This window comes from Oscillibacter ruminantium GH1, assembly GCF_000307265.1.
GTDB lineage: Bacteria > Bacillota > Clostridia > Oscillospirales > Oscillospiraceae > Oscillibacter > Oscillibacter ruminantium.
In genome coordinates this window covers 475,676-530,568 of sequence record NZ_DF158898.1, presented here as the reverse complement: position 1 = coordinate 530,568, position 54,893 = coordinate 475,676, and the positions used below count along the sequence as shown (strand labels likewise).

Genomic DNA, 54,893 nt, shown 5'->3' with positions numbered 1-54,893 from the left:
TTAGATGCGGATAGTTTTAATCGTCTCATTCGTCTTTTTTGGTGAATGAAAGAAACTAGTCCGCCTGTGGTTGCTATGCAGACGAAAGCGGTTGGGAATGAGGGTGAGGTGAGGGTATGGTCAGAAAAGCCCGTTGAATGCCCTAAGTTCTTGCGCTTCTATTTTTTTCGAGATATCCCATAAACACCTCAGATCGTGATGCAGAACCGCCAACGCCGCGCGATTGCCACGAAAAACGGGCTTATTTTTCTTGCACCACAGTACGTCTCTCGGACGAGCTGCTTAATCACCCTTTTACCATGTTGTCCATGTAAAGTTTGGGGTAATCTTTACAGAAAGCCAACAGAGAAGCTCATCGAGAACGGAGAGCATTTATATTTAAATATGAGAAAATCCGACTCATGCATAAAATGCAGGTCGGATTTTTCGTTAAGCTAGAGCGTTACCCGTTATTAGACCGAACTTAGCTGAGAAACAAAGGATGCGATGCCCTCGATGGGAATTGATTGAATCTGAAGGAGAAGCTGTTGTTTCTGCTGGGGTGTGCAACTATCGTAGATGCGGGCGGCTTCTGGATTTTCACGCAGAAGCGCACCAAATGCCAAAGCGGAGGAAATATCGTTGTCCATAAAAATTCACCTCTATGTGCAGTATACCGCGCGTTAAGGAAAATTATACCGGCTTAAATTTGCCTTCAGGGACGATGCAATCTGTGGGGACTTAAAAGTGCAGATTATCTGACTAGGATTGAGAATGAGAACCCATTATATTTGCAACTTTGTTCTGTATGGGGAAATGTTTATAAGGAGCGCATTTTCTGTGATGAACTAGCGTCAAATTTTGAATTGCCGTGTGTTTTCGCATTCAGCTCCTTCTATTTTTGGTGGTCCGTTGTGAATGAATTTAATGGACTCTACTATTTGCATTTGCGTTAGAGATGGAGAAGGAAAATGGGGTTTGCATATGTCGGAGAAGGTTTATAGGCCCGCTAAAAAGAATTTTCAAGAAAAAGAAAAATTTTTGGATTTTACTGTTGACAAAGCCACCTTCCTTTGCTATACTAACAATTGTTCTGAGCGACACGGTGTGTTGCGGGACAACGGTTTGAAAGGTTTTAAGTTTTATATTTGGCACAAATAAGGGCTTTTTATTTCTTTTGAGCTAGCAAAAGTTTATATATGCATTCTGGCACATTTGGGGGATTAGCTCAGCTGGGAGAGCGCCTGACTGGCAGTCAGGAGGTCAGCGGTTCGATCCCGCTATTCTCCACCAACTCAAATGAGTGCAACAAAAAACTCACTTCTAAAAGAAGTGAGTTTTTTGTTTTATGCTGCGGTAGAGAGAACGCTTGTGTCGAGACTTCGTATCTTAAAGATGATATACGGATGGCAGCGGCATGCCATGACTCTTCTTGTAAAAACACAATCGACGTTTTGACTGTGTGCCTGCGATGGGAGTACAGCAACATACGTACAATTCATTTGATACGCAGTTGATACCGTAAACCATCTGCTTTATGACGCTTTTTGATCTCGTCGCTATGTATAAAAAACGCGTCTGATTTTTCTCACTGTCAAGACTTTGCTTTACTTTGATTACGACCCGATTTTTACGTGGTCTGTCCTATAATGGAAACTGTTCAGCAAACAAGGTCGTGGTCATCTGATAGTCGGATTCGCTTTCCGCTATTTTCCCCTTGCGTTTTTATACAACCTCTCTGCTGCGAATCTATACTCTGCGTGAAACATTAAAATCCGCGCGGGCGATCCGAAACAGAAAGGTACATTTACAGTTGTGATCAAAACCATCAAAAAGGGGGCGGCGGAATGACCGTAGTATATGTGGACAGCGTATTTGTACTGAATATGCTGGCGGATTATCTGCTGGTGTACGCTGCCGCCCAACTGGCGGGGGCGCGGCTGCGAAGACTTCGCTTTCTTTTGGCGGCGCTGGTGGGAGGAGCCTATGCTGTGGCTGTGTTTCTGCCGGGGCTGGGCTGGATGTCCGCGCCGCCGGTAAAACTTGCGGCAGGCGTTCTGATGGCGCTGGTGGCCTTTGGCGGAGAAACGCGCTTCCTCCGGCTGACGTTGCTGCTGGGGTTGGTGTCCTGCGGCTTTGCCGGGTGCGTACTGGCGCTGGGATTGGCGGCAGGGCGGGGAGTCCCCATGCAAAACGGCGTCTTCTATACAAATGTGGACATGAAGGTGCTGCTGATTTCCGCCGCTTCGGCATATCTGGTTCTGACGGTGGTGTTCCGCGCCAGCGCTCACCGCAGCGGGGCCGGGGGCTTTATGATTCCGGTAACCGTGGGGTTTGCCAGCCGCAGCACGGCGCTGACCGCCCTGTGCGACACCGGTAATACGCTCCGGGACCCGGTGACAGGACGGTCGGTGCTGGTGGCCTCCGCGGAGAAGCTCCAGCCGCTCTGGCCTCCAGAACTGGGTTCGCTGCTGACGCCGTCCGCCCTGCGCACACCTACCGAGGTGATGGAGCGGCTGGCGTCATCCAGTCGGGATGTTGCGCGATTCCGTCTGCTTCCATACAGCGCCGTAGGCGTGGAAAGCGGGCTGTTGTTGGCCGTCCGTGCGGATTGGGCCAGCGTCAACGGAAAGAGGCGGGAACGACTGCTCCTGGCGCTGTCACCCACACCGGTAGGGGACGGCTGCGATGCCCTATGGGGTGAATTGGAAGGATGAAACGCCGCGCCGGAAAAGACGAAAGGAAGGAACGCAACATGCCGCACTGGCTGAAAAAACTTCAAGACCTGCTTCGCCGTTTGGGCCTGCTGCCTCAAACGCCTGTCCACTACATCGGCGGCAGCGATACCCTGCCGCCACCCTTGACCCGGGAGCGGGAGGCAGAACTGTTGTCCTGCATCGGGGAGACTGGCGCGCGTCAGGAACTGATCGAGCACAACCTGCGTTTGGTTGTTTACATTGCCCGCCGCTTCGAGAATACAAAAATCAACATAGAGGATCTCATTTCCATTGGAACTATTGGTTTGATCAAAGCGGTGGAAACCTATAAGCCTGATAAAAATATTAAGCTGGCAACCTATGCCAGCCGTTGTATTGAAAATGAAATTTTGATGTATCTGCGTAAAAACGCGGGCCGAAAAGGGGAGGTTTCCTTTGACGAGCCTTTGAATACGGACTGGGACGGCAACGAGCTGCTTCTCTCCGATGTTTTGGGAACCGACGCGGATGTAGTCATGCGCCCCATTGAGGACGATGTAGACCGCAGTCTTCTTGCCGCTGCCTTAAAGATTCTGTCTCCCCGGGAAAAAGAGATCATCACCCTGCGCTTCGGTCTAAATGGTGGTCAGGAACGTACGCAAAAAGAGGTGGCAGACCATCTGGGGATTTCCCAGTCCTATATTTCCCGCTTGGAAAAGCGTATCATTCAAAGACTCAAAAAGGAGATATTGCGTCTCAGCTGAACACACCGGGAAATGAGGCAGATAAAGGGGATAAAAAGCGCCCGTTTGCATAGCAAACGGGCGCTTTTCTTGCAAAGAATGCAAAAAAACCGCCAGAATACTGACGGTTTATGCAACTACCGGTGCCGCCTGTCGGCGGCGCGATTGCAAAGGAAACTGGACTCCCTCACGAATCCTCCGCCCCCTTCAAGGGAGGGATGATTTGTAGTTTGAAACAAAAAGGCCCCACCCGGCCGTGTAGACCCCGTTATAACCTGCACCTTTACGGACAGGTGGGTTGCCTACAACACGCTTTATTGCTTCCAACTTCCAGCCGCAAACAGCAGCTGGGAGGCCTGCAAACCACGCATTGACGCGGCATCCCGTATAACGAAATGTGGGTTAAAAAAAGGTCTATCACGCACCGCGCAGGGTCGTCAAATTTACTGCAACAGGGAATTTATCAGGTGGTTTCGTCTTCCTCGTCTTCAAACAGCGCTTCCATAAACAGGTCGTATACCGCGTCCAGCTCCTCGTCGGAATCCAACGTGGAGAGAAGCTCTTCGCCGCCGTCTGTCACGGCTTTCAAAATCACCAGCCCGGTGTCCGGGTCCTCTTCGTCGGAGTCCTCCGTTTCAGCGGGGAAGAAAGCCATGTACTTCTGACCGTTGTGCTCCAATGCGTCCACGAATTCCAATTCAATGTCGTTGCCATTCTCGTCGGTGATCGTGACGAATGTGGGGCCGAGATCCTCACTCATGGGAACGCCTCCTTACTGTCAATTGCTTTGGCTATATTGTACCCGCTTCAACCGGGAAATGCAAGCGCGGAAGGCATGGAAATCATGGAAAATCAAAATTTAGAAATTGATAATTTTTGAAATTCTTTAGAATATTTAAAATTTCAGGAACTTTTTACGAAAGAAAAGCGACAATTTAGGTGTTGACATGAATGGTAAAATAAAAGATACTATGGTGCATTATGTGCAGTTATCCCGCTGTGGGAGGCGGGATAACTGAAGCCCCAAATTTTTGGAAAAAGGAGGTGCCCTGCATTGGAACAGCATGGAAGACACGAACAAACGCCTCAGCCCCATGAACACCGACGCCGTCAGAGCACCAAGAGTCATCCCGCAAGTACAGTTTGGTTTGTGGTTCGGACGGTGCTTCTGATTGGAATTTTATCCGGCATCATGATCGGCGGCATTTTCATGTATTATGTGAAGACGACGCTGACTCCGACGCTGGACGTCAACGCGGACGATTACACCATGAATCTCAGTTCCATCATCATGTACGAGGACAAAAACACGGGAAAATGGGACGAGCTCCAAACCATCTACGGCGAAGAAAACCGTATTTGGGTGGACTATGACCAGATCCCGGAGGCCATGTGGAAGGCGGCGGTGGCCATTGAGGACCAGCGCTTCTTTAAGCACCACGGCGTGGACTGGAAGCGGACTGCCGGCGCGACGGCGAATCTCTTCCTACACACCAGCAGTACCTATGGCGGGTCCACCATCACCCAGCAGCTGCTTAAGAACATGACCGGTGACAACGACGGCACGGTAAACCGCAAAGTCCGGGAGATTTTCCGGGCGCTGGAGTTTGAGAAGAAGTATTCCAAGGAGGAAATTCTGGAGCTTTATCTCAACACGATCTATCTGGGCCAGACATGCTATGGCGTTCAGACCGCCGCTCAGTTCTATTTCGGCAAGGATGTCAAAGATCTGTCGGTGGCGGAGTGCGCCAGCATCATCGCCATTACCAACAACCCCTCGCTGTACGGGCCGATGTCAACCGTCGTCATTACAGACAAGGATACCGGAGCGAAAAAGACCGCGCGGGAGATGAACAAGAGCCGGCAGGAAAACATTCTGCGTGAGATGAAGGATCAGGGCTTGATCGACGAAAGTACCTATGATGAGGCCGTGTCCGAGACTCTGCAATTTACCGATGGTTCCGTCTCTGCACAGGAGCTGGTGGCCGCTGACAGCGCCAAAAAGAGCAGCGGCGCCGTCACCGGTGTCAATTCTTATTTCGTGGATCAGGTGATTCTGGACGTCTCCAATGATCTCGCCAAGGAATTGGGCATCACAGCGAAAGAGGCGCGAATCAAGCTATACAACGGGGGCTATACGATCTATTCCACTGTGGACCCACATATTCAGGAAATTGCAGAGTCCGTATACGAGGATCGGTCCAATCTGGATGTGACCTCTTCCAGCGGTCAGCAGCTTCAGTCCGGCATTACCATCGTGGACCCCTCCACCGGCAACGTGGTTGCCATGGTGGGCAAGGTGGGTGTGAAGGACCGGAATCTGGGCTGGAACTACGCCACCGGCAGCCGCCAGTGCGGTTCCGCCATCAAACCGGTCACGGTTTATTCCCCGGCGCTGGATGCGGGGGTCATCACCATGGCTTCCACCTTTGACGATTATCCTGTCCGGCTGCTGAACGACAAGCCATGGCCCAAGAACTCGCCTGTGGGATACAAGGGCTGGACAACGCTGGCAAGCGGCGTTGCCAACTCGGTCAACACGGTGGCGGTGCAGACCGTTGAAAAGCTGGGCGTTTCCAATTCCTTTGCATTTGCCACAGAGAAAATGAATCTTGACTTGGTGGCCGACGATATTAACACTGCATCTATGGGTCTGGGCGGATTGACCAACGGCGTTTCTACTGAGGAGATGGCCGCGGCCTTTGCCGTGTTCCCCAACGGCGGCGTTTATAACTCTCCCCGTCTCTATACCAAGGTGGAGGACGCCGACGGAAACACGATCTTGGATAATGAGACGGACACCCACGTTGCTGTGAAAGAAACTACCGCGTATTTTATGAACGAACTTTTGCAGGGCGTTATGAACGGCGGCACCGCGTCGCGGTACAAGCTATCCGGCATGGCCAGTGCTGGCAAGACCGGTACTACCAGCGATAACTATGACCGCTATTTTGTGGGCTACACCCCCTATTACTGCGCGGCGGTTTGGTGCGGCTATGACAACAACGAGCGCATCAGTTATTCCGGCAACCCCGCCGCCTCCATGTGGAAGAAGGTCATGCAAAAGATTGCGGATGAGCAGGAGAACAAATCCTTTGCCAAGCCCTCCAGCGGCCTTGTCACAGTGTCGGTCTGCGCGGACAGCGGCCTTTTGGCGACAGACGCCTGCGCTGCCGATCTGCGAGGGAGCCGCGTGCGTGAGGTCACTGTGGCGGCTGGAACTGCGCCTGTGGAGAGCTGCAATCTGCATAAGTTCTATGACTACTGTACCGACGGCAAGTGTCTGGCAACAGAGTTCTGCCCCTCAGCCAGCGTGAAGCAGGTGGGACTTCTGGACTACACCCGCACGGATTACGGCCCCAATATTGTAGCCAATGACAACGCTTATCTGATTGGCTCCTTCAGGAAACTTTTGGAGGACGGCACGGTACAGCTGCCGCCTTGCCCAGTCCATACGGACGGCTCGGCGCTGCCTCCCGAAACGGGCGGCGATGCTGTCCATCCCGGAGAGGGAGACTCCGGTGCAACGACGAACCCGCCCGTCAGCGATCCCAACGACGGCTATGGAGGCTCCGGGAATTCCGGCAACACAGGAGGCGGAAACGGCAATACCGGCGGAGAAACCACAACACCGCCTACGCCCACCACGCCGACGGAACCGGAGACTCCCCCAATTACCAACTCAGAGGACTGGTGGAATACGGTATGGGATACCGGGACCTGAGCAATTTAATCAAAACCGCCGCACAGCAGTGCGGCGGTTTTTTCTGTCCGCAACCGAACAAATTTGAAAGCGCCCGCGATTTATGGACATTTCACCCAAAATATTTCCTGTCAGACGGAAAAATTCTGGATTTTTTTTATTGCAACCTGTCGGTTTCTATGGTACACTGAACGAGATGCAAAGACAAATGACCATGGGATGTGGACGGAATGAGCAGAGAGATTAAGTACTATATTGTGGCGGCGGACGCTCTGCCGGAAATTTTTGTCAAGGTAGCAGAGGCCAAACGCATGATGCAAACCGGCGAAGCGGCGACAGTGGGGGCGGCCACCCGCATGGCGGGAATCAGCCGCAGCGCATTTTACAAGTATAAGGACTCCGTGCAGCCTTTCAACGACATGAAGGCGGAGCACATCATCACATTTTATGGGATGCTGAAGGACGCACCCGGCGTTCTGAGCAGCGTACTGTCCGATTTCGCGGATGCGGGAGCCAATATCCTTACCATTAATCAGAGCATCCCCACCAACGGCTGCGCCGCGGTCACAGTGTCGGCGGAGACTTCTGACATGGAGATGACGCTGGAGGCATTTTTGGAGCAAGTCTCCAGAGTCAACGGTGTGGTGCGCTTTGAGATTTTGGCCGGCTGAGGCAATAAACGCGAAAGGATTAACCCATGAGTAAAATTGCAATTTTGGGCCTTGGCACGGTGGGGACCGGCGTCGCCAAGGTGGTGGCGGAAAACGCCCGGCAGATCGAAAAAAAGCTGGGGGAACCGCTGACCGTGAAGTCCATTCTGGTCCGCCATTTTAAGGACGGCCCCTATCGTCAGTTGATGATCGACGATTTTAGCCGTATTGAGCAGGATAATGAAATCCGCGTTGTGGTGGAGGCAATTGGCGGCGTGGATGCGGCCTATACGTATACAAAACGGACGCTGGAGGCGGGGAAGCATGTTGTCACCGCCAACAAGCAATTGGTGGCCGAAAAGGGCTGTGAGCTTTTGGAATTGGCCCGGAAGAAAAACGTAAACTATCTCTTTGAGGCCAGCGTGGGCGGCGGCATTCCCGTGCTGCATCCGCTGACAGAGTGCCTGTGCGCCAACCGGGTGGATGAGATTTACGGTATTTTGAACGGCACAACGAATTACATTCTTACCCGCATGGTTCGCACCGGCGCTTTCTTTTCAGACGCGCTGCGGGAGGCGCAGGCAAAGGGGTATGCCGAGGCGGACCCCACTGCCGATGTGCAGGGGATTGACGCCGGGCGCAAAATTTGTATTCTGGCGGATTTGGCCTTCGGCGCGCAGGTGCGGCCGGAGGATGTCCCCATGGAAGGCATTGCAAAGCTGTCTTTGCGGGATGTGAAAGTGGCGCAGCGGGCGGGTTACCGCATCAAGCTGCTGGGCCGGTGCCTGCGCCTGCCGGGCGGAGGACGGACCGCTTATGTCGCGCCTCATCTGGTGCCTGAAGAGCATCCTCTCGCCAATGTGGAGGATGTGTTCAACGCTGTGGTTGTCAAGGGGAACGCCGTGGGCGAGGTCATGTTTTACGGTAAGGGCGCGGGCGAGCTGCCCACGGCGTCGGCCTGCGTGTCCGACGTTCTTGAGGTTCTGCGCCGCAGTCCCCGGCAGGAGGGAATCGGATGGAGTGCCGATTCCAGCGGTTTTGTCGATCCGGCGGAGATTTCCATGCGCTTCTACTTCCGCATCGAGGGCAGCTTGACAGATGCAGCCATGGCTTTTGGCAAGGTGGAGGTTCTCAGCGAGGATGGCGAGACGGGCTTTTTGACGGACTGCATCACCGGGCGGGAAGCGCTGGAGCAGTCCAAGAGCCTGAATGTGTTGTCCTGTCTGCGGGTCCTTGGCTGAGAGCGGAACCGCGAATCCAGATATCCAAAGAAGAAAGGGTAAACCAATGAGTTTGATCGTGCAGAAATTTGGCGGCAGCTCGGTGAGGAATGCCGAGCGTATCCGCCATGTAGCCAGTATTATCGAAAAGACCTATAAGGCGGGGAACGACGTGATTGTGGTGTTGTCCGCACAGGGCGACACTACCGACGATTTGATTGCAAAGGCGCAGGAGATCAACCCACGCGCCTCACGTCGGGAGATGGACATGCTCATCTCCACAGGTGAACAGATTTCCATTTCCCTCTGCGCCATGGAGTTGGAGCGCCGGGATCTTCGCTGCGTGTCTCTGGCGGGATGGCAGGCGGGGGTGCAGACCTCATCTGTGTACAGCGATGCCCGCATTAAGCGAATTGATTCGGAGCGAATTCAGTCTGAGCTGGATCAGCACCGCATCGTTCTGGTGGCGGGCTTTCAGGGATTGGACCGCGCCGGAAATATCACGACTCTTGGCCGGGGCGGTTCGGATACCAGCGCTGTGGCGCTGGCGGCCACGTTCCACGCGGAGTTGTGCCAAATCTTTACGGATGTGGACGGTGTCTATACCACGGATCCCCGCATTGTTCCAAACGCTAGAAAGATTTCCGAGATTACCTATGACGAAATGTTGGAGCTGGCAAGTCAGGGTGCGCAGGTGCTTCACAACCGCAGCGTGGAACTGGCGAAGAAATTTCATGTCAATTTGGAAGTCGTGTCCAGCTTGGAGGATAAGCCCGGCACGACAGTGAAGGAGGTCACAAAGGTGGAAAAGACGAATATCGCAGGGGTGGCAAAGGATACCAGCATCGCCCGGATCGCTCTGGTGGGCCTGCAGCACAATCCCGGTGTGGCGTTTCAGGTCTTTGATCTGTTGAGCAAGAGCAATATCAACGTGGATGTGATTTTGCAGTCTATTGGCCGTGAGGACACCAAGGATATCACCTTTACCGTCCACAAAAAGGACGTGGAGCAGTCCGTGGAGCTGCTGGAAGAGCACAAGCAGGCGCTGAAGTTTGACCATATCGCAACCGATGAACGGATTGGCAAGGTTTCCATCGTGGGCATGGGCCTGATGAGCAACTGCGGCGTGGCCGCCAAGATGTTTGAGGCGCTGTATGATGCAGGCATCAACATTCAGATGATCAATACCTCTGAGATTCGCGTCTCCGTCCTGCTGGACGAGTCTGAAGTGGATCGGGCTGTCCGCGCGATTCACGGAAAATTTTTCGACGAAACCTGATTTTTGGACAGCGGAACAGGAGACTTGACCGGTTCTGTTCCTGTCTCCCGGAGCATAGAGTCGCAGGGAGGTGAGTCGTCCAATGAAAAATCATTTTGTACATTTTTCGATCCGCTTTTTGGTCGTCCTGTTGGCGGGACTCTTTTTGCTGCTGCTCCGTGCCGCAACGCAAAGCCCCGTATTTGCGGTGCTGATGCCGCAATTTGCGAGTCCGTGGGAGCTGAGCAAGCTGATGTATTGGCCGCTATTGCTGGCTGCGGCCATTCCGCTGCGGGACGGCGGAAAATTTTCGTCCCGCCTGCCTTGGCTGACGGTGGCGCCGGTAACCGCCGTGCTGCTTTTCTGGGCGTTGTCCGCGTTGAAACCGGGGCCTGGTCCGTATCTGGTGGCTTGGGTCGTACTCGCTGCCATCGCGCTGATGCTGGCCCAGCGGGGCGTCCTTGCAAAAGGGGACCGCTCCGTGTGGATGGTGCTGGTGGCAGCTATGGGAATTTTGTACATCGTGTTGACCTTTTTACCGCCGATGATCGGGCCTTTTTTGGACCCCACGGATGTGGCGGCAATGGCGACGATTCCATATTGAAAAATGCGCTGAGGGAAAAGGGACAGCCAGAGGGCGTCCCTTTCCTTTTTCAAAGACAAAAGACACGGGGCTGACCCGTGAAATTACCAAGGAGGAAGAAATTATGAACGCGATCGTAACGGTGGTTGGAGAGGATAAGGTCGGCATTATTGCCGGCGTCTGCACGCTTTTGGCCGAAAACAACGTGAATATTCTGGACATTACGCAGACCATTATGCAGGGGAATTTCACCATGGTCATGGCGGTGGACGTCGGTAAGTGCGGCGTTTCTATCGGTGGGCTGGGCACAAGCCTGAATGCTTTGGGCGAAAAACTGGACATCTCCATCCGCATCCAGCGGGAGGAAATTTTCGACGCCATGCACCGCATTTAAGGGGGCTTGACCATGTTGAATCAAAAAGACATCCTCTCCACAATTGAGATGATCGACCAGCAGCATCTGGACATCCGCACCATTACCATGGGGATCTCACTTCTCAGTTGCTGCGATCCGGACCCAAAGCGGGCCTGTGAAAAGATTTACGATAAAATCACAAGATATGCGGAAAAGCTGGTGAAAACAGGGGAGGACATCGAACGGGAATTCGGAATCCCCATTGTCCACAAGCGTATTTCCGTCACGCCGATGGCTCTCGTAGCCGGGGCCTCTGACACGAAGGACTATGTCCCTTTTGCCCTTGCGATGGATCGGGCCGCAAAGACCTGCGGCATTAATTTCATCGGTGGCTATTCCGCATTGGTGCAAAAAGGGATGACAAAGGCAGATGAAACTCTCATTCGCTCCATTCCGGAGGCACTGGCTACCACGGAATTCGTCTGTTCTTCCGTCAACGTGGGGTCTACCAAGGCGGGAATCAATATGGACGCAGTGGCTCTGATGGGCCGCATCGTGAAGGAGACGGCGGCGAAGACCGCCGCGCAGGACGGCCTTGGCTGCGCGAAGCTGGTGGTATTTTGCAACGCGGTGGAGGACAACCCCTTTATGGCGGGCGCGTTCCACGGCGTGGGCGAGGCGGAGAAGGTCATCAACGTGGGTGTCTCCGGCCCCGGTGTCGTGTGCCAAGCGCTGAAGGCCGTCAAGGGCCAGCCATTTGACGTTGTAGCCGAGACGGTGAAAAAGACCGCGTTCCGGGTGACCCGCATGGGTCAGCTGGTTGCTCAGGAGGCGTCTCGCCGTCTGGACACGCCTTTTGGCATTGTGGATCTCTCCCTTGCGCCGACTCCCGCCATTGGCGACTCCGTTGCCCGGATCCTGGAGGAAATGGGCCTTTCCGTCTGTGGAACCCATGGCACTACGGCGGCGCTGGCCCTTTTAAACGATGCGGTAAAGAAGGGCGGCGTGATGGCCTCATCCTCCGTGGGCGGTCTTTCCGGTGCGTTTATTCCCGTCAGCGAGGACGAGGGTATGATTGCCGCCGCCCGGACCGGGACACTGACCATCGACAAGCTGGAGGCCATGACCTGCGTTTGTTCCGTGGGTCTTGACATGATCGCTGTGCCCGGCGATACCAGTGCGGAGACAATTTCCGCCATTATTGCGGACGAGGCCGCCATTGGTATGGTGAACTGCAAGACCACCGCCGTGCGTCTGCTGCCCGCTCCCGGCAAGAAGGTGGGCGACACCATCGAGATGGGCGGACTGTTGGGTAGTGCGCCGGTGATGCCGGTCCACATGGAGACCAGCGCGGACTTCATCGCCCGCGGCGGGCGCATCCCCGCGCCGCTTCACAGCCTGAAAAACTGAGAGGACGCAAAAAGTGCGGCTGTGCCCGGGTAGCGCGCATAGAAAGAGTGAGATCGGGCAGGAATCCGTGAATCGATAAATACGAGCCACAGCGGCCTATTTCGCCGCTGTGGCTTGTTCTAGTGTGTAATGTAGATTCGCCTTACAAAGATTGGTAAATAACTGTTTTTTGAATCTTAAGGCTCTTTTTCACATCAATAATCCTCTGATTCCGGCTCCCCCGCCAAGGAAGGGCAAGCGACCGCTGTTCCAGCAGGAACGGTCCGTCCACAAGTACGTCGATCTCTTGTAAAAGCGACTGTTGCGCTGCGGTACCCAAAAGCAGCGATTCAAAGAGATAGCCCGTCCAACACCAAACGTCCAGTCCCCGCTGATGGGCAGCGCGGGCCAAAAGGACACAGCCTTCCGCCTGTTCCATCGGCTCCCCGCCGGAGAGGGACAGCCCGTCCGTGAGGGGGTTGCCATCCAGCTGTGACAGCAGTGCATCAAGGAAAACGGTTGAACCGCCGTTTGGATCGTGGGTCTGGGGATTCTGACAGCCGGGGCAGCTATGGGAACAGCCCTGCACAAAAACGGTGAATCGAAGCCCCGGGCCGTCTACAATGGAGTCTTGCACAGTTCCGGCAATTCGAAGCGTTGCCTCAGTGTTCATCGTCCAGCCCGTGCTTTACACGGTCAGCCTCCTCGGCACGCTTGGCGTTGTTGAAGCGGTCCAGCGTTCCAACCAGATATCCAGTGATACGGCGAACTCGCTCAAAGGAGCGACCGTCCGCCTCCGCCCGGCCACAGCCGGGGCAGACATCCTGAATGATGCCGGTGTAACCGCAAGCTGGGTCGTGATCGACTGCGTGGTTAATGGAACCGTACCCGATGCCGCACTTTTTCATATACCGAATGAGCTTTTCAAACGCCTCCGGGTTTTGCGCCGGGTCGCCGTCCACCTCCACATAGCTGATATGGCCGCCATTGGTCAAGGCGTGATAGGGAGCCTCCAAACGAATCTTATTCCATGCGCTGATGGGGAAGTAAACAGGGATATGGAAGCTGTTGGTGTAGTAAGCCCGGTCGGTGATTCCCGGCAAAATGCCGTATCGCTCCTGATCTATTTTCGCGAAACGGCCTGCCAGACCCTCTGCCGGGGTGGCCAGCAGGGAAAAATTTAACGTTTGCTTCTCGGTTTCCGCATCCGTCCGCGCCCTCATGCGGCTGATGATCGCAAGACCAAGCGTCTGGCTCTCCTCGCTTTGCCCGTGGTGCTCTCCGGTGAGTGCCACCAATGCCTCCGCAAGGCCAATGAATCCAATGGACAGTGTTCCATGCTTCAGCACCTCGCGAACCTCGTCACCCGGCTTTAAACAATCACTGTCAAGCCAAACGCCTTGCCCCATAAGAAATGGAAAATTCCGAGCCAGACGGTGGCTTTGAATCTCAAATCTCTCCAAAAGCTGCGCCACACATAGGTCCAGCATTCGGTCCAATCCTGCATAGAATGCGTCCAGATCACCGTGAGCTTCAATAGCCAGCCGGGGCAGGTTGATGGACGTGAAACTCAGGTTGCCCCGCTGATAGGTGATTGCCCGGTCGGGATCATGGACGTTTGTAACCACCCGCGTCCGGCAGCCCATGGTGGCAATTTCTGTCTCCGGGTGTCCCGGCTGGTAGTAGGGGAGGTTGAAGGGCGCGTCCTGAAATATAAAATTGGGAAACAAACGCTTTGCAGAACAACGGCAGGCCAGCTTGAACAAATCATAGTTTGGCTCTCCGGGATTGAAATTGACACCGTCCTTTACGCGGAAAATCTGGATGGGGAAGATGGGTGTTTCACCGCCGCCCAGACCTGCTTCCGTGGCCAGCAGCAGATTTTTAACCGCCATACGCCCTTCTGGCGAGGTATCCATGCCGTAATTTAAAGAGGAGAAGGGAACCTGCGCCCCCGCTCGGGATTCCATAGTGTTCAGATTGTGGAGCAGCGACTCCATGGCCTGGTAAGTGGCCCGCTCTGTCTCAGATTTTGCATGCCGATGGGCAAAAGACTGAAACGCAGCGGCCTGCTGTTCTGAGATGCCATACCGCGCCGACAGCGCAGACCGCTCCAGAGCCAGATAAGCGCCGTCACCCTCCAGAGATGGTGTTAAGCCGGATTCCCTTACAATCTTTGCGGACAAGGACTTTACCGCATCTTCTGCGTCTGCGTCACTCAAGTTTAACTCTATCGCTCGGGCCAGATTTTCCCGGTAGCGCTTCACAAAGGTTTTACGTACGCCCTCAGCCATGCCATAGTCAAAGTTGGCAATGGACTGTCCTCCGTGCTGGTCATTCTGATTGGATTGCAGCGCAATGCAGGCCAGTGCGGAATAGGTGGAGATATCGTTGGGTTCCCGCAGGTGCCCCAGCGTGCCGGAAAAGCCGCCGTGGAACAGTTTCAAAATGTCGATCTGAGTGCAGGTGGTGGTAAAGGTGTAAAAGTCCAGATCGTGGATGTGAATGTCTCCGGCGGCATGGGCTGCGGCAAACTCCGGCTTCAGGACGTATGCTTGAAAGTAAGCCTTAGCACTCTCACTTCCGTATTTTAAAAGGTTCCCCATTGCGGTATCACCGTTGATATTGGCGTTTTCCCGCTTCCAGTCGGAGGTCTTGGCAGAAGACCAAGTGATACCCTCGTAAATTTTCTTCAGCCGCTCTCCCAGCGCCCGTGCCCGTGCCCGTTCACTGCGGTAGAGAATATAGGCCTTGGCGGCCGCAGGATAGTCCTCCTCCATCAGCACCAACTCGACCAGATCCTGAACGTGTTCCACCTCGGGCAGTTCTGCGCCCTCAACTTCCAGAATTGAAGACACCTTTATGGCCAGCCGCTCCGCAATCCCCGCCATGTTTGGCTGATAAGCAGCGTCAAATGCCTTGAGAATGGCAGTGGAGATTTTACGTTGATCGAATGCGACAATGCGGCCATCCCGTTTTTTGATGGACTTGCTACTCATAGGGATTCCTCCTGTTTTTCGGAATCAGGCGCGTGCCATGCAGCGGCCTTTATCGTTCTGTTAAAAATTTTCAATTCTTTCCTAAACGTAGCACGGCAAAGAGCCGGTGTCAAGCTAAAGGGCCCGAAAAAGTAACCCCCGCGCCATAGGCGCGGGGGCTGTGGGACACGTTATGAAAGGTTTGCGCGATTATTTGTTAGCAGCAGGGAGAGGGAGGCGGGCAGTTGTTTCCGCAACCGCAGCCGCAGCCACAGTTGTTGTTGCATCCGCAGTTGTTGTTGCAGCCGCACTCGCAGCCACCCCAATTGCCACCCCAGCCGCCGTTGCCACAGCAGCAGAACAGGATGATGAGGATAATGATCCAGCAGCAGCTGCCGCCACCAAAGAAACCGTTGTTGTTGTTACAGCACATAATGGGACCTCCTATGAAATCGTAGACCGACCGTGCATCAGCCTCAATCCATAGTATGCGGGTCCCGTGCAGGTGTTACGAAATCCGTGGGCCGGAAATAAGCGCTGTTGCAGAAAGATTTTCGGACTCGGTAAAGATCCCTTTGGACAGAAGCGACTGGCGCAGAGTCTGCCCTGTGCTGGAAACTTGAGCGTCCAGCGAGTACCAGGAGATGTAGACCAGCTCCGCCCGCAAAAATGTGTCTCGGGCAAGCATGGCGGACTCTCCGGCGGTCAAGACCCCGGAGCTTACCGCCCGATCCAGCGTCCCAGTGAGGTCTGTGGTACCGGTATTGCTGTATCCCAAGGCGCGCAGCACGAACTCCACATACTGATAGGCGTTTACCTTTTGGCTGGGACGGAACGTCGTTTTCGTATAGCCGTTGGTATAGCCCTTGCTGTATGCGTAGCCGACATACCGCGCCGGTTCGGACCCGGGTGCAATATCGGTGAAGGGTGTGGTTTCGGTATAGGCCAAAGCCTCGTTCTCTTCGCCCAGCAGACGAATGAACATAATGAGAGCCTGCAGCCGGGTGGGGGATACCTCAAGATCAAAGCCGCTGCCGTATCCGGTGAGACTGCCGCGAAACAGGTGAATGTTTTTCAGCGCTGCTGCCATCGCGTTGTAATCCGTGGCGGCGGAATAGGACAGGCTGTAAGGCCCCTGATAGTCCAGCACCGCCGTTTTACCAGCCACCGTGAAGGTCGCCGTGGTGCTCTCTGCCACCAGATAGCGATGTCGGGCGGTCAGAGCGGAACCGGATAGAATTTCCGTACCGGAAGAGACATCCACCACCGCACCTGAGGAAAAGGAGACGGACATACTGCCCGCCAGCGGAAGCACACAGGTGCCGGTGGAGCCGGAGAGTACATCGCCGGATTTCAAGCGAGTCTCCGTCCAAGTGTCCGCGTTGGAGGAACTGGAAACTGGCGCGCCGGATTTCAGCGCGGCCACCTGTTGCTGAACCGTATTTGTAAAAGTACCATTTAAATAGGAGAGGGAGATCAGTGGATCACTGGAACTGCCGCCAGCGGCGGCAGCGTAGTAAATACACGCGCCGGACAGCAATAAAAAGAGCGCGGGGAGCAGCGCCCGTTTTTTCATAGAAACTCCTTTCAGGCGTTCAAAAAAGAAAACTCAGAGATTTGCAATGCGGTAGCTCAGGGTCAGCAAGCTGTCCGCAAAGTGAATGTTTTCAAATTGGACGGTAGGATCGGAACTGGACAGCTCAATATTGGTGAAATTCCAGAAGCCCCGAATGCCCAAGGCAATCAAATGATCGGCCACCTCCTGCGCCACATGCTGGGGGATGGTCAGCGACACCACATCCACCGTGTGAGCACGGATGAAATCGTCCAGTTCGTCCATGGAGCGGATGGGCACGCCGTTGATAGCCGTTCCCACAACAGTAGGGGACACGTCAAAAGCGGCGTCCACCGTAAACCCTGTCTGGGAGAAGGGAAAGTTTTGCAAAAGAGCGTGGCCCAGATTTCCCGCGCCGATCATAATGAGGTGGTGATTTTTGTCCACGCCGAGAATATGGCCGATTTCCGTGCGCAGTTCTTCAACGTTGTAACCGTAACCCTGCTGGCCAAACTCGCCGAAGCAGCTGAAATCCTGCCGAATCTGAGAAGCGGTGATATTCATTTCCTGTCCCAGCGAGTGGGATGAAATGCGCACAACACCGCTGTTGAATAGACTGTTCAGCTGGCGGTAATATCGGGGAAGACGCCGTATCACGGCATCGGAGATGTTTTCTTTTTTCAAGCGGACTCACTCCTTTGACAGCACTTGTTAAATATTTCTCAAATCTTAGTTTAGACCAAAACGGCCATATTGTCAATTTTTTTAACAATCTTTTTTCCAAAAATATTTTTTCGATAGGGGTTTACTTTTTACCACTTTCCTGTTATACTAATTTTTACTGTTCAGCATGTCCTAGAACAGAGATATCTGCGCCCGTAGCTCAGTTGGATAGAGCGTTAGACTCCGACTCTAAAGGCCACTGGTTCGAATCCAGCCGGGCGTACCAAGAAGAACCCCTTGAAACTCAACGGTTTCAAGGGGTTCTTCTTTTTGTCTGCACAAAGCGACAATCACAAATCGTTGTGTTTTAATGGTTTGCACCACGTTTTACAATGGGGAATGTAGTAGAAAGCGGGGGAAAGATTGGGTCCATTTGGATACCATGGCTCGGTGTACTTTCTTAAAAGTGAACAGCTGGACTTGCGCCTCGCAGTCATGAACGTAGATTTTCATGGTGATATCCAGAGATTCGTGTCCGAGAGTGAGACGTTAACTCATGGCAAGGAAACGTAGAAAGGAACAAACTGTGCTTTGAGCGTACAGGGGCAAAAGGTGTAGTAGGTAGATTTTAAATAGCAATGAAACCGCCATGCTGAGGATACATCTCGGCATGGCGGTTTGGCGCATTTAGCCTGCCGACTCATTAATTGTCATTATGGACAGTTTCCATACTCTTAAAGGTTGCAAATCAATTTTCGCATAGAACTTGATGCGCCCCAGACTTGACTAATCTCATCTCTATAAATTTCTCCCCACGTTTTGCATCAATGATTTCTGAGCGGAAAATGAAGACAAGGCTGTCGGCGTTCCTACAAGAGGGATGACAGCCTTGTTTTCAAAAGTTAAAAGGGTTTAACGGTTTAAATTGAGAGCTGTTAAGCGCTGCCGCAAGGAAACCACCCGGCGGCTCTGTGCAGAACATCCCCTTGAAATTCCATGCTCTTAGTGCATTCCCTCCAAAAATGTGGAGTTCTTCATACGGGAGATCACATGATCGATAAACAGATGCGTCACTGCCGAGGGCGTACTGCCTCGTTTCACGGCGATGCCTACCTCACGAAACTGAGTGATGTCCAGTGGAAGTCGGACAATGTGGTAGCGCATGGGGCGGAGAATCAGATCGTGGACAATGCTCATGCCCAGTCCGCACTCCACCATTGCCAGCAGGGCCACGTCTCCCGTTACCTCGTATGTGGTTTTGGGACAGGTGGCGAGGTGATCCAGAAATCGGTTAATCTCATAATCCTGAAGTTCCTTGAGCTTTACGAAACTTTCAAACGGTAGACGGCTCACCGGATAGCACGGTTGATGTACCATTGGATGCTCGGGCGGAAGCACCGCCACTAAAGAGTCCTGAAAGAGATAGGTTGTCTCAAAATTGTTGGAAGTGGGCAAGGCGAGAAAGCCGCAGTCGATCATGCCACGGCGGAGCCAGTCGGAGATTTCGTTATATTCCCCGTTAAAAAGCTGAATTCCAATGTTGGGATACTTCTCGTGAAATGGGCGCAGCACCAACGGGAGAGCACTTGTGGCAAGACTTGTGAAGCAACCCAGCCGCAAAAGTCCCGATTGGACACCGTGAAGCTCGGAAACCGCAAATTTCAGATCCATATAATTTTTTACAATTTCATGCAGTGACGGTAGAAGCTCCTGCCCCTCTGAAGTAATTTCGATGCCCGTGTGGTTCCGAGTAAGCAGCGTGATCTGCCACTCGCTCTCCAAATCGGAAATCATTTTGCTCACGGCGGACTGTGTGTAGCCTAGTTCGTTTGCCGCCTGCGTGATGCTTCCAGTCTCAATCGTACGGAGATAGGCGATGTACTTACGAATGCTCATAAAGTGCCGTTCAACCCCTTTTTAGACATTCCATTTTGGAATTCTTATCAAGAAATTTATTCGCTTTTCTATTTCTTAACAAAACTATACAATAGTTCTCAAGGGATTTCAACTTTCATTGTGCGATTTTCCAATATATTGGCTGCAATCGCATCAACGATTCCGGCAAGATAAAAAAGGAGGAAATGTCATGGTTCGTTATTCATTTATCGGCGCCACCGGGTACGTCTGCGGGGAACTCCTGAGAATGATGGTCAATCACCCTCAGGCCGATCTTGTCAGCGTGCTTGATACGTTTGCGGTGGGGTCTAAAATTCAGGAGTCCCACCCGGCATTGCGAGGGTTCTATGACAAGGAGATTGTAGAACTGAATCCGGAGAACGTCCGTCTGACGGCCCAGCAGAGTGACGTTGTGTTCATTGTCGTGCCCTCCGGCGAGGTGGCGCAGTATGCGGAAATTGTTTTAGCCGAGGGCAAAAAACTCATCGACATTGGCGCTGACATTCGTTTCCGCGATGTAGACGTGTGGGAAAAATGGTACGGCGCAAAGCACCCCAACCCCCAGATGACCCACGACGCCATCTATTGCATTCCCGAGGTTATGCGCGACCTTGCCAAAGGCAAAAGCCTCATTGCAAACCCCGGCTGCTATCCTACCGCCTCCACACTGGGCCTTCAGCCCATGCTGAAGACCGGTCATGTGGTGGAAAACACCATCGTGATCGATTCCAAAAGCGGCTATACCGGCGCGGGCCGCCGTCCGGCGCTGAACAAGCTGCTCACCGAAGCTGAAAATAATTTCTGCGCCTACGGTCTGGGTGGAACTCATCGCCATACTCCCGAGATCGAGCAGAATATCGCCTATATTACCGGCAAGGACCTGATGAAGCCGGAGACTTGGCAGTACATCAATTTCCAGCCCCACCTGCTTCCTCAGGTGCGCGGCATCGAAGTTACCATCTACGCCACGCTGGACCGGGACTACACCAACGACGAGGTCTTCAAGATGTATGACGACTTCTACAAAGATGAACCCTTTGTCATGGTTTTCCCCGCCAACCAGCCTGTGCAAACCAAGTGGGTTTACGGCACCAACCTGTGCGCCATGACCCCGACCTATGACGACCGCACGCACCGCCTGATCGTCAGCTCTGTGATCGACAATATCGGCAAGGGAGCCGCCGGACAGGCCATTCAGAATATGAACCTGATCTGCGGCCTGCCTGAGACTACGGGGCTTCTGGTTCCCCCGATGTATCCCTAAAGCGACGGTGCCCGGCGGTAGCCGCGCGATGCACCACGCGGCTTTATTGCAGGGCACTGTCTCAGTATCCATCACATTCAGAGAGGAGTCAAATACATGGCATATGAAGTGATCGAGGGCGGTGTGACCGCCCCTAAGGGCTACACAGCCGGCGCCGTTTACGCCGGCATCAAGAGCCGCAAGAAGGAAAAGCCCGACGTTGCGGTTCTGTATTCAGAGTTCCCTGCCTCCTGCGCGGCCTGCTTTACCACCAACAAGTTTTGCGCCGCCCCCGTTATTCTTGACCGGGAGATTTTGAAGAAGGGGAAGGCCCGTGCTATCGTCATCAACAGCGGAAACGCCAACGCCGCCACCGGCGAGCAGGGCATCCGCGACGCAAAGCTGGTGGAAACAGAGGCTGAGAAACTGCTGGGTCTGGGCGAGGACGAGGTGTTTGTCTGCTCCACCGGCGTCATCGGGCAGCGGCTCCCTGTGGAGAAGGTACTGGATGGCGTGCGCCGCGTAGTGCCCAACATGGCGCCCGAAAAGGGCACGGACGCAGCTTGGGCCATCATGACCACCGACACTGTTCGAAAGGAATCCGCCTATGAACTCAAGCTCTCCGGCGGCATCATCCGCATCGGGGCTATGGCTAAGGGGTCCGGCATGATTCATCCCAACATGGCGACCATGCTGGTTTATGTTACCACCGACGCCAAGGCGGAATCCGCGGACCTGCAGAAAATGCTCACTGCCGCAGTGGACAAGAGCTTCAATATGTGTACGGTAGACGGCGACACCTCCACCAACGACTCCATCTTCTTGCTGGCAAACGGGGCCTCCGGCGTGGAGATCAAAACAGAGGAGGACAAGGCGGCTTTAGCTGAGCTGATCGAGTACATCTGCATCGATATTACCCGCCGGATCGCCTCCGACGGCGAGGGCGCGACCCATCTCATCGAAGTCGAATCCTACGGACTCCCCTCGGAGCACGACGCGCGTCTGGTGGCAAAGTCCATCGCCGGGTCCATGCTGTTCAAGGCCGCCGTCTTCGGGCGGGATGCCAACTGGGGCCGCATTATGGCTGCCGCCGGGTATTCCGGCGCGGATGTGGACCCCACCCGGGCGGACTGCATCATCAAGAGCGCCGCAGGCGAAGTGCAGGTCATGAAGGACGGCTTCGGAACGGACTTCAGCGAGGAACTGGCCAAGGCCATTCTTACGGAGCACGACATCACTGTCATTGTCCGCTTCTATCAAGGCGACGGGCAGGCCAAGGCGTGGGGCTGTGACCTGACCTATGATTACGTCAAGATCAACGGCGATTACCGCAGTTAAAGGAGGCGGGCTTATGAGTGATGTGGCAAGCAAGGTCGAGAACCTGATGGAGGCAATGCCCTACCTGCAAAAGTATGCCGGTAAGATCATTGTCATCAAATATGGCGGCAATGCCATGATTAACGAGGAACTGAAGGATGCCGTCATGCATGATATTGTCATGCTGAAACTTCTGGGCATGAAACCTGTCCTGAGCCATGGAGGCGGTCCCAACATCAATCAGATGCTTGAAAAGCTCGATATCCCGGTCAAGTTTGTTAATGGACTGCGCTACACATCTGAGGAAATTATGCAGGTTGTGGAAATGGTACTTATGGGGCAGGTCAACACAGAACTTGTGGGCTTTATCAACAAGCTGGGCGGAAACGCTGTGGGCCTTTCCGGCGTCAGCGGGGACATTTATCACTGCCATCAGCGCAGCGCGGAGCTGGGATTTGTGGGAGACATCGACCATGTCAACCCCGCGCCCATTCTTGCCATGTTGGATGCCGGTTTCATCCCCGTCATCGCCCCCGATGGCACGGATGGACAGGGCAATACCTACAACATCAACGGTGATACCGCCGCCGGCAAGCTCGCCAGCGCGCTGGGCGCGGAAAAGCTGGTGCTGCTGACGGATATCGAAGGGCTTTGCAACGACATCAAAGTGCGAGATGTGATCAGCTATCTCAACATTGCCGATGTTCCCATGCTGAAGGAGCGGGGCGTGATTGCCGGCGGCATGATCCCTAAAGTGGACTGCTGCGTGGACGCCATCCGCGAAGGCGTGGGGAGCGTACATATTATCGACGGCCGCAAGCCCCACAGCATTTTGTACGATGCGTTTACCGATGAGGGCACCGGAACCACGGTGGGCAAGGAACGGCCGAGTAAGGGAATCAAATAATCAACAAATATATGAAGGAGGCAAATCAAATGATTGAGCTGTACAAATCCAACGCAGAGGTCATTGAAGCCGGAGACAAGTATCTGTATGGGAACCACGTGCGTATGCCGCTCTCCATCGAGCGCGGCGAGGGCGCGTATGTCTTTGACAAGGACGACAACAAGTATCTGGACTTCATCGGCGGCATCGCCGTCAACGGTCTGGGCCACTGCCATCCCGCTATCGTCAAGTGCCTGAAGGAGCGGGCGGAGACGATTTTGCACTGCTCAAACTATTTCTACAATGAGCCTGCCGTGCAGGCCGCAAAGCTGATTGTAGAGAACAGCTGCTTTGATAAGGTCTTGTATGCCAACTCCGGCGCAGAGGCCAACGAGGGTCAGATCAAGCTGGCGCGCAAATTCGCCAAGGACCACGGCCATCCCGAGCGCTTTGTGGTCATTACCATGAAGAATTCCTTCCATGGCCGGACGCTTGCCACCTGCACCGCAACCGGGCAGTATGGTGTGCATCGTTACTTTGAGCCGCTGCCCACCGGTTTCCGCTATGCGGAGTTCAACAATCTGGATTCCGTCAAGATGCTGATGGACGAGTACGTCTGCGGCATCCTTACCGAGCCCGTTCAGGGCGAGGGCGGCGTCCGCCCCGCCAACAAGGAATTTTTGCAGGGCCTGCGCGATCTGTGCGACGAAAAGGGCATTTTGCTGATGTTCGACGAGGTGCAGGTGGGTTCCGGACGTACCGGCAAACTCTTCGCCCACCAGAACTACGGCGTGGAGCCGGATACCTGCTCCATGGCCAAGGCGCTGGGCTCCGGCGTTCCCATCGGCGCTGTCTGCGCCCGAGGCGAGGCCGCCACGACCCTGACCCCCGGTACGCACGGTTCCACCTTTGCAGGCGGTCCCTTGGCCTGCGCTTTGGCCGCCACCACGCTGGATGTGATGCTCAACGACGGCGTTATCGATCACTGCGCCAAGATGGGCGAATACTTCCGCCAGCAGATGCGCGACGTCATTGCCGCCAAGCATCCTTCCGCCGTGAAGGAAGTCCGTGGTCTGGGCATGATTGACGGTATCGAACTCAACCATCCCTCCGGCCAGCCCATTGTGGATTTGTGCTTCAAGGACAGCAAGGTTCTTATTAACAATACCGCCGGAAACGTCCTGCGCTTTGTTCCGCCGCTGATTGTCACCGAGGAGGAGATTGACATCGTCATCAAGGCCGTTGACGACGCTATGACCAAGCTGGGCTGGTAAAGGCATACATGGGGGCGGCCGATTTGCCGGATTGTACATGCTTTAAAAATAATTCGGCAAATTTTTCTGCCCCTTTCAGAACGTTCAAAACAAGTCAGTTACCAGACAGGGTGAACATGGGTTATCGATATACTTTAATTCATTACCGAAACAGTGCGTGACGGGAAGCTGCTTTTCAAAATATCCCATTTCCTGCAATGAGTGATTTTCGAAGAGGAAGGGCGGCATCAATCCAAGAATGTCGGTTGTTTCATCAACGAGAAGGACTCACCCAATTACCGTAAAAGAGCAAACTTCTGAACGAATACATTTGCGATCCTAAAATCGACTAAATGAAAAGGGAAGAAAGGTTGGTAAAACGATGAGTGAGGAAAAAAAGGTAAAAGAACCCAGAATGCCAAAACTATGGGAAGCGCTGCTTACCATGCTGTTCCTGATTGTCATGCTGGCGGTGGGCATTATCGTCTATGGTGTTGACCCCCATGTGCCCATGTTTGTGGGTGTGATCGGCGCCGCGCTGATGGCGCTCTATCTGGGCTATCAGTGGGATGCCATTGAAAAGGCCATGATGAACGGAATTTTCAAGGCTCTCCAGTCCATGGTTATTTTGACCATCATCGGTATTTTGATCGGCGTATGGATTGATGCGGGTGTTGTACCCTCCATGATTTATTACGGCTTGAAGATTCTCAAGCCCAGTATCTTCTTCATTGCCGCCATGCTGATCTGCGCGATCACCTCGCTGGCGACTGGCACCTCGTGGGGTACCATGGGCACCATGGGCGTGGCGCTGATGGGCATCGGTCTGGGCCTTGGCATGAACCCCGGTATGACCGCCGGTGCGATTATTTCCGGCGCTTATTTCGGTGACAAAATGTCTCCGCTGTCTGATACCACGAATCTCGCCCCCGCCATGGCTGGTACGGACGTCATGACTCACGTAAAGTTCATGATTCTGCCCACGGCAATCGTTTTTGGTATTTGCTTGATTGTCTATGGAATTTTTGGCGCAATGCAGTATCATGGCGGCGCTGCCGATATGAGTCAGGTGCAGATTCTCTCCGACGCTCTGGGCGGACTGTTCAACGTGAATCCGTTGCTGCTCCTGCCGCCTGTCATCGTCATCGTGGCGGTGGCCTGCAAGATTCCCGCCATTCCGGGAATCACGCTGGGTATCATCGCAGGTGCTGTATTCGGCTTGATTTTCCAGCCTAACTGCACATTGGGCACGCTGTTTAACTGTGGAATCAACGGCTATGTCTGCGAGACCGGTGTCGTCTCCATTGACGATCTGCTTTCCACCGGTGGTCTGCTGAAGATGATGTTCTCTGTCTCCATGACGATGATCGCCATGATGTTCGGCGGCATTATGGAGGACACGCATCAACTGGAAGTCATCGTAAACAAGCTGAAGGCACTTGCAAGGACTCCGGCGTCTCTGGTCACCCTGACCGAAGCCACCTGTGTACTTTCCAACGCAACAATGCCTGAGCAGTACATCTCCATCGTGGTTCCCGGCCGTATGTATGCGGAAGAGTACCGGAAGATGGGCCTGCATCCCAAAACGCTGTCCAACGCTCTGGAGGGCGCCGGCACCGTCACCTCCGCACTGATTCCATGGAACACCTGCGGCGTATTCATTTTCAGCACGCTGGGAGTCGGCGTTACCCAGTATGCGCCCTACGCCGTGTTTAACTGGCTGATGCCCATTGCTGTTATCGTGCTGGCCTTTATGGGCTTGACGGTGTGCGATATGAATGGCGTCCGTCTGGCAAAGAAAAAGAAGATGGAAAAGGCGGAAGCGGCTGTAAAGTAATTTAGTATAAGGAAATAGAATGATGTCTGCAAACCAAAATCGTTGTCCTTTTTTAGAAGTTGATCTGGATAAATTGCGAGAGAATCTGGAGGAACTTATTGAGCACTGCCATGATTCTTCCGTCGAAATTGCCGGTGTCGTCAAGGGTGCCACCGCACTTCCGGAAGTAGTCCGGGTTTTTGCAAACAGCGGGGTGCGCTTTGTCGCAACCTCCCGCGTGGATCAGTTGCGTATCATCCGCCAAATGGGGATCCAAAAACCGCTGATGCTCATTCGCATCCCCATGCTCTCCGAGCTGGAGGATGTGGTTGCGCTGAGTGACGTGAGCCTGCAAAGCGATCTCACGGTGATTCGTGCCCTCAATGCGGAAGCACAGCGGCAGGGAAAACTCCATCAGGTCATGCTGATGATCGATCTGGGGGATCTGCGGGAAGGCTTTTGGGATGCTGAGGAGTTGGTTTCTGCGGCGGTGGAGATCGAGACGTCCCTTAAGAATCTGCAATTGATCGGCGTGGGCGTCAACCTGAGCTGCTACGGTTCCATTAAGCCCAATACGAGAAATATGCAGGGACTGGTCAGTTTGGCGTCTGACGTGGAAAAAGCCATTGGTCGTCCGCTGGAATATGTCAGCGGCGGGGCATCCACTTCCGTGCACATGGTTCTGAACGGAACCATGCCCTACCGCGTAAATCTTCTTCGTTTGGGCGAAATCGTGCTTACCGGCGGAATCTATGGCTGCTATCCCGACTTTACCCACAAAGATGTGTTTACACTGAAGGCTGAGGTAGTAGAGTGCCGCGACAAACCCAGCTTTCCCGTTGGAGAACTGACAGTGGATGCCTTCGGCAAGATTCCCCACTATGACGACAGGGGAATACGGCGGCGCGCGCTGGTTGCCATTGGGCGAGTGGATTACGGAGACTTTACCAGCATCACGCCCAGAATGACCGGCATTAAAATTTTGGGAGCGTCCTCCGATCATACGATTTTGGATGTGGAGGATGTGAAGGACCGGATTAAGGTCGGTGATATTTTGGAATTCGATGTCAGCTATGCCGCGCTTGTATATCTGACCAATACGCAGAGCGTGCAGATTGTCTGCCGGGGCGAAGACCTCGTATAAATCCTAGACAACACCGCACAAAGAACGCCTAGCGGCTTTGCGCACAGCTTGCTTGCATATTTCCCGCTTTCTTGCACAGAAATTTTTGCCAGACATCAGTATGGCGGCAAAATTCCGATACAATCTGACGAAAAATATGACTGCGCAATTTCTGTGCGGTGCTGTCGTTATTTTAAGCGCATAGGAGGCTCCCGCCATTAGGCGGGAGCCTCCCGTCTGATTCCGAAAAGATGACGGATATCGCATGGTTATAATTTGCGAGAACAGCTTATTGTCACCAATCGCGTCTTGGCCCTGCCCATCTTCGCGGGGATCATGTTCCTCATTTACGCCATCGCCATGGGCGGCTGGTCCATCTCACTCGGCACCAAGGGTACCGACTGGGCGAACGACGTGCTCTTCGGCGAGTGGGTGCCCGGCCTGTTCGATGTCATTTTGGGCGGCTTGGGCGTGGCCGAAGGAACGTGGGTCTACGGCCTCATTCAGGACGGCATCGTGGCTGGCGTGGGCGCGGTGCTGGGCTTCGTGCCTCAGATGCTGGTGCTGTTCCTGCTGCTGGCCATTCTGGAGGATGTGGGCTATATGGCCCGGGTGGCTTTCATCATGGACCGGGTGTTTCGCAAATTTGGGCTTTCCGGCAAGAGCTTTATCCCCATGCTGGTGGCCACCGGCTGCGGCGTGCCCGGCATCATGGCCTCTCGCACCATCGAGCAGGACCGGGATCGGAAGATGACCGTTATGACCACCGGCTTCATCCCCTGTGGCGCCAAGATGCCCATTATCGGTCTGTTTGCCGGCGCTATATTCGGCGACTCCGCTTGGGTGGCCACCTCCGCCTATTTCATCGGCGTGGCGGCGGTCGTTGTCTCCGGTATTATGCTCAAGAAGTTCAAAGCCTTTGCCGGTGAGCCGGCACCCTTTGTTATGGAACTGCCCACCTATCACGCTCCCTCTGCGGGCAATGTTCTGCGGGCAACTTGGGAGCGGGGCTGGTCCTTCATTAAGCGGGCGGGCACCATCATTTTGATCTCTTCCATCGTTCTGTGGTTCCTCCAAGGCTATGGCTTTGTGGATGGTGTGTTCCAAGCTGTTGAGGACAACAACGACTCCCTGCTGGCTGTGATCGGTAATGCGGTGGCCTGGATCTTCTATCCTCTGGGCTGGATCGGTGACATGGCTTGGAAGGCGACTGTGGCCACCGTCACTGGACTGATCGCAAAGGAAGAGGTGGTCAACACCTTCGGCGTACTGTACCACTATGCTGGAGAGATCGACCTGATGGAGGACAGCAGTCCTCTGTGGACTCTGGTGGCCGGCGACTTTACCGCGCTGTCTGCCTACTCCTTCATGATCTTTAACCTGCTCTGCGCCCCCTGCTTTGCTGCCATGGGTGCAATCAAACGAGAGATGAACAACACCAAGTGGACGCTGGGTGCCATTGGCTACATGTGCGGCTTTGCTTATGTGATCTCCATGATCGTCTATCAGGTTGGCGGGCTAATCATCGGTGAGGTGTCCTTCGGTATCCTTCCCGCCATCGCTATTGCAGCGCTGATTGGCCTGATTTATCTGCTGGTGCGCAAGGGTTATCAGCCCGAGGGCGAGATCCATCATTTGACCTCCGTCTCCGCGGCGGCAAAGGTTTGAAACAGAAAAGGAGGGATGGAAAATGCCTGAATATGTTGGCACTGTGATCGTTATCCTGGTTCTGGTCCTGGTCGTTACCCTCGCGATCCGCTCTCTGTGGAAGTCCCACAAAAAGGGCGGCGGTTGCTCAGGCGACTGCGGCTCCTGCGGCGGCTGTAGCAAGCACTGATTCAAATTTACGAGGGGACGCGGGCAAAGAAAAACTGCTCGCGTCCCTTTATTTTGGAGGACCGTATGGATTTGAGCGGCTCACATTTAAAATATCTTCTGACGATCTACGAATTGTCAAAAACAACGTTGGATGTGGGAGCGGCGGAGGTGGCGCGGGCAATGAAAGTATCCAAGCCGTCAGTAACCAGAATGCTGGGAATCCTGATGGAGCGGGGCCTTTTGGTGCGGGAGAGATATGGTAAAATTTACTTGACCGACAAGGGGATTCTGTTGGCGCGGGACTTTGGCAGCCGGGTGGCGCTTTTGAAAGCGCGTATTCCCGCTCTGGGATTGCCGCTGACTGAGGAGGAACTGTTGGAAAGTGCCTATCTGCTGGCATCTGAGCTGCCGGAACATGTCTTTGCACCCCAGCGGATGTGCCCGCAGATATAAGCGGCTCCTATCGTGCATGGATGCTGCTCGGGGAAGCTATGCACCGTGCAATAAAATGCGGGATTGGTGCATACTCTCTGAACGGCACTGAATCGTGAAGATAAAGGAATATGACGCTGCGAAGCGGCAGAAGGTGACTGTATGAAAACTCATGATGGAAAAGCGTTTTGGATGCGCTGTGCCGGGTTCTATGACCGCTTTATGAAAAAAGACAATATGGCCTATGAGCAGATGTGTACGCTGATGCGGCCATACATACGGAACAAAACCGTGCTGGAACTGGCGACGGGAACCGGATTGATTGCACATGAGCTGGCCCATGATGCCCGCAGCATTGAGGCCACGGATTATGTCCCCGAGATGATTGCGGAGGCAAAACGCCGCGATGCGTCCAGCAAGCTCCACTTTTCCGTGCAGGATGCCTGCCATCTGCCCTATGCGCCTCAAAGTTTCGAGGTCGTGGTGATGTCCAATGCTTTGCACATTATGCCCCAGCCGGAGCTGGCTCTATCGGAAATTCAGAGGGTACTGGCAGATGACGGAGTATTCATTGCCCCAACCTTTACCCATGCGGAGATGGGCCTGTGGGCCCGGTGGCGGGCAGAGATGATGAAAATGGTCGGGTTTCCGCTGCAAAAGGCATGGACGCCGGAGGCGTATTTGGCTTTTTTGCGGGCAAACGGATTTGAAATCGTGGAGAGCCGGGTTCTAAAAGCGTCGTTTCCGCTTACCTACGCTGTTTGCCGAAAGTCTGGCGGGAGAAACTAGATGGGCCCGCATCTTTCTGTGGTTAATTTAAGGACAGAGTAAACTGCGGTATGGTGCAAGGCATAGCCGGATGAAGATCGGCTGTGTCGGGCCATCATGCAGTGCGGCTACAATGAGGAAGCGTCCAAGCAGAAATGAAGTGCGGGGGTGGCTATAAAATTTTGAGACGAAAAAGTGCGGGCTGTGACAAAAAGGAAAAAAGTGCGCTAAAAGAGAAAAACAGGGTTGACAGCCGAGAACTGCTGTGGTACTATTTGTTTGTAGTTAGAAGCGACTAACCAAACTGCTTGCGAGAAACGGCCAAGGCTGGCCGTGTATTTTCAAAAGCATGGTTAGCTAAAGCTAACCACAACCACGAAAGTTCTTTCTGTTTGCGCACAACTGGATGCGTCGCGTATCTGAATTTGCTTCGGCGACAGGGAAGCCCGTTAAAGAAGTCTTGATTGGATGCAGGTGCGCACTATGAGGCACAAGCGGAGATGAACCTTCTCCTCTCTTCTCCCCTTTCCTGACAGGCCGACATGGAGGGCAGGCTGCTGCATCGGGCCGACGTGGTAGCCTGCCAACCATACGACCGTTTTGAAAGAGGGTGGAGGACATTTACAAGCCTTCTTTTCCCGGTTTCCGCGCAGGGAAACCTGCGCGGAAACCACCCCTTAAAGAGCGTATCCTGATAACACGGCGAAAGGAAATAAAACGTATGCGAACCGATAGTCTGATTGGCGTAGACGACGCAGGCAAGCTGCACATGAGAAACATAGATTTTACATTTGGCGTCGAAATGGAATTTGTCAATCTCTCCGAGGGAAGAATTTTTTAAGACCAGAGGTTAGAAATAACTAACTATTTTGCTAAAAGGAAGGATTAGACCATGAATAAAGTAGCAATTGTATTTTGGAGCGGTTCCGGAAACACGGAAAAGATGGCGTCCTGCATTGCCGAGGGTGTGAAGGATGCCGGAGGCGAGGCAGATTTGCTGGCGCCTGCGGAATTTTCCGCTGACAAGCTGAAAGAATACGGTGCGGTGGCGTTCGGCTGCTCCGCGCAGGGCAGCGAGGTTTTGGAGGAGGGCGAGTTTGAGCCTATGTTCTCCGGACTGGAAGGTTCTCTTTCCAGCAAAAAAATTGCCCTGTTCGGCTCTTACGGCTGGGGCGACGGTCAGTGGATGCGCGACTGGTGTGCCCGCTGTGAGGCAGCCAATGCAAACCTCTTTGAAGAGACTGGTTTGATGGCCAATGAGATGCCGGACGAGGCTGGGCAGGAAAACTGCCGCGAGCTGGGCCGGGGTCTTGCAAAGTGGTAATCGCCGCCTGATTTTTACCATAGCTTACCTCATTTTAGCCCCCACGCGGATGCCATACCGCGTGGGGGCATTCCTCCGGATTGCGAAAGAGGTGCGTTGCAGATAATGCAGACGGTACAGTCTATTTTTGAATACCATGATCTGATCGAGGCAATTGTGGCGGCGATAGAGATGCGGGACATCCATACACTGCATCACTCGGAGCGGGTCAGCAATATGACGGAGTGCATTTGCCAATGTCTAAAGCTGTCGGCGGAGGAATGCCGAATCTGCCATATTGCCGCAGATTTGCACGATATCGGAAAGATAGGTGTTTGCGATGCGGTTTTATTGAAAAGAGGGCCGCTGGACGAAAACGAGTGGGGAGAGATGCAGTCACATGCAATGATCGGCAGCTATATTTTGGGGAAAGTAGAGCGATTTGCCACAATCGCACAAATTGTTCGTCATCACCACGAGCGTTGGGACGGCACTGGATATCCGGATCATTCTGCGGGGGAACAGATTCCCTTGGGAGCGAGAATTATTGCCGTGGCAGATTCGATAGATGCAATGCTGTCTGACCGCAGCTATCGTCAAGCACTTACCATTGAAGCCTGTCGGCAAGAGATCGAAGGAAATCTTGGAAAAATGTACGATCCGAGCATAGCTGCTGTGGCGCTGAAAAATTGGACAGATGTGCTGAACGCGCGCAGAAAATCCGTTCATATTCAGATTAGCGAGGATCTCTTCACTGAATGTCATTTAAGAGGGTGGTCAGGCATGACTGGAAAATTGGAAAGAGCGGCAGTAGTCCCTGATACCCCTCGTGTTCCAAACACCATTTTACGGATGTCAGAACCAACGATGAGTAGAGTTCCGACAGATAATCGAGACGTATCGTGTCTGAAATAGCGTTGTGGTAGGCTGCCTGAAACCGCGATTTCAGGCAGGCGGCCATGTCGTCATAGAGATGGATTGTTTCCGTGCGGATGGTAAACAGACGCAGCAGAGTTTCACGGTGCTCGGAAAAGATTTGATAGAACTGCTCTATGGATGCGGCTGTAGTCTGATGATCCCCAGCCTGAAAGCGGCTGTCTACTGCTGTTTGAAATGCAGAGAGCCACACGGCGCAGAGATGCTCCGCCAGAGCATATTTATCGGTGTAGTGCCGGTAGAACGTGGTGCGGTTGATAAGGGCCTCTGATAAAATATCCCCAACCGTGATCTTCTCAAAGCTCTTGCAGCCCAGCAGACGGATTAGGGCATCTTCAATGGCTCGCCGGGTCTTAACGATGCGAAGATCGCTTTCATTCATAAAATCGCTTCCTCTCAAAGAGAGCATAGCAAAGCACGGAAAGATAAGCAACAAAATGTTGCTTATTGGCTGCTTATCCGCACAGCGGCATGGACTTTGATGCTTGCGTAGCGCGGCGGAACAGCCTATTCTGGAGAGGAAAGGAAGCGAAATGAAGATGATGAATGAATTGGTTTGGCTGCCACCGCTGTTGTTTATTCTCCACGATATGGAGGAAATTGTCTGGGCGTTGGCATGGAAACGCGGGGAGATGGGGCGCAAGCGGTATTTGCAAATGCGCTTTACACCCTTTGGAACTGCCGACAGCACATGCGGATTTTCCTTCTGCGTCTATGAGGAACTGTTGATTTTGACGGCGGCATCCCTGCTGGGCCGGTGCTGCGGTTTTTACGGATTGTGGTTTGGACTGCTGGCAGCCAATATACTCCATCTGGTGGTTCTGCATCTCGTGGGGACCACACTCGTGTACCGGTCCTATGTGCCGGGGCTGGTTACGGCGGGCTTGACCGTCATTCCGGCAGTCTGGGTTTTGATTCGGGCAGAACGGCTGCTTGGGTATACCGGCTGGCAGCTGACTGCCTGGGTAGTCTTGGGCGTAGCGATTGCAGGCGGGAATCTGCGTTTCTTACACCGGCGTGCTTCTAAAATCGGAGCATGGGTGGAGAGGAGCATGGCAGATATTTGAATGGTTTGTGGAGGACGAGCCGTTTAATTTTTCAGATCAACCGTGCCGCATCTTACGGTCCGGAGTGTTTCGATCTGTGTGAGGTTCGCCCATTGCCGCCCCGTATACAAGGGATTGAAAGCTGGAATTGCGTGTGGATGGAGTTGGCGCGCAGGGCAGAGAAGGAGCACCGATTTGCACACGCCGTCTCCTATTACCGTCTGGCAGAGTTTTACCTGCCTGATACAGCAAGTGCGAAGGCCCTTTGCTATCAGAAGTTTCGCACCTGTTTTGATCTGGCGTACCAAGGCGGGGAAATTGAGCGAATGGAGGTCCCATTTCCGGGAACCTTCCTGCCCGCACTGCGTTTGCGGGCGGAGAGGGAGCGGGCAGTTCTTGTGATCCACGGCGGCTATGACTCGTTTATGGAGCGATATGCGTTTGTTTAAGTATAGGTCCAATAGAAGGTCAATCAAGTTTTTGAAGTTCTTTACGCTTACCAGACTGACCACTCCGGCACTTTTAACACGCAATGTTAGCTGAAGCTAATTGCTTTGAATTTGGAAATCTGAAACATATGACAACCGAGGAGGCGTTATGAAGCGAGTATTTGAATCTGTCTTTGTAGAACAGTGTGCGCCAACGTTGGCGGGGGTAAAGCCAGCCAGTTTGTTCCGATTTGGAGCGGAGTCAATAGGTACCATTCGAGATCACACGGTTACATGGGATAATATTTTGCGTCCGCTTGGCCTTCGCGCTGTGGTTTTAAAGGAGTGTCCGGCGGCTCAAGCGGCTATGATCTATGTGTATCGTGTTGGCTGGCTGAAAGACATTTTGTCAGATAATAAAAATCTCGATTTTTTGAAACAGATTGGGTATCGGAACGCACCGGTTCCGAATCTTTTGCAACAGCTTTCAGAGCGTTTGTGTCTGGAGCGGGAATATCCTCATGAAATTGGAATTTTTCTCGGTTATCCGTTACAGGATGTGATTGGGTTTATTGAAAACCGCGGCTGGAATTATACCTGCTGCGGCTGCTGGAAATCATATAGCGATCCTGAATTTGCGCAGAAGTGCTTTGCCTGCTATCATACCTGCACGAGAATCTACAAGCAGATGTATGAACGGGGAACGCCGATTCCCCGGCTGATTGTGGCGGCTTAGTATTAAACTTGCTGAGGCAATCCAAAACTGCAAGAAAGAAGGGGACGATTGAGAAAAACGCCGTCCGCCTCTATGAAGTGCGGAAGAAAACAGCATCAGCTGAAGGGATAGGCACCGCCGCTCAGGCAGAAACTGTTCGATATGGCTGATGGGCAATAAGAACCACCGCAGGGCCGCAAAAATGCAGCCCTGCGGTGGTTTACTGATAAAAGACTTGTGGTGGAGAAGCGGGATTCATTGACAGCGTTACCAAACTCGATTTAACTCCTTCTGTGTTTGGGAGTTAGGCAAATACACGCGTTATTGTGGTGAACAAAATACATACTGCAACTCCGACAGCGGTTGGTATTGCAGCAGCAATAGCCGTCCATTTCCAACTTCCGGTTTCTTTTTTTATCGTAAGCAAGGTTGTGGAACAAGGCCAGTGATTCAAAGAAAACAGCATCGTGCTAACCGCAGTTATCCACGTCCAGCCGTTCTGAAGAAAAAGGTTTCTCATTTCCACAAGACTATCCAGCTCCAAAATGCTCCCCTGTGCCATATAGGCCATGATGATAATTGGAATCACGATTTCATTTGCGGGGAAACCCAAAACAAAGGCGATTAGAATCACACCATCCAGCCCCATCAGGCGAGCAAATGGGTCTAAAAAAGAAGCGCAGTGATTTAATACGCTGATACCGCCCACCGAAATATTTGCCATGAGCCAAATGACTAATCCTGCCGGAGCGGCTACGCAAATGGCCCGACCAAGCACAAAGAGCGTCCTGTCAAAAATGGAGCGTACAATGACCTTTCCAATTTGCGGCTTGCGGTAGGGGGGAAGTTCCAAAGTAAAGGACGAGGGCATTCCCTTTAACAGCGTTTTCGATAAAACCTTTGTGACCACAAGCGTAATAGCCACGCCCAGCACAATGATCCCCGTCAGCAGCAGCGCGGACAGCAACGAGGAAAACGCACCGCCGGACGTACCGACAAAGAACATGGTGAGGATTGCAATCAGCGTGGGAAATCTCCCGTTGCATGGAACAAAGTTATTGGTCAGGATTGCCAAAAGACGCTCTCTGGGCGAGTCGATGATGCGGCAGCCGATGATTCCAGCCGCGTTGCAGCCGAATCCCATACACATACAGAGCGCTTGTTTGCCGCAGGCGCAGCAGCGTTTAAATGGTTTATCCAGATTATAGGCAATCCGTGGAAGATATCCCGCATCCTCCAAAAGTGTAAACAGTGGGAAGAAAATCGCCATCGGCGGCAGCATGACGGACACCACCCACGCCAGTACACGGTATACGCCCAAGACAAGAACGCCGTGCAGCCATGCGGGGGCATGGATGTATGCGAAAAATTCCGTCAGTCTGTCCTGAATCCAGAACAGGCCGTTTGACAGGAGCTGAGAGGGGTAGTTGGCACCCGTGATGGTCAACCAGAATACCAGTGCCAGTAATGCTATCATGACGGGATACCCGGTTAACTTGCTGGTAAGAATTTTATCTAATTTTCGATCGGCTGCGGCATATTGACGATCTTCGTATGTAATCGCACCCTGGCAAATTGTTTCCGCGCTTTGCACCAAGGCCGAAACCGTCAAATCTTTTAATTGATCTTCGTTCTCAATGCCTCGATCCATCAGAATCGTCTTAGCCTGTGCAATTGCATTCTGGAGCGTATTATCCTGAAGAAAACGCTCGCCCAGATAAGCATTTATCTCGCGAATCAAGGATTCGTCCTGATCCAGCAGCTTTAAACTGAGCCATCTGCTGTTCAGCTTTCCGCCGCACTTTTCCTTTACCAGCGGCTCCAATTGGGCAATGGACGCTTCAATGGCATCGGCATACCGCACTGCAAATGGCGCCCGCTGCGCGGGACCGGAGCACACCTGATCCAGCGAGTCCATCAGGATACGCAAGCTCTTTTTTTTGCGCGCCGTAGTTCCAACTACGGGAACCCCCAGACGGGTGGAAAGTAATTCAAGATTAATCTTGATGTTCTTCCGCTTGGCTTCATCCATCAAATTGACGCACACTACTACGCGCGGCGAGATTTCGATGGTTTGTAATACGAGATTCAGGTTGCGCTCCAGACAGGTAGCGTCGCATACGACAACCACAGCATCCGGATCTCCAAAGCAGATAAAGTTTCGCGCAACCTCTTCTTCGGCAGAATGGGCCATCAAAGAGTATGTGCCCGGAATATCCACCATGACGTAGGCGTGACTTTTTGTGGAACAGCAGCCCTGCGCGTTGGTCACTGTTTTTCCCGGCCAGTTACCCGTATGCTGATTCATTCCGGTTAAGCCGTTGAATACCGTGCTTTTTCCCACATTTGGATTTCCTGCCAGAGCAACCACCCGATCATCGGGAGACTGTTTTTGAATTACCAGCCCGGAATCTACGGCTTTGATTCCAACAGAACTGTTTGTTAACCCCATTCCTGCACCTCCTGTTACGATGCGTGAATTAAAATGTTTTCACAGTCCTCAGAACGGATTGCGATAACGGCTCCTCGAATTAAGAACGCGGAAGGATCGCCGCCGGGGCTTCTGCCCAGACACTCTACATCCGTGTTTTCAATCAGGCCGATATCCAATAGCCTGCGCCGCATGCTCCCTGTGGATTGCAGCGCGGAAACCACTGCGTGCTGACCGGGGGTTATATCATTCAGGCAAAAATGCTCATTCATAACAATTGCACCTCTCGAATAATTTAGGATAAGGAAACTTTCTGTTATCATGTTATTCCATTCCGCCGAAAAGGTGATGGATTTTCAGAAAATCGGGGGTGCAGTTTATGAATGATTCTGCTGGTTTTTATACAATGAAGGGATATTCTCTCCAAGAAAATGCTCAAATGACGAATGCAATGGAAGATTATCTGGAAATGATCGCAAGGCTGTCGGCTGTATGCAGGCAGGTTCGGGTCAATGACCTTGCGCGAATGCTGCATGTAAAGGCGTCCTCCGTCAGCAAAATGGTACAGCAATTGGCGCAAGGGGGATATTTGCATGCTGAAAAATATGGAGAAATTTTGTTAACGGACAAGGGCAGTCAAATTGGAGAATATCTGCTGTACCGTCATGATGTGTTGCAGCGGTTTTTATGTCGTATCAATCACTCTGACAACGAACTGGAGCAGGTTGAAAAAATTGAGCACTTTTTAGACAAACGCACAATCAAAAATTTAGAGCTGCTCTTACAGCAGCTCTAAAGAAATGTACTCCATATTGACGGACTTTCATCAGCCGTATCCTGTTGTCTATCCGTCTTCGGCCATCCGCCGCAGCAGGGAGGATAAGTGCGGACACAACTCATCGGTCTGCGCCACTCCGGCATTTCAGCCGGGATTTCTTAATTGAACCATTCTATCAGCGCAAGCGCAATCAGCAGGATACCCGAGGCCAAGGACGCATACTTGCCTAAAACTTTGCCCAAAACACACGAACCAAGGTGCGCCCCGGCACGCAGAAACAACAGACTGCATAGGAATGTAAAGATAATGGTCAGAAAGATACTTACACCTGTAATACTTGCGGCAATTCCCGATCCCACATTGTTTAAAATCAGCCCCACCGCAAGGACTACGGCCTCTTTCGTATCCAGTGTCTGATTGTGGTTGAAATCGGATGCCTCTGTGTATTCTTGCAGGTCGCTTGGTTGACCGGATGTGATTCCTGCGGAAGAATCACGGAAGCGGAGCGCATGAATGCTTTTGATGATGTAATAGAAAGCCAGCAACGTAAGGGTCCCGGCGCCAATGTAATTTGGAAATCTGGATGGAAGAAAGACTTGGATCATCTGCCCAATCCGCATGGCTGCAAACGTACAAATGGACGTCATAACAGCGACCAAAAGGTTGGACCGGCGCGGAATTTTAATATTTTGTATGCCAAATGCAACTCCGACAACAAAGTTATCTAAATTAGCAGAAATGCTAAACAGCGCTGCCGCAAGAAGGTGGATCATCACAACATCACTCCAATATACGATTCGTCCCCTTCATCGTATGCCGTCCTACAAAAAGCGTTCAGGACACACGGTTTTCCGTGTGGAGAAATAAGTAGGCCCTGCCGTTCGGGCAGGGCGGGTAAGTTAGCAGTGGGGAACGTGGCGGATGCAGCAAGCGGTGATCTGGGGCGGAATGCTTGCGGTCATGGCGCCGTTGAAATAAATACATACGCAGTCACCACAGGAAAAGTGGCAGGCGTTTCTCGTGTGGACAAGTACTACCTGATCTGTGCTGTGGTCGCAGACCAGCAGGTGACAGGGACAGACTTCGCGAACGGTTGCACACATCGTTGCGCACATGGTTGTATTCATGGTAGTTGCCTCCTAACTAAATGGTGGAACAGTACAGTTTATTCCGAACGGGAAATGAATGTGAGAGATCGATAATATACCATCAGTTTACTCTCTGATAACGATTTACGCACCATTCAGACTGCCTTAGACAGGTGGATGGAAATCACAATGAGACGCTGACCACCGGGCCGCCAATATACAATTTATCCTGACAGCAATGGGAGGCTGACATGTACAAAGCCGGAGACTGGATTCTCAGCGGCCTGATGGGCTGTTTTGTGGGAACGGTGTACTTTTTGATTGAGGTAACTTATAAGACCGTTATCGGGCACCCCGAGGGCATCAGCTGGACGATGCTGCTGCTGGCGCTGGTGATGGGTATCATCATGGAGCGCATGGGTGCAGAACTGCCGTGGCGGTGCCCCATTTGGGCACAAGCCATCCTGTGCGGCGGGACGATCACCGCGGCGGAATTTATTACCGGCTGCATCGTGAACCTGTGGCTTGGATGGGATGTCTGGAATTATTCCGACTTGCCCGGAAATTTTCTGGGGCAGATTTGCCCGCAGTTTGCGGCCCTGTGGTGCATCCTCAGCGGGCCGTGCATCGTCGGGCTGGACTGGATGCGGTACGCCGTCAGAGGCGGCGAGAGGCCGCATTATTATTGGAGATAAAACTGCCCGCCATAGGCGGGTCCGTAAGAAGGAACGATAGAATATGGAAAACAATGCGTTTAGGTCTTTTATCTCATGCAAAGATAGGCACGGGAACAGAAAGCGCCGTATGAAGTCGGATTGAGTCAATTCATTACTCGGTCCGATTCATACGGCGCTGGGCTTGTCCTTACATCAATATCATTTGGAGTTAGTGGGTCTGCAAAAACTCCTGCACATATTTGGAGGCCACCGCTCCATCGGCGGCGGCGGTCACAATCTGCCGCAGAGGCTTGGTGCGCACATCGCCGGCGGCAAAAACGCCGGGAACGCTGGTGCGGGTGGTTTCATCTGCAACAATATAACCCTGCGCATCCAATTCCACCTGATTTTTCACCAATGCTGTGTTGGGATCGCGGCCAATGGCCACAAACAGACCGTCGCAGGAGAGGCTCCTGTGAGTTCCGGTAACCCGATCAGTGAGGGCAAGGCCGGTCAGCTTGCCGTCCGTCAGCAGTTCATCAATCTGCGTATTCCAGATGAACTCCAAATTGTCCGCGTTTTCCAAGGGATCAAGATACGCCTTTTCCGCCCGCAGCGTGTCTCTCCGGTGAATGAGATAGACCTTTTTGCAAATATGGGAAAGCGTTTTCGCATCCTCGGCGGCAGAGTTGCCACCGCCTGCCACCGCCACTGTCTTTCCTTTGAAATACATGCCGTCACAGGTGGCGCAGTAAGCCACGCCGCGCCCCACCAAATCATCCTCGCCCGGCAGTCCCAACTTTTTGGGAACAGCGCCGGTGGCCAGTATAACGGCCCGAGCCAGCACCTCACCATCGGAGGTTACGATTCGTTTGGAGTTCTCCGCCAAGTGCAGCGCCGTCACCTCAGCAAATTCACTGACCGCGCCAAACCGCTCGGCCCCAGCGAGCATTTTCTCCGCCAGATCGAAGCCGTCAATGCCTTCATTAAAACCGGGGTAGTTTTCCACCTGTGTGGTGGTAGCCATCTGCCCACCCGCACTGAGCATCTCCAGTACCAGGGTCGAAAGCCCGGCGCGCGTGCAGTAGAGCGCCGCAGAGTAACCGGCGGGTCCGCCGCCGATGATGACTACATCATACTTTTTTTCCATACTGTTCCCTCCGAAGGCTTTTGATCGTTTTAGATTGCGCCATTTTCCTGAAGCCACGTTTCCAATTGGGCCTGCGAGCCGGGCGCAACCAATTTTTCGCTGTGGCCGCCATTTTGATAAACGTACAGGGTGGGAATGGTGGAGGCGTCCAGCTTCTGCGCAAGCTCCGGCTGCTCGTCAATATTGATCTTGCCGATGGTCAGTTTGTCGCCCAGCTTATCTGCCAGACGGTCCAGCGCGGGAGAAAGACGGCGGCAGTATACGCACCAAGGCGCCCACAGTTCCACCAGTACAGGGTTGTTGACATTTTCCACTTCCTGCGCGAAATTTTCTTTGGTAATTGTTTTAATCATAAGAGTACCTCATTTCTTTTTTTATATCGTTTGCACTGCTTTTGAAAACGGACGTTTTCGAGGGGAAAGACAGTTCAGCTTATCCGGCAGCCATCTTTGGAAAAACCCGCTTACATGACGATTCCGCCGTCCACATGAAGGATGGTTCCCGTGGTGAAACTTGCCTCGTCCGAAGCAAGATAGACATATGCGCCGGCCAACTCCTTCGGCTCTCCGGCGCGGCCCAGCGGCGTGATCTGCTTCAATCCGGAAAGCATCTGCTCGTTTACCGAGTTTTTCATCATATCGGTGGCGACAACGCCGGGAGCCACCGCGTTGACGCGGATGCCGTATGCGCCCAGTTCCTTGGCGCAGGATTTGGTGAGGCCGTTGATGCCGAACTTTGAGGAGGAATAGGCGCTCTGCATTTTTCCGCCGTAGGTACCAACCATGGAGCTGGTATTAATGATGCTGCCTCCGCGCTGCCGCATGATTTTGGCGACCTCACGGGTGCATTTGAACGGGCCGGAGAGATTGATGCGGATCACGCTGTCAAAGTCCTCGTCGGTCATATCGAAAAGCTGCTTGGCGCTGGTTACGCCGGCGTTGTTTACCAACACGTCAATATATCCCCATTTGTCCACAACCCGCGACACCATGTCGCTGATCGCGCCGCTGTCCGTCACATCCACGCCCACGGGAAGAATTTCTGCGTTGGGATAGGTCTGCAACAGCTTGGCCGCGGCGGATTCCGCCGATTCCTGCCTGCTGCCGCATAGAGCGATTTTCGCGCCCTCCCGGACAAATGCCTCCGCAACGGAAAAACCGATTCCGCGGGAAGCACCGGTTATAACGGCCACTTTATTTTCAAGTCTCATGATTTGCGATTCCTTTCAGTTCTTCTGTTTTAGGATTCAGGACAGATTTGCGAAAAGATCGTTGAATGCCTCGCTCATGGTCGGGTGGGTGTAGATGGCGTCCCGCAAAACGGTGTAGGGCAGTTTTGCGTCCATGGCGATTTTTACGGTGTTAATCATTTCATGCGAATCCGCGCAAAACAGATGCGCGCCTAGAATCAGCCCGGTATTTGCATCCACAACGGCTTTCAGCAGGCCCTCCGGCTGACGCAGCACCTTTGCTTTCGGAATTGCCATCGCGGGCAGCTTTGCGATTTTAACGGAATATCCCGCTTTTACTGCTTCCGCTTCGCTCATGCCCACACGGGAAAAGGGAGGATCCAGAAATACGCTGTAAGGTACGGAGCCGCGATTTTCTGTCGTTCTTGCGCCGTCCCCAAGAAGCTGGGAGCGGACAATTCGGCTGTCGTCCAGCGAGATATAGGTGAACTGCAATCCGCCCGCCACGTCTCCCATTGCCCAGATATTCGGCGCGGAAGTGCAAAGGTGTTCATCGGTTTTCACTGCACCGCGCTCGGTCAGTTCTACGCCGGCCGCCGCCAGATTAAGTCCCTGTACGTTGGGGCGGCGCCCGGTGGCAACCAAAACGGCGTCGGCGGATAGCTGCTTTTGCCCTTCTGCTGTTTCAAGGGTCAATACGGCGCCGTCGGGACGATCCTGCACGCTCTTCGTCTTGGTATTCCGTAAAACAGCAATTCCGCGGCTTTCAAGACTCTCTAATACCTTCACGGAAACTTCCGCATCCTCACGCGGCAAAAACACGTCGCCATCTTGCAGAATCGTGACCTCCGAGCCGAAATTCCGAAAGAATGAGGCGAATTCAAGCCCGATATACCCGCCGCCGATGATAACCAGATGGCGCGGCAGTGATTCCAGCGCCAACAGCTGTTCGCTGATATAGGCGAACCGGCTCTCTTTTAAGCCGTCGATTGGTGGGATAAACGGTCTTGCGCCGGTGTTGATGAAGATTTGTTGGGCTTGTACCTCCTCGGTGTCTCCATTGGAAAGACGGACGGACACATGTGTGGAATCCGTAAAGGATGCGGTTCCAACCAAAACCTCCACGCCCGCGCTTACCGCCTTATCATAATTTTTCTGACGGAGCGCAGCGGTCAGCTTCGCCTTTTCCTCGACCGCCTGACGATAGCGCGCCGCCCTGTCTTCAAAATTACCGCCCTGCGCCTTGGACAAACGGGAACTGAACTCCATGGCTTTCGTGGGAATGCACGCCACATTGATGCATGTACCGCCGAACATCTTTTCGGACGCTTCCACAAGAAGAACGCTTTCCCCGGCAGAGGCCAGCGCACCCGCCAGCGTTTTGCCGCCTTTGCCAAAGCCGATGATGAGATTCTTTACTGTTTTCATAAGGATGCTCCTTCTTTATTTTTTGGCGTTTTTTACGCCGAATAATTCATGGTCAAGGTCAGAGATTGTAATTTCCTTCAGGCGGGACTGACAGCGCGTATTCAGATCATCAAAAACTTCGTCCATCAGTGACCCCATACCCGAGGCTATCAGACACTCCATATCGGTGTTTCCACTGCGCCAGCCGGGTTCGACAAACGTAATCTCCAACGCAGCCGCAATATCCGCCAAGGTGATTTGCTCCGGCTTCCCGGTAAAGCGATAGCCGCCTTTCGGCCCGCTGTCCACCGCATCCAGCAGGCCGCTTTTTCGGAGCTTGGCTAAAACCCTTCTTATCCGAGCGGGATGTGTACAGATATTTTCAGAAAGCTGCTCACTGGAGCAGATTTCTTTTTTATGATTCAGGTAAACCACTGCGTGAACAGCCACGCAAAAATCACTGTTCATAGTCTGCCACCTCTTTCATCCGTTTATTTTCTGATTTGAAGCCTAAATTATACTGTTACTGATTCTGTAACAGATTATGGTGTAACTATATCAGTTACACATTGACTTGTCAAGAGGTTTTTAAAGAAAACTTTTCCAAGATAATTAAAAAGTACAGTCCGCGCCGGGGCTGAATGGCGCGGACTGCAATGGCATCATTATGCAAGATTTGTTCTTATGCTGGGGGCATACATGCGACGATTGAATTTACTCAGGATCGGAAGCGGGATGCTTCCGATCCTGTTATTCACCGATTTGAATCAAGCGGGAATTGTGCGTGCATTTCTGAAGACGATGGGAGATGGACAATACGGTTCGCCCTTTACACGCCCCATCCAAGGCCCGTAAGACCAACTGCTCGGTTGTGCTGTCTAAGTTTGCGGTGATCTCATCCAACAGAAGAATCTTCGGCTGTGCCACAATGGCTCTTGCAATGGAGAGAAGCTGAAACTGTCCCTGTGAAAAGGCAGTCTTCTCTATGCGCGTGCTGTAACCCTGCTCCAGTTCCAAAATGGTTTCATGCAGTCCCACCAGTTTGGCTGCGTCCTCAATCTGCTCCTGCCGGATGGAAGTGTCAAACAGAGAGATTTGCTCTGCCACAGTTCCTGATACGGGGTGAAAAGACTGCTCCACATACCCAAATAATTTTCGCTTCTGTGCATCTGGAATTTGGGCAGCGTCTGCGCCGTTCACTGCAATACGCCCTTTTTGCGGAGCATACAGACCCAGCAGCAGTTTAAACAGGGTGCTTTTTCCTGCCCCCGTCCTGCCCACGAATGTGACGATTTCCCCTTGCTGCACAGAAAATGTCAAGTCCCGCAGAACGGGCGTTTTCTCGTCATAGCTAAAATCCACCTGCGAAAAGCGGATCACAGGTTCACCGTTGTTAGCGACTGGTTCCGGGCGCTGCGCGGCTTCCGGTACGGTTCGCTCTGGTTCACGCAGAAACTCGTTGATTCGCTTCACGCCCGCCACGGCAGACTGGATGTTCTGAATCTCCATGCCAATACTCTCCAGAGGCTCAAAGACCTTGCCCACATAGGCGATGATGGCAACTGCCGTGCCCACGGAAATGCCAAAAAACTGCTGCATTTCGCCCCCAAGAGCCGCAAAAATCATCATGACGGCAATCACACAGGAGCTGACAAAAATCACAATCGGCGAATAGATGGAATCATACAGGTTGGATTTGTCCAGCGCGCGATAGCTTTCCTCAATATAAGAATCGTATTTTTCTTCCATATATTTCTGGCGAAACAGCGTATGAACGGTGCGGATGTTGCGGATGGTTTCCGGAACGTGGTTGTTCACCTTGCTGACAGCGATTCGGTTTTCAACCTGCGCCTTCAGCATTCGCTTTTGAAACAGCCGCGTCATAGCGAACAGCGCCGGCGTCACCAAAAGCATCAGCATACCCAGCCCGGTACTTTTATAAAAGATGACCATGAGAATACTCAGAACCTTAAATCCGTCCGCAGCCATGCTGATGATACCGTTGGTAAAAAGAGAATCCACCACGTCCACATCGTTCACAAAGCGAGAAGCGATTTTGGCGGGTGCATGGTGCGTAAAATAGGCTGCGGGCAGACGTTCCAGCTTGGCGCAAAGCGCACTGCGCAGGCCGTGGGTCATTTTTTGGCCGAACACCGTAATCATCACATTCTGCCCGGATTCCAGCAAGCCGGAAAGCACCAAGATACCAAAATAAGCAAGGGGAAGGGGAGGGGCAACAGCCTGCTGCGCGGTGAGCCGGTTCACGATTTGCTCCAGAACAAGAGGAGGAAACAGAGCGGCTGTCACGCAGGCGGCGATGAGGACAACGGTCAGAAGCGACAGCGCCTTGTATCGACGGACCGTTTTACGAAAAACAACGCCGAGTCCGTTAGGGTTCCCCATGGTGTACACCTCCCTCTGTCTGCGCGCGAAAGAGTTTTTCATAGGTGACATTTTGCTGTATGAGCGCCGAGTGCGTGGAAAATACCCCCGTGCCGTTTTCTAAAAAGAGCACATGATCCAGCTGGGGAAACAGCTGCAAGCGGTGAGAAATTAAAAGGATGATACGGTCTGCTGCCAAAAGGCGCAGATTTGCAAAAATATCCCGTTCGGTTTTCTGATCCACGGCGGAAAAGGGATCGTCCAAAATCAGGATTTGTTTCGCATTGAAGCAAGTGCGGGCCAGAGCAAGCCGTGCCTGCTGTCCGCCTGACAGGCGAACACCACCGCTGCCAACTGAAGTTGCAGAGCCTTGCGGCATCTTTTCAATTTCGTCTGCCAGACATACCGTCTGCAAGCAGGAGGTAAGTTCTCCTTTTGCGCCTAAACGGATATTTTCTTCAATGCTCTCGGTCATCAGCTCCGGTTCATGCCCCAGATAGGACACCAGCCTGCTGCGCTCGTACAGGTTCAGCGTGCGCAGTTCCCGCTGGCCCACTTGAATGCTGCCCTCATAGGGCAGTTCACCCAGCAGTGCCTTGCCCAGCATGGATTTCCCGCTGGCAATTGCCCCGGTCACGCCGATGATTTGCCCCGGCTGCACAGAAAAAGAGAGATCGCGCAGCACTGGCGGCCCGCTTTGCCAGCGCAGGGACAGATTTGCTGCTTTCAGACGGACAGGAAGGGAAAAGTCAAGATCGGACACGGTGGACGGCTTGACATATTCTTTCATGAGCGGCTTAATTCTTGCCCAAGAAACCTGTGCCTTTTGCACGGAATTAAATAGCTTTGCGGCCTTTGACGATTTGAGCGCCATTTTAGAAAAACAGGATAAGAAGGTGGTGAAAGCCGCAATACCCCAGTTGTTCCAGCCTGTTCCAATCACGTTTTTTCCGCCCAGATACAGAATGAACAGCACTCCGGACATAGAAATCATGTGATAGAGCGGCTGCATGGTGTTTTCCCAAAAGTTTGCTGCCACCGCACATTTTTCGTAGTCACGCAGAGATTCCTCATAAGCGGCGTCTCTATTTTCATCGCAGCCATAAATGCGATAGGTAACCGCGTTGGAGACTCTATCCATGGTCGCATCGTTCAACCGTCCCGCACTTTTTTTGTAGGCCCCGTTATATTCTGTCACCCGGTGCTTCAAGCGCCCCGCAATCAAATAAGCCATGGGGGTAAACGCGCATGAAATCAGCGCCAGACGCCAGTCATAATAAAGCAGCATGGCGAGGTAAGCGATCAGCACCACGCCGGTATCAAATACTTCGGTGGTAAACTTCCGCATCCCCTCCACGCAGGCGTCCACATCGGACACGGCCTTCGTCATAACCGTCCCGACGCTTTCCTGTTCCAGCGCCTCTTTGCTCATGTTTACGAGGCTGTTGTAGAGCATATGACGCATATTGCGGCTCGTATTATTTGCAAATCGGCGCACAAAAAAGCGCTTAACACAGCGCAGGACCTGCACCGCCAAAATGACGATCAGATAGACCGCGGCCAGCGACAGCATGGCGGAAAGCGTTTCGCTGCCGCCCATAATGTCAAAAAGGCATTGCGCCAAGCGCCCTTCAAAATACGGCCCCGCAATCATTCCAACATTGTAGAGAATTCCGGAAACGGTGACCAGCGTGAGGGACCAACGCTCCAATTGAAAGTAGGACAGCACATGGTCAGGATGGGAAACTTTTTCAACTTTGTGATGGGCGTGATGGGCGCTGCTCATTTTTCTGCGCTCCCCTCTAAAAATCGGCGGGTTAGATTTGGGAAGTCCGCCTTACTCTCCGCCTTGGAACGGACATAAAGAATATTTAGCAGCCTGCAAAAATCGGCATTTTCCTGCGGCGAAAAGGCCTCCTGTAAAAATTCATAGTAAAGTGTCTCGACGGATGCCTTGGAATTTTTGAGCCGGTTTGCTTTTTCAGTGGCATAGAGCAGCTGACTGCGTCCGTCGGCGGGATTTGTCTTTCTGACGAGATAGCCTTTTGCCTCCAGATTCGCTGCACGGCGCGCAGCGGCTCCCTTGTCCAAAGAGAGGATATCCCGAATGGAAGCCTGTGTGATTCCGGGGTTTTTACGAATAACATGAATAAAGTCGTATTCCGCAGTTCCAATACCGTCCAGCTTCAGCATACGAGCGGTAAATTTATTAACTTCACGGGCAATTTTCGTGATTTGACGTTTTGTGGTGTCCATAACAGTACCCCTAATATAAAAGATGTAATGTCAACTAGATATATGATATTACATCTTTCTTTGTCCGTCAATGGAAATGAAGATCTGCCTGAAGAAATGCGGCGCATTTGAGCAAAGCTGCGGAAAGAATAGCCTGATCGTATTGGCATAACTTGCAAATGAAATTCCTTGACTTCACTTAACACAAAGCCAAGAAATTTTTTGTTGGAACAGATGGAGCAGGGGATGGACGTAACAAGTTAAGTCCGCTTTTTGATGTGGTATCTTCAGCGGATTGATGATTGCGAAAAAATCACATTATAAAGGAAGAACGGGTCCGCCTATCACGGCGGGCCCGTTTACATTCAAATCTGAATACCCAGCTTTTCAGCAATCTCTTCTGCGGTCCATCCCGCTTCTTTTACCCTGCCCATCACAGCTCTCATAGTAACAGGGTGCAGGAGCTTCTGCTTCTGCGCTTCCAGCGCCTTAATTTCCGTGTTTTTCTTCGCAATTTTTGCATCAATCATGGTGATGCGGTCCGCTGCGGTTTTTGCAGCCATTCAGGTCCACAACCTTTCTGTAAAAGATAGAACCACTATACAACCAGATGTATTTCTGCGTCAATGCGGATTCTGTCGAACGATTTTAATTTAAAAATATTTTGCATGATAACTTTAAACCAACTGCTTTCCCAACAGTTGCCCCGGCGCCGTTCAGAATAAGTTTGGTAATGTCAAGAAGACTGCGGATCGCATTTTTCAGAAGAATGATAGGCTCCTTTGACTTCCTCTGAAGCAAAGCACCGCACTGTAATCTGCGCCACATATTCGTCTATGGAGGAGATTACCATCTCATTAATCCCCTCCTCGTAAGCATAGCCGGTCAGCGTCAAACGATGCTCTTCTGCATAGGCAAGCAGCCGCTCATATGTGGCGGGGATTTGCGACCAATCCCCTTTGCAGAATGTGCGCAGATACGATCCCTTGGGTTTCCGGAATAATCCCTTTTTGTTGACTGGATTGGCAATCTGGGTAAAGAAGTAGGCATAGGCATCGAAATTCCCCTGTAAAAGCTGCGCGGTATCAATCATGCTTCCATAACGACTATTCAACAGCTGCCCCGCAGGCGCAGCCACCATCTGCTCAAATAAAATCTTGAAATCGTCGCTGCCGAAATCTCCGTTCATTGGATCGCTCAAAAGTAGGTATTCCGTTTCGCAGTCTATCATGGTAATGGCGTCAAAATCAGCTTGCTCACATAGGTTAAGCTGGGCTTCCTTTACTTTCAGCATCTGACGGATCTTCCTGAGGTGACGAATCTGCTCATGAATCGAATGCTGCTTGTCCTGCAGAATCCTGCGGAAGTTTTCCGGCGTCCGTTCCGCATAATACGCTTTGATTTCTTCAATGCTCATGCCAAGTTCCCGAAAAGCCAGAATCATTTCAAATTCCGGACTTTGCTGATAAGAGTAATACCGGTATTCGTTTTCTCCCTTGCGATTTGGCTGGAACAGCCCGATTTCATCGTAATAATGCAGCGTGCGTTTATTGACGTGATGGAGTTTTGCAAATTCCCCGGCAGTAAAATATTGGTCTTTCATAAACTCATTTCTCCCTATTGACAATACAGCTGCTGTATAGTCTATCATGTCCTTTGTCCAATCGCAAGTAACGCTATGGAGGTACCCGCCACATGAATGAAACAATTTATCATAAACCGCTTAATTTTAAAAATTTATTGGTATTTGTCATCCCCACCATGCTGATGACGGTTATCCAATCCCTTTATTCCATGATAGACGGGGTCTTTATTTCCAACTTGATCGGAACAGATGCGCTCTCCGCCCTGACGCTGATTGCGCCCTTTTTCAGCATTCTGATGGCCATTGCCGCTATGCTTGCCTCCGGTGGCAGCGCCGTGGTGATGAAGAAGATGGGCGAGGGAAAGGAGCAGGAAGCAAAAGAGGACTTTACAATGCTGATCCTTGTCAACATTCTGATTGGCATTGTGTTGACACTGGGAGGGACTGCATTTGTCTCTCAACTCAGCGGCTCATTCGGTGCGTCGCCGGTGGTGACTGCTTACTGCCAAAGCTATCTGTCCACCTACATTGCTTTTATCGTCCCGGAGCTTCTGTTTTCCAATGTCCTGATGTATGTCATTGCAGCAGGCGGCTCCAAGCTGGCCATGGCAAGCTCTTTGTTTGGCGGCGTGTTTAACATCGCATTTGACTTTATATTCATCAAGCTATTTGGCTTTGGCATGATGGGAGCCGCTCTGGCCAGCGGTCTGGGTATGATGATTCCCTGCCTGATTATTATGGCTTATTTTTTTAATAAAAAGCGGATGCTCCACTTTGTGCGCCCCAAATTCAGAGGCTGCGTGCTCACCAGAACCTTGTCCAATGGCGTTTCAGAGTTTTTTTCCAATCTGGTGAGCGGCGTTGTCATGCTGCTGTTTAATCGCTCCATGCTGCACTATGCAGGGGAGAACGGCGTGGCCGCCAGCACCATTATCTTTTATGTGTTCAGCTTTATGAACGCGGTCTACATGGGTTATATGCTGGGAACCTCCCCCATGTTCAGCTATTTTTACGGAGAGCAAAACCGGGAGAAGCTGAGAAAGTTGAAGGCCCTCAGTTTGAAGCTGATTGGTGCGTTGGGAATTGCAACGACGATTCTGACCGTGCTGAGTTCCCGGCAGTTGATCGGCATTTTTACAGGCCCGGATAACCCGGCCTATGCCATGGCTCTGCATGGAAACCGGTTGTTTTCGGCGGCCTTGCTGATTGCGGGCTTCAATACTTTTTCCAGCGCACTCTTTACCGCATTGGGAAATGGATTGATCTCGGCGGTTATTTCCTTTTCCCGAACCTTCGTATTCCTTGCGGGCTGTATTTTGATTCTCCCGGTCTTCCTTGGAATAGACGGCTTGTGGCTCTCCGTTCCCATAGCTGAGTGCATGGCGCTGGTGTTGTCGGTATGCTTCGTAAAAAAGTATGAGACAAAGTATGGCTATTGACGAGGGAGAGAACAGCGGATCAAAGCGTTTTCGTCTACAATGATTTTCGTGGAATGTGACAGCGCTTTTAGTGATTCGATTGCAACAAAAATCACGCGAGCATAAAGAGACTGTGTATACAGGTGATCGCTGCACAATTTTAATTAGCGAGCTGTTTTGTATACTTGACCATCAATCCGACGACCGCCACAGCCACAACGGCCTCGGTAATAGGCATCGCATACCACAAGGCGTTTGCGCCGGCAACCACCGGCAGCGTCAAAATCAAACTGCCGCTGATGAGCAAACCTCTGGCAACAGAAACCGCGAAGGAAGGAACCGGCTTCATCAGGGCCTGAAAATAATAGGTGGAAAAAATGTTGAGGGGGAGAAGCAGAAACGAAATGCCGTAGCTTCTCAGAATAAACGGCGCAATGCGGAGAATTTCGGCACTCGGCGTCATAAACACGCGGACAAAGCCATTGGGGATGGCGCAAATCAAGGCTGTCCATGTCAGGCTGAAAAAGCACACGGCGTAAAGCGCGTATTTGAGCGTCTCCTTAATGCGCGTCCAGCTTTCTGCGCCATAGTTAATGGAGATGATGGGCTGCGCCGCCTGCCCCACGCTGTATGCGCAGCACTGCACCACGGTGCTGATCATGACAATGATTCCGTAGACCGCCAGTGCGTCCGTTCCAAGATACCGGACAATCTGACGATTGAACAGCATCGTGAGGATGCCCATAGCCGCGTCGATAAAAAAGGTCGAGATGCCGGTGACTGTAATTCGCTTCAGCTGTCCCACAATTCCGTGGGGCTTCACCAGCTTCAGCGTATTTTTACGGGTGAAAAAGTGGGTCAGCATCACCAGCACGGAGATCAGCGCGCCGATGGCCGTGGCCAGACCCGCGCCAAAAATCCCCATATCCAGCGTGAACACAAAAAAGAAATCGCCGAACACGTTGAAAATGCCGCCGGACAGCACCGCCACCGTCGCCAGCGCAGGGGCGTTGTCATTGCGCAGGAACGCGGTGAACAGCTGATTGAACAAAAACAGAGGTACGATAAATTTAATCGGAAAAAGATATTCTTTTGCCAAGGGCAGCAGGGTTTCTTCTGCGCCAAAAAGCTGAAGAAGCTGGGTGTCGAAAAGGGCAACAACCCCCCAGCTTATCACAGCCAGCACAATCGTGCCGATCAGCGCGGAAGTAAACCACTCGTTTTTCTGCTGTTCGTCTCCGCGCCCCTTTGCCGCGCCCAGAAGCACAGACCCGCCAATCCCCATGAGAAGGCCAAGACTGTAAACAATGTTCCAAATGGGCGACACAATCGCCAGCGCGGCCGTCCCGGCTGGCCCTTGATACTGTCCCACCACAGCCATATCCACGGTGCTGTAAATAGAGCTGATAAGTGCGCTGCCAAAAGCCGCGCTCAAATAGTTAAAGTAAACTTTTTTGACGTTACCGTATAATAAGTCCATTTTCTTTTCCTCCCAAAAACAAAAAGCCGGATAAAGGAACAGGCGTTTCAACCTGTCACCTTATCCGGCTTGCCATTTCTAAACGAATGACACACCCTCCGAGTGAGCGATTGGAGTGTACCACAAAAAGAATCTTCTGTCAATCTCCGAGTGGAATTGGCGTGAATATCAATAGAAGGGAGGCGGGGCTTTGGGACGGCACAGACCAAGATTAGCGCCAAGAAAAAGAATGGCTCTGCGCACCTGCTTCAAAATGATACTTCACGATGCCTAAATCCACTTTGGAGTAAAATCCGCCCAAGGACTTCGCTAGGACTGCCTCGTCATCTACATAGGTTATAAGAAACTTTTGCTGATTTGTTGCCGTGGGAGCAAGCATGGCCGCGTCCATGCCTTGTTTGAACCATTCCGGCATATTGCCGTTCACAGAGCAAAGAGACTCCATAGGCTTAGAAGAATGTGACACGCCCTGCGTTGCGCCATAGCCCAGAGAAAGGACACAGACCAGCTTCTCCCCTTGGTTGATTGAGCAGCTTTTCTTGGTAATTCCTTTGGAAAAAGTCAAGGCCACCCAGCAAGTGTTCAACCCCAGCATCTGCGCTTTCAGGGCGATACGCTCACCGTAATATCCCAGCTTTTCCTCAAGATCACCGCCCTTTTTACCGATGAGCGCAATATAATTTTGTACACCCGAAAATTTGCCGTAATGCGCCATCATGCCGTCAAAGGCTTTGGGTTCGTTGGTAATCAGCTGGATTTGAAGGCCGCCTTCGTGATTGCAAGCGTCAATTTCTGCCTGCAGCTGTGATACAACTTGTTCAGGAATGGGCTTATTGAGATAGCTGCGCACCGAGTGTCGTGTTTTGATTGCATCAAAAATTTCCATTGAAAGTCCTCCTGTTACTATATATTTGGTTGATGACATGGCCACCAGCCGTGCCGTTTCTGTCTATCGTTTCATAGCTTGTTTGTTTACTTCCGAATCGTGGCTTGGGAAAACGCCCGGGCGGCTTTCTATTTTCGGCGATTTTCCGTGTACGTTCTGGGCCGAAATGGGAGTTTTATTCATTTTTACCGCTCCGATCAGGCAAACGCGCCATAATTTTTTGAATGTGTCCTAACATTCCAATCAGATTTTGCAGGGCAATCATATCCGCATCGAAATAGTAATAATTGCGTGTGCCTTCGCGGCGCATTTTCAATAAGCCTGCATCCTTGAGAATTTGCAAGTGATGAGAAATCGCGGGACGGGACAGGCTGGACAGCGCCGCAATTTCACCCACGCGCATTCCGCCGCACCGGACTTCTCCGCTGTGGTTAGACGCAAGCATCCGGATAATAATATGCTGTCTCGCTTCATCACCGATGGCAGACAATATTTTTTGGCAGCCCTTAAACTCCGGTAAAAGAGTCAAAATCTCGCTTTGGTCAATCATAGCGCACCTTCTTCTGTTTATCGGTTTGAACCATTATACCATATGCCTTTAGAAATAGATCAATGGTAAAGAAAATCGAGACGAACCCGCCGTTTTTGCATAGCAGGGTTCGCCGTCTTGGTGCAGGGATAGGCTGGACGATTGTGAAAATATGACGGTAATATAAAACGTGGGCAACCCCGCCCTGATCGGCGAGATTGCCCACGCTTTTGTGGCAATGCGGATTCTTTTGCAGTGAACAGCGGATCATGCCCGGAAATAGCTCCTTTATTTGGGGGTCTTCCGGTTCAGCTTCTCCGCTAAAGCGGCTGTGCGTGTGCGGTAATCGTCCAGCTCGGTCACAATTCCCATGAAAGAGGAAACCATATCGAGAGATGCGCGCAGCGTGCTCTGCTCACTTTGATAAATCGCACGTTTTGTAAGGCGCATCGCCTGCTGCGGCGCTTTCAGAATCTTACCCAGATAGGCTTCCACATAATCGTCCAGCTGGTCGTCCGGAACGGCGAGAGTGACAAGGCCGATTCGCTCCGCCTCCGTTCCGTTCAGTACCTTGGCAGTCCAGAACATGTCCAACGCCTTATCACGCCCTACCAGACGGGGCAGAAAATAAGCGCCCCCGTCTCCGGGAACGATTCCGGCGTTGAAATAGCTCTCCGACATGGTGGCGCTCTCCGCAGCGATGCGAACGTCGCACATCAGCGCCATATCCAAACCGGCGCCCACGGCGGGGCCGTGGATTTTGGCGATCACCGGCTTGTCGATCTCTTCCAGAATCAGCGGAATCCGCTGAATGCCCGTCCACAGGGAGTTCTTTCGTGCAAGGGCGGTGGAGGTGATATCTTCGTGGCTTTCAAAAAAGCCGTCGCCTGCGGCCATGGCTTTCACGTCGCCTCCTGCGCAAAACGC

General features: G+C 52.5%; 52 protein-coding genes, 2 tRNA genes, 1 other RNA gene and 2 pseudogenes (1 of these 57 cut by a window edge). 29 read left to right on the top strand and 28 right to left on the bottom strand.

Features of this window, described 5'->3' with window-relative positions:
- Positions 1 to 452: 452 nt before the first annotated feature.
- Positions 453 to 629, bottom strand: coding sequence for a hypothetical protein (locus ON16_RS15785; RefSeq protein ID WP_158441613.1), 177 nt, complete (start codon positions 627 to 629; stop codon positions 453 to 455).
- A 567-nt stretch (positions 630 to 1,196) separates the two neighbouring features.
- On the opposite strand from ON16_RS15785, the gene ON16_RS10190 reads away from it, so the two are divergent.
- The 3 genes from ON16_RS10190 (at position 1,197) to sigE (ending at position 3,439) form a co-directional block, all read left to right on the top strand.
- Positions 1,197 to 1,272, top strand: a tRNA-Ala gene (locus ON16_RS10190).
- A 554-nt stretch (positions 1,273 to 1,826) separates the two neighbouring features.
- Positions 1,827 to 2,696, top strand: coding sequence for a sigma-E processing peptidase SpoIIGA (locus ON16_RS10185; protein ID WP_040661776.1), 870 nt, complete (start codon positions 1,827 to 1,829; stop codon positions 2,694 to 2,696).
- Between the two features lie 38 nt (positions 2,697 to 2,734).
- On the top strand, positions 2,735 to 3,439 hold the full coding sequence (gene sigE, locus ON16_RS10180) for an RNA polymerase sporulation sigma factor SigE (protein WP_040661773.1): 705 nt from the start codon (positions 2,735 to 2,737) through the stop codon (positions 3,437 to 3,439).
- A 218-nt stretch (positions 3,440 to 3,657) separates the two neighbouring features.
- On the opposite strand, the gene ssrS is transcribed toward sigE, so the two are convergent.
- Positions 3,658 to 3,856: non-coding RNA, 6S RNA (gene ssrS / locus ON16_RS15355), on the bottom strand.
- 25 nt (positions 3,857 to 3,881) lie between these two features.
- Positions 3,882 to 4,178 (bottom strand): DUF1292 domain-containing protein, encoded by a 297-nt coding sequence (locus ON16_RS10175; protein ID WP_040661770.1) that lies wholly within the window; start codon positions 4,176 to 4,178, stop codon positions 3,882 to 3,884.
- A gap of 294 nt (positions 4,179 to 4,472) precedes the next feature.
- On the opposite strand from ON16_RS10175, the gene ON16_RS10170 reads away from it, so the two are divergent.
- The 7 genes from ON16_RS10170 (at position 4,473) to ON16_RS10135 (ending at position 12,597) form a co-directional block, all read left to right on the top strand.
- Positions 4,473 to 7,142 (top strand): transglycosylase domain-containing protein, encoded by a 2,670-nt coding sequence (locus tag ON16_RS10170; protein ID WP_144032088.1) that lies wholly within the window; start codon positions 4,473 to 4,475, stop codon positions 7,140 to 7,142.
- Positions 7,143 to 7,351: 209 nt separating this feature from the next.
- Positions 7,352 to 7,792, top strand: a complete 441-nt coding sequence (locus ON16_RS10160) for an ACT domain-containing protein (protein ID WP_040661764.1) — start codon at positions 7,352 to 7,354, stop codon at positions 7,790 to 7,792.
- A gap of 26 nt (positions 7,793 to 7,818) precedes the next feature.
- Positions 7,819 to 9,012: a homoserine dehydrogenase gene (locus ON16_RS10155; RefSeq protein ID WP_040661761.1), complete on the top strand. Its 1,194-nt coding sequence runs from the start codon at positions 7,819 to 7,821 to the stop codon at positions 9,010 to 9,012.
- 46 nt (positions 9,013 to 9,058) lie between these two features.
- Entirely contained in the window at positions 9,059 to 10,270 is a 1,212-nt protein-coding gene (locus ON16_RS10150) for an aspartate kinase (protein ID WP_040661758.1), read from the top strand.
- An 82-nt stretch (positions 10,271 to 10,352) separates the two neighbouring features.
- Positions 10,353 to 10,853, top strand: coding sequence for a hypothetical protein (locus tag ON16_RS10145; protein ID WP_040661755.1), 501 nt, complete (start codon positions 10,353 to 10,355; stop codon positions 10,851 to 10,853).
- Between the two features lie 103 nt (positions 10,854 to 10,956).
- Positions 10,957 to 11,226: an ACT domain-containing protein gene (locus ON16_RS10140; RefSeq protein WP_040661753.1), complete on the top strand. Its 270-nt coding sequence runs from the start codon at positions 10,957 to 10,959 to the stop codon at positions 11,224 to 11,226.
- 12 nt (positions 11,227 to 11,238) lie between these two features.
- Positions 11,239 to 12,597 carry a PFL family protein gene (locus ON16_RS10135; protein WP_040661750.1) on the top strand — a complete coding sequence of 453 codons (1,359 nt, stop codon included), beginning with the start codon at positions 11,239 to 11,241 and terminating at the stop codon, positions 12,595 to 12,597.
- Positions 12,598 to 12,739: 142 nt separating this feature from the next.
- Here ON16_RS10135 and nrdG read toward each other — a convergent pair whose 3' ends face one another.
- The 5 genes from nrdG to ON16_RS10110 all read right to left on the bottom strand — a co-directional run bounded on the left by nrdG (position 12,740) and on the right by ON16_RS10110 (position 17,793).
- The gene (gene nrdG, locus ON16_RS10130; RefSeq protein WP_040661747.1) at positions 12,740 to 13,249 is read right to left on the bottom strand and encodes an anaerobic ribonucleoside-triphosphate reductase activating protein; all 510 of its coding nucleotides are present in this window, start codon (positions 13,247 to 13,249) and stop codon (positions 12,740 to 12,742) included.
- Complete coding sequence (locus ON16_RS10125; protein WP_040661744.1) at positions 13,239 to 15,575, bottom strand: anaerobic ribonucleoside triphosphate reductase; 2,337 nt, start codon at positions 15,573 to 15,575, stop codon at positions 13,239 to 13,241. Before ON16_RS10125 ends, nrdG begins: the two co-directional genes overlap by 11 nt.
- Positions 15,576 to 15,771: 196 nt before the next feature.
- Positions 15,772 to 15,987, bottom strand: a complete 216-nt coding sequence (locus ON16_RS10120) for a hypothetical protein (RefSeq protein WP_040661741.1) — start codon at positions 15,985 to 15,987, stop codon at positions 15,772 to 15,774.
- Between the two features lie 75 nt (positions 15,988 to 16,062).
- Entirely contained in the window at positions 16,063 to 17,130 is a 1,068-nt protein-coding gene (locus ON16_RS10115) for an S-layer homology domain-containing protein (protein WP_040661737.1), read from the bottom strand.
- Positions 17,131 to 17,163: 33 nt separating this feature from the next.
- Entirely contained in the window at positions 17,164 to 17,793 is a 630-nt protein-coding gene (locus ON16_RS10110; protein WP_040661734.1) for a redox-sensing transcriptional repressor Rex, read from the bottom strand.
- Positions 17,794 to 17,981: 188 nt separating this feature from the next.
- Here ON16_RS10110 and ON16_RS10105 point away from each other — a divergent pair.
- Positions 17,982 to 18,058: transfer RNA gene (locus tag ON16_RS10105), tRNA-Arg, on the top strand.
- Positions 18,059 to 18,774: 716 nt separating this feature from the next.
- Here the strand turns inward: ON16_RS10105 and ON16_RS10100 are convergent.
- The gene (locus ON16_RS10100; protein ID WP_040661731.1) at positions 18,775 to 19,668 is read right to left on the bottom strand and encodes a LysR family transcriptional regulator; all 894 of its coding nucleotides are present in this window, start codon (positions 19,666 to 19,668) and stop codon (positions 18,775 to 18,777) included.
- 190 nt (positions 19,669 to 19,858) lie between these two features.
- On the opposite strand from ON16_RS10100, the gene argC reads away from it, so the two are divergent.
- The 12 genes and pseudogenes from argC to ON16_RS16155 all read left to right on the top strand — a co-directional run.
- Complete coding sequence (argC, locus tag ON16_RS10095; RefSeq protein WP_040661728.1) at positions 19,859 to 20,932, top strand: N-acetyl-gamma-glutamyl-phosphate reductase; 1,074 nt, start codon at positions 19,859 to 19,861, stop codon at positions 20,930 to 20,932.
- Between the two features lie 96 nt (positions 20,933 to 21,028).
- Entirely contained in the window at positions 21,029 to 22,249 is a 1,221-nt protein-coding gene (argJ, locus tag ON16_RS10090) for a bifunctional glutamate N-acetyltransferase/amino-acid acetyltransferase ArgJ (RefSeq protein ID WP_040661726.1), read from the top strand.
- Between the two features lie 13 nt (positions 22,250 to 22,262).
- Positions 22,263 to 23,135: an acetylglutamate kinase gene (gene argB / locus ON16_RS10085; RefSeq protein WP_040661723.1), complete on the top strand. Its 873-nt coding sequence runs from the start codon at positions 22,263 to 22,265 to the stop codon at positions 23,133 to 23,135.
- A gap of 29 nt (positions 23,136 to 23,164) precedes the next feature.
- Positions 23,165 to 24,388, top strand: coding sequence for an aspartate aminotransferase family protein (locus tag ON16_RS10080; RefSeq protein WP_040661720.1), 1,224 nt, complete (start codon positions 23,165 to 23,167; stop codon positions 24,386 to 24,388).
- Between the two features lie 361 nt (positions 24,389 to 24,749).
- Positions 24,750 to 26,204 (top strand): Na+/H+ antiporter NhaC, encoded by a 1,455-nt coding sequence (gene nhaC / locus ON16_RS10075; protein ID WP_040661718.1) that lies wholly within the window; start codon positions 24,750 to 24,752, stop codon positions 26,202 to 26,204.
- A gap of 22 nt (positions 26,205 to 26,226) precedes the next feature.
- Positions 26,227 to 27,327: an alanine racemase gene (locus ON16_RS10070; protein ID WP_040661715.1), complete on the top strand. Its 1,101-nt coding sequence runs from the start codon at positions 26,227 to 26,229 to the stop codon at positions 27,325 to 27,327.
- 270 nt (positions 27,328 to 27,597) lie between these two features.
- Positions 27,598 to 28,974, top strand: a pseudogene (feoB, locus tag ON16_RS10065) (ferrous iron transporter B); the annotation flags it as partial.
- A gap of 22 nt (positions 28,975 to 28,996) precedes the next feature.
- Positions 28,997 to 29,143 (top strand): FeoB-associated Cys-rich membrane protein, encoded by a 147-nt coding sequence (locus tag ON16_RS15350; protein ID WP_081579652.1) that lies wholly within the window; start codon positions 28,997 to 28,999, stop codon positions 29,141 to 29,143.
- Positions 29,144 to 29,208: 65 nt separating this feature from the next.
- The gene (locus ON16_RS10060; RefSeq protein ID WP_040661713.1) at positions 29,209 to 29,577 is read left to right on the top strand and encodes a metal-dependent transcriptional regulator; all 369 of its coding nucleotides are present in this window, start codon (positions 29,209 to 29,211) and stop codon (positions 29,575 to 29,577) included.
- A gap of 141 nt (positions 29,578 to 29,718) precedes the next feature.
- The gene (locus tag ON16_RS10055; protein ID WP_040661710.1) at positions 29,719 to 30,345 is read left to right on the top strand and encodes a class I SAM-dependent methyltransferase; all 627 of its coding nucleotides are present in this window, start codon (positions 29,719 to 29,721) and stop codon (positions 30,343 to 30,345) included.
- An 871-nt stretch (positions 30,346 to 31,216) separates the two neighbouring features.
- Positions 31,217 to 31,648 carry a flavodoxin gene (locus ON16_RS10050; RefSeq protein WP_040661707.1) on the top strand — a complete coding sequence of 144 codons (432 nt, stop codon included), beginning with the start codon at positions 31,217 to 31,219 and terminating at the stop codon, positions 31,646 to 31,648.
- 105 nt (positions 31,649 to 31,753) lie between these two features.
- Positions 31,754 to 32,284 (top strand): annotated as a pseudogene (locus tag ON16_RS16155) (HD-GYP domain-containing protein); the annotation flags it as partial.
- Positions 32,285 to 32,378: 94 nt separating this feature from the next.
- Here ON16_RS16155 and ON16_RS10045 read toward each other — a convergent pair.
- Entirely contained in the window at positions 32,379 to 32,945 is a 567-nt protein-coding gene (locus tag ON16_RS10045) for a TetR/AcrR family transcriptional regulator (RefSeq protein ID WP_040661705.1), read from the bottom strand.
- A 157-nt stretch (positions 32,946 to 33,102) separates the two neighbouring features.
- Between ON16_RS10045 and ON16_RS10040 the strand changes: the two genes are divergently transcribed.
- The 3 genes from ON16_RS10040 (at position 33,103) to ON16_RS10030 (ending at position 34,773) form a co-directional block, all read left to right on the top strand.
- Positions 33,103 to 33,630, top strand: coding sequence for an HXXEE domain-containing protein (locus ON16_RS10040; protein ID WP_243441810.1), 528 nt, complete (start codon positions 33,103 to 33,105; stop codon positions 33,628 to 33,630).
- 137 nt (positions 33,631 to 33,767) lie between these two features.
- Complete coding sequence (locus ON16_RS10035) at positions 33,768 to 34,058, top strand: hypothetical protein (protein WP_040661703.1); 291 nt, start codon at positions 33,768 to 33,770, stop codon at positions 34,056 to 34,058.
- A gap of 148 nt (positions 34,059 to 34,206) precedes the next feature.
- Positions 34,207 to 34,773 (top strand): DUF3793 family protein, encoded by a 567-nt coding sequence (locus ON16_RS10030; RefSeq protein ID WP_040661701.1) that lies wholly within the window; start codon positions 34,207 to 34,209, stop codon positions 34,771 to 34,773.
- 283 nt (positions 34,774 to 35,056) lie between these two features.
- On the opposite strand, the gene feoB (ON16_RS10025) is transcribed toward ON16_RS10030, so the two are convergent.
- Both feoB (ON16_RS10025) and ON16_RS10020 read right to left on the bottom strand, forming a co-directional pair.
- The gene (feoB, locus tag ON16_RS10025) at positions 35,057 to 37,204 is read right to left on the bottom strand and encodes a ferrous iron transport protein B (protein WP_040661699.1); all 2,148 of its coding nucleotides are present in this window, start codon (positions 37,202 to 37,204) and stop codon (positions 35,057 to 35,059) included.
- A gap of 14 nt (positions 37,205 to 37,218) precedes the next feature.
- A complete protein-coding gene (locus ON16_RS10020; RefSeq protein ID WP_040661697.1) occupies positions 37,219 to 37,455 on the bottom strand; it encodes a FeoA family protein in 237 nt (78 codons plus the stop codon).
- 107 nt (positions 37,456 to 37,562) lie between these two features.
- On the opposite strand from ON16_RS10020, the gene ON16_RS10015 reads away from it, so the two are divergent.
- Complete coding sequence (locus ON16_RS10015; RefSeq protein WP_040661695.1) at positions 37,563 to 37,979, top strand: metal-dependent transcriptional regulator; 417 nt, start codon at positions 37,563 to 37,565, stop codon at positions 37,977 to 37,979.
- Positions 37,980 to 38,119: 140 nt separating this feature from the next.
- Here the strand turns inward: ON16_RS10015 and ON16_RS10010 are convergent, their stop codons facing one another.
- Positions 38,120 to 38,734, bottom strand: a complete 615-nt coding sequence (locus ON16_RS10010) for a manganese efflux pump (protein WP_040661692.1) — start codon at positions 38,732 to 38,734, stop codon at positions 38,120 to 38,122.
- A 126-nt stretch (positions 38,735 to 38,860) separates the two neighbouring features.
- A complete protein-coding gene (locus tag ON16_RS10005; protein ID WP_040661690.1) occupies positions 38,861 to 39,088 on the bottom strand; it encodes a hypothetical protein in 228 nt (75 codons plus the stop codon).
- 212 nt (positions 39,089 to 39,300) lie between these two features.
- On the opposite strand from ON16_RS10005, the gene ON16_RS10000 reads away from it, so the two are divergent.
- Complete coding sequence (locus tag ON16_RS10000; protein WP_040661687.1) at positions 39,301 to 39,744, top strand: putative ABC transporter permease; 444 nt, start codon at positions 39,301 to 39,303, stop codon at positions 39,742 to 39,744.
- A gap of 190 nt (positions 39,745 to 39,934) precedes the next feature.
- Here ON16_RS10000 and trxB read toward each other — a convergent pair whose 3' ends face one another.
- The 10 genes from trxB to ON16_RS09950 form a co-directional block, all read right to left on the bottom strand.
- A complete protein-coding gene (gene trxB / locus ON16_RS09995; protein WP_040661684.1) occupies positions 39,935 to 40,855 on the bottom strand; it encodes a thioredoxin-disulfide reductase in 921 nt (306 codons plus the stop codon).
- A gap of 29 nt (positions 40,856 to 40,884) precedes the next feature.
- Entirely contained in the window at positions 40,885 to 41,208 is a 324-nt protein-coding gene (locus tag ON16_RS09990; RefSeq protein ID WP_040661681.1) for a thioredoxin family protein, read from the bottom strand.
- A 110-nt stretch (positions 41,209 to 41,318) separates the two neighbouring features.
- Entirely contained in the window at positions 41,319 to 42,065 is a 747-nt protein-coding gene (locus ON16_RS09985; RefSeq protein WP_040661679.1) for an SDR family NAD(P)-dependent oxidoreductase, read from the bottom strand.
- A gap of 36 nt (positions 42,066 to 42,101) precedes the next feature.
- On the bottom strand, positions 42,102 to 43,472 hold the full coding sequence (locus ON16_RS09980; RefSeq protein WP_040661676.1) for an FAD-dependent oxidoreductase: 1,371 nt from the start codon (positions 43,470 to 43,472) through the stop codon (positions 42,102 to 42,104).
- 15 nt (positions 43,473 to 43,487) lie between these two features.
- A complete protein-coding gene (locus tag ON16_RS09975) occupies positions 43,488 to 43,919 on the bottom strand; it encodes an RrF2 family transcriptional regulator (RefSeq protein WP_040661673.1) in 432 nt (143 codons plus the stop codon).
- Positions 43,920 to 44,201: 282 nt separating this feature from the next.
- Positions 44,202 to 45,854, bottom strand: a complete 1,653-nt coding sequence (locus ON16_RS09970; RefSeq protein ID WP_040661671.1) for an ABC transporter ATP-binding protein — start codon at positions 45,852 to 45,854, stop codon at positions 44,202 to 44,204.
- The gene (locus ON16_RS09965) at positions 45,841 to 47,619 is read right to left on the bottom strand and encodes an ABC transporter ATP-binding protein (protein ID WP_040661668.1); all 1,779 of its coding nucleotides are present in this window, start codon (positions 47,617 to 47,619) and stop codon (positions 45,841 to 45,843) included. Before ON16_RS09965 ends, ON16_RS09970 begins: the two co-directional genes overlap by 14 nt.
- Positions 47,616 to 48,089, bottom strand: a complete 474-nt coding sequence (locus ON16_RS09960; protein WP_040661664.1) for a MarR family winged helix-turn-helix transcriptional regulator — start codon at positions 48,087 to 48,089, stop codon at positions 47,616 to 47,618. Before ON16_RS09960 ends, ON16_RS09965 begins: the two co-directional genes overlap by 4 nt.
- Before the next feature lie 344 nt (positions 48,090 to 48,433).
- On the bottom strand, positions 48,434 to 48,598 hold the full coding sequence (locus tag ON16_RS09955; protein ID WP_243441809.1) for a hypothetical protein: 165 nt from the start codon (positions 48,596 to 48,598) through the stop codon (positions 48,434 to 48,436).
- A gap of 206 nt (positions 48,599 to 48,804) precedes the next feature.
- The gene (locus ON16_RS09950; protein WP_081579651.1) at positions 48,805 to 49,719 is read right to left on the bottom strand and encodes a MerR family transcriptional regulator; all 915 of its coding nucleotides are present in this window, start codon (positions 49,717 to 49,719) and stop codon (positions 48,805 to 48,807) included.
- 44 nt (positions 49,720 to 49,763) lie between these two features.
- Between ON16_RS09950 and ON16_RS09945 the strand changes: the two genes are divergently transcribed.
- Positions 49,764 to 51,092, top strand: coding sequence for an MATE family efflux transporter (locus ON16_RS09945; RefSeq protein ID WP_051131669.1), 1,329 nt, complete (start codon positions 49,764 to 49,766; stop codon positions 51,090 to 51,092).
- Between the two features lie 139 nt (positions 51,093 to 51,231).
- Here the strand turns inward: ON16_RS09945 and ON16_RS09940 are convergent, their stop codons facing one another.
- The 4 genes from ON16_RS09940 to ON16_RS09920 form a co-directional block, all read right to left on the bottom strand.
- Positions 51,232 to 52,551: an MATE family efflux transporter gene (locus ON16_RS09940; RefSeq protein WP_040661659.1), complete on the bottom strand. Its 1,320-nt coding sequence runs from the start codon at positions 52,549 to 52,551 to the stop codon at positions 51,232 to 51,234.
- 211 nt (positions 52,552 to 52,762) lie between these two features.
- Complete coding sequence (locus ON16_RS09935; protein ID WP_040661657.1) at positions 52,763 to 53,437, bottom strand: nitroreductase family protein; 675 nt, start codon at positions 53,435 to 53,437, stop codon at positions 52,763 to 52,765.
- 175 nt (positions 53,438 to 53,612) lie between these two features.
- Positions 53,613 to 53,987 (bottom strand): ArsR/SmtB family transcription factor, encoded by a 375-nt coding sequence (locus tag ON16_RS09930; protein WP_040661654.1) that lies wholly within the window; start codon positions 53,985 to 53,987, stop codon positions 53,613 to 53,615.
- Between the two features lie 267 nt (positions 53,988 to 54,254).
- On the bottom strand, positions 54,255 to 54,893 hold the 3' portion of the coding sequence (locus tag ON16_RS09920; protein ID WP_040661650.1) for an enoyl-CoA hydratase/isomerase family protein. The gene runs 171 nt beyond the window's last position; 639 of the gene's 810 nt are visible here — the last part of the coding sequence; the start codon falls outside the window, past its right edge; the stop codon is at positions 54,255 to 54,257.

What these genes read in the sequence shown, in the direction of transcription:
- ON16_RS15785 (WP_158441613.1), bottom strand. Translation starts at nt 629, where the DNA reads ATGGACAACGATATTTCCTCCGCTTTGGCATTTGGTGCGCTTCTGCGT.
- ON16_RS10185 (WP_040661776.1), top strand. Translation starts at nt 1,827, where the DNA reads ATGACCGTAGTATATGTGGACAGCGTATTTGTACTGAATATGCTGGCG.
- sigE (WP_040661773.1), top strand. Translation starts at nt 2,735, where the DNA reads ATGCCGCACTGGCTGAAAAAACTTCAAGACCTGCTTCGCCGTTTGGGC.
- ON16_RS10175 (WP_040661770.1), bottom strand. Translation starts at nt 4,178, where the DNA reads ATGAGTGAGGATCTCGGCCCCACATTCGTCACGATCACCGACGAGAAT.
- ON16_RS10160 (WP_040661764.1), top strand. Translation starts at nt 7,352, where the DNA reads ATGAGCAGAGAGATTAAGTACTATATTGTGGCGGCGGACGCTCTGCCG.
- ON16_RS10155 (WP_040661761.1), top strand. Translation starts at nt 7,819, where the DNA reads ATGAGTAAAATTGCAATTTTGGGCCTTGGCACGGTGGGGACCGGCGTC.
- ON16_RS10150 (WP_040661758.1), top strand. Translation starts at nt 9,059, where the DNA reads ATGAGTTTGATCGTGCAGAAATTTGGCGGCAGCTCGGTGAGGAATGCC.
- ON16_RS10145 (WP_040661755.1), top strand. Translation starts at nt 10,353, where the DNA reads ATGAAAAATCATTTTGTACATTTTTCGATCCGCTTTTTGGTCGTCCTG.
- ON16_RS10140 (WP_040661753.1), top strand. Translation starts at nt 10,957, where the DNA reads ATGAACGCGATCGTAACGGTGGTTGGAGAGGATAAGGTCGGCATTATT.
- ON16_RS10135 (WP_040661750.1), top strand. Translation starts at nt 11,239, where the DNA reads ATGTTGAATCAAAAAGACATCCTCTCCACAATTGAGATGATCGACCAG.
- nrdG (WP_040661747.1), bottom strand. Translation starts at nt 13,249, where the DNA reads ATGAACACTGAGGCAACGCTTCGAATTGCCGGAACTGTGCAAGACTCC.
- ON16_RS10125 (WP_040661744.1), bottom strand. Translation starts at nt 15,575, where the DNA reads ATGAGTAGCAAGTCCATCAAAAAACGGGATGGCCGCATTGTCGCATTC.
- ON16_RS10120 (WP_040661741.1), bottom strand. Translation starts at nt 15,987, where the DNA reads ATGTGCTGTAACAACAACAACGGTTTCTTTGGTGGCGGCAGCTGCTGC.
- ON16_RS10115 (WP_040661737.1), bottom strand. Translation starts at nt 17,130, where the DNA reads ATGAAAAAACGGGCGCTGCTCCCCGCGCTCTTTTTATTGCTGTCCGGC.
- ON16_RS10100 (WP_040661731.1), bottom strand. Translation starts at nt 19,668, where the DNA reads ATGAGCATTCGTAAGTACATCGCCTATCTCCGTACGATTGAGACTGGA.
- argC (WP_040661728.1), top strand. Translation starts at nt 19,859, where the DNA reads ATGGTTCGTTATTCATTTATCGGCGCCACCGGGTACGTCTGCGGGGAA.
- argJ (WP_040661726.1), top strand. Translation starts at nt 21,029, where the DNA reads ATGGCATATGAAGTGATCGAGGGCGGTGTGACCGCCCCTAAGGGCTAC.
- argB (WP_040661723.1), top strand. Translation starts at nt 22,263, where the DNA reads ATGAGTGATGTGGCAAGCAAGGTCGAGAACCTGATGGAGGCAATGCCC.
- ON16_RS10080 (WP_040661720.1), top strand. Translation starts at nt 23,165, where the DNA reads ATGATTGAGCTGTACAAATCCAACGCAGAGGTCATTGAAGCCGGAGAC.
- nhaC (WP_040661718.1), top strand. Translation starts at nt 24,750, where the DNA reads ATGAGTGAGGAAAAAAAGGTAAAAGAACCCAGAATGCCAAAACTATGG.
- ON16_RS10070 (WP_040661715.1), top strand. Translation starts at nt 26,227, where the DNA reads ATGTCTGCAAACCAAAATCGTTGTCCTTTTTTAGAAGTTGATCTGGAT.
- ON16_RS15350 (WP_081579652.1), top strand. Translation starts at nt 28,997, where the DNA reads ATGCCTGAATATGTTGGCACTGTGATCGTTATCCTGGTTCTGGTCCTG.
- ON16_RS10060 (WP_040661713.1), top strand. Translation starts at nt 29,209, where the DNA reads ATGGATTTGAGCGGCTCACATTTAAAATATCTTCTGACGATCTACGAA.
- ON16_RS10055 (WP_040661710.1), top strand. Translation starts at nt 29,719, where the DNA reads ATGAAAACTCATGATGGAAAAGCGTTTTGGATGCGCTGTGCCGGGTTC.
- ON16_RS10050 (WP_040661707.1), top strand. Translation starts at nt 31,217, where the DNA reads ATGAATAAAGTAGCAATTGTATTTTGGAGCGGTTCCGGAAACACGGAA.
- ON16_RS10045 (WP_040661705.1), bottom strand. Translation starts at nt 32,945, where the DNA reads ATGAATGAAAGCGATCTTCGCATCGTTAAGACCCGGCGAGCCATTGAA.
- ON16_RS10040 (WP_243441810.1), top strand. Translation starts at nt 33,103, where the DNA reads ATGATGAATGAATTGGTTTGGCTGCCACCGCTGTTGTTTATTCTCCAC.
- ON16_RS10035 (WP_040661703.1), top strand. Translation starts at nt 33,768, where the DNA reads ATGGAGTTGGCGCGCAGGGCAGAGAAGGAGCACCGATTTGCACACGCC.
- ON16_RS10030 (WP_040661701.1), top strand. Translation starts at nt 34,207, where the DNA reads ATGAAGCGAGTATTTGAATCTGTCTTTGTAGAACAGTGTGCGCCAACG.
- feoB (WP_040661699.1), bottom strand. Translation starts at nt 37,204, where the DNA reads ATGGGGTTAACAAACAGTTCTGTTGGAATCAAAGCCGTAGATTCCGGG.
- ON16_RS10020 (WP_040661697.1), bottom strand. Translation starts at nt 37,455, where the DNA reads ATGAATGAGCATTTTTGCCTGAATGATATAACCCCCGGTCAGCACGCA.
- ON16_RS10015 (WP_040661695.1), top strand. Translation starts at nt 37,563, where the DNA reads ATGAATGATTCTGCTGGTTTTTATACAATGAAGGGATATTCTCTCCAA.
- ON16_RS10010 (WP_040661692.1), bottom strand. Translation starts at nt 38,734, where the DNA reads ATGATCCACCTTCTTGCGGCAGCGCTGTTTAGCATTTCTGCTAATTTA.
- ON16_RS10005 (WP_040661690.1), bottom strand. Translation starts at nt 39,088, where the DNA reads ATGAATACAACCATGTGCGCAACGATGTGTGCAACCGTTCGCGAAGTC.
- ON16_RS10000 (WP_040661687.1), top strand. Translation starts at nt 39,301, where the DNA reads ATGTACAAAGCCGGAGACTGGATTCTCAGCGGCCTGATGGGCTGTTTT.
- trxB (WP_040661684.1), bottom strand. Translation starts at nt 40,855, where the DNA reads ATGGAAAAAAAGTATGATGTAGTCATCATCGGCGGCGGACCCGCCGGT.
- ON16_RS09990 (WP_040661681.1), bottom strand. Translation starts at nt 41,208, where the DNA reads ATGATTAAAACAATTACCAAAGAAAATTTCGCGCAGGAAGTGGAAAAT.
- ON16_RS09985 (WP_040661679.1), bottom strand. Translation starts at nt 42,065, where the DNA reads ATGAGACTTGAAAATAAAGTGGCCGTTATAACCGGTGCTTCCCGCGGA.
- ON16_RS09980 (WP_040661676.1), bottom strand. Translation starts at nt 43,472, where the DNA reads ATGAAAACAGTAAAGAATCTCATCATCGGCTTTGGCAAAGGCGGCAAA.
- ON16_RS09975 (WP_040661673.1), bottom strand. Translation starts at nt 43,919, where the DNA reads ATGAACAGTGATTTTTGCGTGGCTGTTCACGCAGTGGTTTACCTGAAT.
- ON16_RS09970 (WP_040661671.1), bottom strand. Translation starts at nt 45,854, where the DNA reads ATGGGGAACCCTAACGGACTCGGCGTTGTTTTTCGTAAAACGGTCCGT.
- ON16_RS09965 (WP_040661668.1), bottom strand. Translation starts at nt 47,619, where the DNA reads ATGAGCAGCGCCCATCACGCCCATCACAAAGTTGAAAAAGTTTCCCAT.
- ON16_RS09960 (WP_040661664.1), bottom strand. Translation starts at nt 48,089, where the DNA reads ATGGACACCACAAAACGTCAAATCACGAAAATTGCCCGTGAAGTTAAT.
- ON16_RS09955 (WP_243441809.1), bottom strand. Translation starts at nt 48,598, where the DNA reads ATGATTGATGCAAAAATTGCGAAGAAAAACACGGAAATTAAGGCGCTG.
- ON16_RS09950 (WP_081579651.1), bottom strand. Translation starts at nt 49,719, where the DNA reads ATGATAGACTATACAGCAGCTGTATTGTCAATAGGGAGAAATGAGTTT.
- ON16_RS09945 (WP_051131669.1), top strand. Translation starts at nt 49,764, where the DNA reads ATGAATGAAACAATTTATCATAAACCGCTTAATTTTAAAAATTTATTG.
- ON16_RS09940 (WP_040661659.1), bottom strand. Translation starts at nt 52,551, where the DNA reads ATGGACTTATTATACGGTAACGTCAAAAAAGTTTACTTTAACTATTTG.
- ON16_RS09935 (WP_040661657.1), bottom strand. Translation starts at nt 53,437, where the DNA reads ATGGAAATTTTTGATGCAATCAAAACACGACACTCGGTGCGCAGCTAT.
- ON16_RS09930 (WP_040661654.1), bottom strand. Translation starts at nt 53,987, where the DNA reads ATGATTGACCAAAGCGAGATTTTGACTCTTTTACCGGAGTTTAAGGGC.